A 57,671-nucleotide genomic window follows, 5' to 3' on the forward strand; every position below is an offset into this window, starting at 1 on the left:
CATATTAAATCGCCAAATGGCCAAGCGGCTACTTTTTCATAAGGGGTAGGCTGTAGATCATATTTTTGTACCATTGGATCCCAGGTTTCCTTTTGTAGTGGCATCATGTCAGATAATGAAATGGTTTGCACAGGGGCAGTATCCATTCCGAAACATTCGGCAAATTTGGGCCATATATGTTCCCATCTGAAGACATCCCCAATCAGCATGGCGAGGTTCATCGGATTCCCTATGGACAATCCAGCGACCACATCAGGTCTGAGTATCGTCCAAGATCATCCTTTTCCTTTTTGGTGCGTTCGCAAGAAATCTTCTTGATTATAGTAAAAGTTTGGAGGAAGGTGACGAGGAGCACTTTCCTTGGCCGGGGTTTTAAACTTCCCCAGATGAGAACCGTACACCTTGGCTCCTTGCATCAAAATAACTCTTTGCAGAGAACCGGATTTTTCTTCCACGGCATTTACAACATGCTCTAGCATACTTGTATTTACTTCTATTAGTTCTTTGGAGAGAGCCGGAAAGTTCTGATAGGCTGCATAAAAGATATGAGTTACCTCTGGTATCTCCCTTAATTTTTCCTGAATGTCTACCTCATTTAACAGATCCATACTTACATATCGTTCTGGATGCTGGTCTGGAATCGTTCTGGCAATCCCGATGGCGTCCCAATCCTCCAATTGACTGATATGCTCCAAAATATAACTCCCAATAATCCCAGTCGCGCCTACGACAAGTGCTACTTTTTTGGACATGATACATGCTCCTTTCGGGATATCAAACGACGCAGGTTTCCTGTTTCTTCGAGTTCTTATCTTTAACATCCCCATGCCAGCTCCATAGTGTGACGATGAGGCCCAGCAGTGTAACCACAGCGGCTACCCAGGGAAGAGATTGAAGCCCCAATGGACTTTCCAGCACTATCCCGCCAAGCCATGCACCCATTGCACCCCCGAGGTTAAAAGCACCGATATTGAGTGCGGACGCCAGATTGGGAGCGAATTTGGCTTTGTCCAGCACACGCATCTGAAATCCGGGCACGGTGCCAAATGCGGCAAATCCCCAGACAAAAATCGTAATGACGGTTGCCCAAGGGCTGTGGCTTGTAAATGTAAAGAGTCCCAGTTGTCCAAAGAAAATAAAGTATTGGACTCGTTACGTCCCATAAGCTACTATGAAAGAATGAATTAAACTTTCATACACTGTGGTGCAACGTAGGATGCATGAATGGCTAACGGGCAGTTTAGTGCGAACTTGTTCAGGAAGGAAAACACAGACCCGATCTGGAATTTATTTAAATATTATCTTAGGAGGACTAGGCTTATCTCCTTATAACCAATGTATACAAAACTAGGTGGGTGTTCATATGGAAGATGTGTTCAATGCGCTACCAGTCTTAGAGACCAATCGACTTAAACTAAGAAAGATAACATTAGAAGATGCAGAGGATATGTATTATTACTGTTCTAATGAGGAAGTACCGAAGTACGCTTCTTGGAATCCTTACAAAACAATCACAGAAACAAAAGAGGCGATTGAGCGAGTACTTATCCAGTGGAATAATAAGAGCTTGGTTCATTGGGGTATTGAATATAAAGAAAATAGTAGGTTGATTGGTACAATAGAGTTCGCCACATGGGATAGACAGCATAAAATTGCCGAAATTGGATATGCCTTATCACCGGATTATTGGGGAAAGGGTATCGCAACGGAAGCCGTAAGAAAAGTTATTAAATTCGGTTTTACCAATATGGACTTGGTTCGTATTCAAGCAAAATGCTATTTAGAAAATATCGGTTCTGCACGAGTTATGGAAAAGGCGGAAATGTCATTAGAAGGAATTATTAGAAAGGGGCTCTTCATAAAAGGGAGACATCAGGATTTAAAAATGTACTCCATACTAAAGGATGAGTTTCAATCTATATGCTGAACTAAATTTAGTTTGATACACCCATAAGAACAAGCCAGTCGATCCAACTAACGGGACACGATAGTTCAATGAAACAGCGACAGTCTAGGACTTTATTTTCTTGTCCTTGGATGTCGCTGTTTCAATTTCTAGGATCAGTCTAGTACTTATTATATGGAGTCTGTCGGCTTGGCGATTCGAAAAGCCGCGTGGAATAAAGACATCCAGTCTAATAATGATACCGAAAACAGAATACACACCGGCTTTTCTCCCCTGTGCAATGCTTTCCCCAATTATATACATTGTGTCTGCACCAGGAATTAGATTTAGGAGGATTCCAGTAAGCAAAAATACTTCATAATTTATGATTCCAAACATTTTGTGAGCACCACCTCTTCATTATGAAATACATTAAAAAACCGCTTTTCACCCCTCCATAGGTCTGGCATGACCTGATTCCTGAAGGAGGGAAAGCGGCTTTTACAATGAGTATACTACGTAGTTACTCAAAAATTCACGATAATCAGCAAAAAACATGGGCAGTCTGCCAGAAAGCTACACACTCAGCGGCGTAATGGTCTCCAGTAAGTGCTACGGCCAGAAACATCAGCACCGAATCCAATCCTAAAAATGTGGTCATTCGTTAACACATGCTTCCGAAATCGTACTGATTTCGACCTCCTGTGTCAAATGCCCAAAGGATGGGCCGTTGTCATACACCCGCGGAGCAGGCGACAGGCTTATTCGGCTGCTGCTTTCGCTTGCTCCGCTGCTACGAAGGTTACAGGCTTCATAATCCGGCTCAGCATATCCTGCTTCGGACGATTCCAGGTAACCCAGTCATCCAGCAGCAGACCGCCTGTGTCGCCGCTATTCGGATTCAGGGACCAGTACGTAAAGTACAGGTTGTTGGCACGAATATAGTCTACGAGTGCATTTTGCCATTTGCCCTCAGTAGTAGACAAATCAACATTACGACCGCCGAATTCACCGACCAGCACCGGAGCTATGTTTTGCTTGCTGATGTAGCCCCAGGTTTGATCCCAGATCGCTGGCAGGTTGGAAGGGAAGGCCGGGTCGTTGAACCATGGCTGCGAAGACACACCAGGGCCGTAATCATGTGGAGAATATACGACACGGTTCGGTACATCCAGCACGACAGGATAGTTGGCTACACCTGTCAGGTTGCCACCCCACCAGTATTGGCTATTGTTGCCTTGTACATTGTGGTCTACACCTTCTACGAGAATCAGCCAATTCGGATTCACGGACAGAATCGCATTCCCTGCACGTTGTGCCGCCAGACGCCAGTCTGTGGAGGCATTGCCTGTACCCCAGCTTGCTTGACCGTGTGGCTCGTTGTGCAAATCCGCACCAATGACGGTTGGGTTGTTTTTATAACGTTCAGCTAACATTTTCCAGTCACTAATCCAGCGAGTCTCAGGGTACTGGGACGTGTACCACAGCTCGGATTGTCCACCTGAGCCTGGACGGTGACGGTCAAGGATAATCTGAATACCGCGTTGTCCAGCTTTTTCGATCAGCTTGTCCATGATTTGAATCGGAGTTAATCCGACCAGATCAGGGTTTTTGTGATAATCAATACTGTCTGGACGGGAACTGGAATCGAATAACTGGTTGCTGTAAGGCAGACGGATGAGATTGTAGCCTTCTTTCTTCACCTGATCAAGCATGTCGTCCATTGAGCGGCTCCACAGTCCATGCAAGGTGTAATTAGGGGTTTCCAGACCGAACCAGTTCAGGCCGTTAAATGCCGCCTCTTTCCCGGATTCGTCTACAATCTTGTTTCCTTGGGTGTGATAATATCCTTTCACACTGGCTGCATCTGCCGAAGTGGGAGTATAGCCATACAGTGTGAAGCCCATTACGAGGGAGGCAATGACGAAAAATGTTTTTTTCAATCCTTTTTTCTTCATAATTCTGCTTCCTCCTTTATTTAAAAGAAATTGTAACCGATTACATTCTCATTTTATGTTCAAATCTTCCGTCAAACAAGTTCATAAAATTCGTATATTTCTAAGATTTCTGTACAAGAAGGTATATAATAAAGTGAAATACACTTTACATACAGGTTGCAGAATTATATTTGAAAATTAATACGCCTGACATGCAGAAAAAGAAAGGAGGGTAATTATGGTGACAACGATGAAGGAAGTTGCAGAACGTGCCGGGGTGTCGAAGAGTACAGTTTCGCAGTTTCTGCAAAAGAGGTACAACTATATGAGTGAAAACACCAAGAAGAAGATCGAGCAAGCGATTGAGGATCTCAGTTATATACCTAATGAGGTGGCACGTAGTCTCAAGCAGAAGAAGACCTTCATTGTGGGGGTTATTTCTTCAACCATTTTATCGAGATTTACAACAGAAGTCGTGCGTGCCATTGAAGATGAATGCCAACTGGAAAATGTCCAGGTCATTGTCTGCAATACCGATGATGATTCGCTCAAAGAGAAAAAGTATGTCCAGTCGATGATTGCTCGGCAAGTGGATGGACTTATCATTTTCCCGACGGAAGAGAACAAGAAATTATATGTTTCCCTTGTCAAAAATGGCTATCCTTTCGTGTTTGTGGACCGAAAAATCGATGAAATCAGCGTAGACACAGTGCTGTTGAATAATGAAAAGGCCAGCGAGCTTGCGGTTGAAGCACTCATTGAGCATGGTCATAACAACATTGGGATTATCACGTTCCCCTTAGGCAAAAAAGCGATCACTACACGAAGTGAGCGGCTGTCAGGTTATCGAAATACGTTGGGCAAACATGACATACCAGTGAATGAAAACTATATCAAAAGCGGCAGGTTGGATGAAATGCCTAATCTTATTGGAGAACTATTCCACATGAAGAACCCGCCCACTGCAATTATTGCTACGAATGACATGATTTTGGAGCAGGTGCTGATTTATGCAAAAAATAACCATCTGACCATACCTAATGACTTTTCCTTGATTGGCATAGATGATGTATCCTTTGCGTCTTTTTATAATCCGCCGATCACTACCGTTTCCCAGCCGAGCTTTGAAATGGGGAAAAGAAGTGCGAGGCTGCTGCTGGAGAAAATCGATCAAAAAGAGCAGAATTATGAGGAGATGTCAGAAATCATCCGATTGAATCCGGCCATTAACCACAGAGAATCTGTCCAAAAATTGAACTGAATAATTTGAATAAGTCTTTTTTTTGAAAACGTTTTTATGAATTCTATTGTAAAAAGAAAATAAAGAGCTATAATAATCCTATGATTCGAGTCATGAATACCTTTTCATTTCTTTATCTACCTGATTTTAGTGATGATAGCGATTTAAGAGAGGGGAGGAATGAATCTAAAACGAATAATTTATGGATTCAATTGTGATATAATTCACAAAAAATAATTCTGCTTTTTTTTACATTCCCGGAAGGGAAATTTTTTTCAAGTATTACTAAATCGATTTAGTAAGAGTGAAAATTAATAAAAGAAAGTCGGAGATCACTATGGAAATGTTTATGAGTATTATCAGGGAGCCATCCATCATTATCGCGATTGTGACATTACTCGGCCTTATATTCCAGAGGAAGAAAGTATCAGAGATCATTACGGGAACTACCCTTTCTTTTATGGGTTTCACCATGATCAAGGTCGGCGGCGGCATTTTAGGTGGCGTTCTCACCAACTTCAGCCAAATTTTTTCTTATGCGTTCAAACTTAAAGGTGTCGTACCAAGCAATGAAGCCATCATGGCACTGACCATTGATCAGATCGGGGCGGATGCTGCGCTCATTCTGCTCTTTTCCATGATTCTTAACATCGTGCTTGCGCGCCTGACCAAGTTCAAGTACATTTATTTGTCTCTTCACTTGATTTTGTTCATGAGCTTTGCCGCTACAGCCGTTATGAAAGGTCTGGGTCTCAGTTCGCTGACTACGATCATCGTCGGTTCTTTGGTAATCGGGAGCTATATGGCAGTGTTTCCTTACCTGCTCCGGAATGCCAGCAAAAACATTATCAAATCTGATGAATATACGATTGCTCATGCTTCCATGACCTCTTACATTCTCGGCACCTATTTAGGAAAAGTTTTTGGCAACCGTGAAAATGACACCGAAAACGTAAAAATTAATGACCGCATCAGTTTTTTGCGCGACCCCAATGTTGCAACGACCTTGACGATGCTTGTGCTTTTACTGGTATCCGGACTGGTTGCTGGTTCTGATTATGTCAGCAAATTATCTGATGGCAAAGAATACATCGTCTTCATCCTCGAACAGTCAGCTATTTTTGCTGCCGGCTTGTATATCGCAAAAGCAGGTGTTAAGCTGTTCACGACTGAAATTGTACCCGCTTTCAAAGGGTTCTCCCAAGTGTTCGCACCTGGAGCAATCCCTGGTGTGGATGTTCTGGTACTGTTCGACAAATCACCCAATTCCGCGTTGGTAGGCTTCTTGGTCAGCTTCTTCACAGGCGTTGCCTGCGTCTTTCTTTTCCCGCTTGTCGGATTGCCTGTCATTGTGCCGGGGATCATGGCCTGCTTCCTCGCTGGTGGTGCAGCCGCGATATTCGGCAATTCCAGCGGTGGTTTCAGAGGGGCTGTCATTTCCAGTTGTCTTAATGGATTCTTGCTCTGTCTGCTGCCGGCCCTCACCTTGCCGCTCTTTTCTTTTTTGGGTGCCGAAGGGGTGACATTCGCTGATCCCGACTTTACTACCCTTTCCGGAGTACTGTGGCTTATTTTCCGCTGGTTTTAAACTAAATCGATTTATGAAGTTTTTTAAAATAACTCATCTCACTAATTTGTGTTCTAAATGAGGAGGAATTATCCATGTTTTTTAACGACCAAGATATTCAAATTGATATCGTTGACAGTAATACCACCCGGAAAGTGCTGGCCCACAGCGACCAACTTATGTATGTCAAAGTGATGTTTGCTAAAGCCCAAACAGGGGAGATCCCGTTGCATAAGCATGTCCATGAACAAGTCACTTATGTAATAAAGGGAAGTTTTAAGTTCATGATTGATAATGGCGAAACAAAGGAAGTCCAGACCGTCAAAGAAGGAGACAGCATCCATTTTCCATCCGATACTCTTCATGGCTGTATCCCACTGGAGGACGGCGGTATTCTGCTAGATGCATTTACACCAGCACGTGCAGATTTCATGTAAATTCCCTTACTAAATACGGTGTATCTATTGAGTATGTCGAAAAAATGATTGATGGACAGGAAGAGTAAAAGAAAGGGATACTCCCAATGCGAGCATCCCTTTTTTGTATTCGTCTACCCAGTGATATACCCTGTTTCAAGTAAAGGAAAAACTATTAGTGATGTTAGACTAAAAAGTGGACACCGAGAAGCGAGAATATGAGAATAAAACCAAATTCATTCGAGGTGTCCACATGAGTATAAAATATGACAAAGCGTTTAAAATTTTGACCGTTCAAATAGGACTTGCATTGAATCGTTTCACAGCATTTTTCCGAGTATATTACCTGCTTTTACAACGGTGTCCGAATCCATTCTTCTTTAGGTTATGTATCCCCGAACCAGTATGCAAATGCAGCCTAAGGATTTCTCGTTTCAATGTGTCCATTTTATTGACAGCGCAACGAGGAATCGGATTAAGGATAGCCGGATCGCAATAGGGAAACGAATGAATATAGAGAAAAAACAGGAGAAAAAAAGCAAATGATGCCGAAGAATTATGTAGCTATTTTGTCCATCGGCATCGATGGTAGTTTATAATTTCGTGCCTCCAGTTTTGTATGGTTCGCAAACAAAAGAAAGCGATCGGATCGCAGGCTGATTTATAATTTTTGATAGTGATTTAAGAGATTCTCTATTCTATCTTGAATAATTTGTTTTAATGATTCAGGCTTCACTGATATAACACAATTACCATATCTCATAAAATAGTTAGCTATAAACTCCTCTTCTCCTGGATTATAGAATCCCTTAATGACTGTTTTATGACCATTTTCTATTTTCATAGAAGGATAATGTTCTTTATAAAAAATATCCTTTGCTTGTTCTAAAATCTCTACTTCGAAGTCAATACTCTTCTCAGATTGATAAATTTCTAATGAACGACTAATGAGTTCATCTATAGAAAAGTGAGATTTGATTTCCTCTTCTTCTATAAAGGTTATTCGATCACATCTGAAAACTCTATATTTATTCGTATTTAACTCTATTCCAGTAGCGTACCATTGACCAAACTTAGCGGAAATTTTGAAAAATTGAACATGGTAACTTTTTTTCTGGTTATTTTTTAAATACTGAAGCTTACAGTTACTCTCATTAAGAATGCTTTTTAGAATTTTATCTAAAAAACGACTAACATTATTGTGCTGATATATTTCAAATTGTAGAACTTTTTTCATTTTGTGAATCTGCTTAATCTGTATTTTAGAAAGACAGTGTTCAAACTTTTCATTTAGTTTATTAACACTTAAATGAAATGGTGTTGATTGATAAGATTCTAACGTCAACATGGCAAAGTACAGAGCATACACTTCATCTATAGTAAAAATAATGGGGGACAACAATCTATTTTTTAAGATACCATATCGTCCATGTCTGCCATGTTCCGAAAAAATAGGCATACCTAATTGTTCTAATGAACTAATATCACGTAGAGCTGTACTTTTTGAAATATTGTATTTATCCATTAGGTCATTTAAATTAAAGAACTCTCGACTGTTTAAGTATCTGATCATGTCATTTAATCTTTCTGATTTGTTCATATAAATCTCCTTATAAAGGTGTCATGTTTTGATACCTTTATATATGATAATGAGTTCAAGGTAATATATCAAATGTATAAGATATCTGCCTAAAATCATGATATAAAAGGAGATTGATACCATGAGCACAAATTTAGAAATAGCTATTTTCTTATCAATGAACGGAAAGGCAAAAGAAGCTATAAATTTTTACAAAAACCATTTTAGCGCAAAGGAATTGTTACTTGTTACCTATCAAGATATAGCAAAACGTGACAGCTCAATACAGCTTACTGAGGAAAATAAGAATTATATTTCTCACTCTGTCTTATTAATCGGAAGAACAAAAGTAATGGTAGCAGAAGATACAATGAATATGAGTGAAGAATATACAGTTGGTAATAACACTTCATTATGTATTCAAAGTGCTGAATTAGAAGAAATTGAACATTTTTATAATAGCTTAATTACAGATGATCGAGTGAAAATCATTGTTCCTTTATCTAGTAATGTGTTTAGCAAAGCATACGGTATTATAGAAGACCCGTTCGGTATTCAAATACAATTAATGTTTGATGATAGATTACAATAAAAAATTAGCATGTTCCATGTTTCATAATGCAATCTGTATTCTGAAATTTTTATGTTACTGAGATATACTATCGTAGAATTACTGCTGTTTTATTTTTTTAGTGCGGAAGTATAATGTGTTGGCGGAAATAGTAAAGAGGGGCAGCGAGCCCCTCTTTTTGTGCTTAAAATAGTAGCATGTTTAGCCTGACGAGATTACCTTTTGTGCAATAACTTTTGTCATTGCATGTTTGTGAGGAATACCTGAAGAATTGCAGTCGAAAACAACTTCTGAATTGTCTTTAATAAACCAGTCGTGATAGTGTGCAAGCAACTCACCAGAGTACCACTTAAACGCGTTGGGTTCTTTTTCGGGAGGTGGTGCAATAAACGGCTTATTTACAAACACGTTAAAAACATGTAAACCATTTTGGTTTGTAAACTGCTTATAATTATTATCAAATATTTCTTTACGAAAGTCAGGCTTTATGTAATGCAAAACACCACTTGAAAATAGAATGTCGAATGATTATCTAAACGATAATCTAAAATGTCTGCCCTAAACACATTAACGTGAACACCTATTTTATCAGCCAGTCTTTTGGTTTTCTCAATGCCTGCGTCCGAAACGTCAAATGCAGTGACATCATATCCATTTCTTGCAAAAAACACTGCATCTTTTCCCTCGCCACAGCCAATATCCAACAATTTTAAATGTTTAGTAGGCGGAATAAATTGTAAAACCTGATAACATACTTTATTGGGTTCAGTACCCCAGTAATATTCTTGTGTTTTATATTCTTTCTCATAAATACTAATCGGTCTGTCCTGCGAGATATACCCAAGGAGTTTGTCAATGTTAACTTTCTAAGGTTCTCGATAGCTGAGGTAATAACGATATATCAGGCATTGTCTGAGCATTTTCCCACTTGGATACTGCTTGAAAAGAAAGCCCTAGTATTTGTGCAAGCTCTTCTTGTGTAAGTCCTCTCTCTTTGCGGTATATGCTTATGTTTCTTGCTAATTTTTCCTTCATAAATTCTCACGCTCCTTCATGTAATCCAACAAGACTATGCTGGAGCAGGAAGACTGTGATGGAGTTGTCGTGATTGCACAAGCGACGGGCGCCGTACTGATGGTCGGCTTCATAAAGCTGGCGGCGGTTCATATGGTCGATCTGGTACGTTATTTGTTCGGAGAAGTCGCCCAGGTCACCGGTTTTGCGAACGCGGATGAAGTGAACACAACTGATCGTTTACAAGTCGGAGAGTCACACAGAACTCCCTTGGAATCACTTGCGGAAAACGATACAGTTCTGACACCGTCTGCCTCGGCGATGTCGGGCGGATACTGTGATTTGTACTTGCGCGGTTTTGTTGGTGAAATCGCTCATTTTATGAACTGCTGCCAAGAAGGACGGACGGTACCTTAGTTTAGTGCTTTGAAAGAAGCTTATTGTTATGGCGTGTATTATCGAACGTAATCTATCCAGAGAGTACCCTCATTTTTTCGATTACCCTACGACCTTCCTATTTCATATCATTCCTGTCCATTTTGATTAATCTCTGCTGAAAATACGCCAATAAAGACGAACGATGCGATAGAATGGAGAAATAGAAAGCGTTATCATTACCATTTTTTGTTGCGATGGTCCAGGGAGAGAAGGCATATGCGTTCAAGGTTCCAACCACTAAACACATTGCGTAATCAGATTTTTATCGGCTTTATATTGGTAATGCTCATTATGATGAGTGTGGCGGGGGCGTTCATTTATCTCAATGTGTCTCACCTGTTAAAAGACAGTGCTGAGCGACATATTGGTCAGACCGCGGTACAAGCAAGCGGTAGGATGGATGCATTAATCGGCCAGATGGACAGCTTGACGGAGCAGGTCGCTAATCACCCGTCTATTCAGCATATTTTGCTGAAGGAGCGCAACGGGGGTAAGGTGAATTTTGGACAGCGTCAATCACTACTGCAAGTGATGCATAGCTATCAGGCATATATGCCGAGTGTCGGCTCGCTGGAGCTGTATACCGCCGAAGGGAAGATGTTGTTTCCGATTAGGGAGGGCAGTCTGGAGGACCGTATCGGACAGGCGGACATCCGGGAAGCGAATCAGATGAAAGGAAGATTAGTCTGGATCGGCATTGATCCCGAAGACCCCCGGTCGCTGCTGGCGATTCGGCAGGTGAGCCTGGTGGATCGCTGGTTTTCACGCGGAGGATATCTGATTACCCGCATGGAGCGAAGTTATTTCAGGCTGAGTGATGCGTCAGCGGTCAATGAAGAAGCGGATGAAACCATGTTGCTTGTAGATCGTCAGGGCCAACTGCTGTCGGGTGAACCTTTGAACCAGACGGATTTGTCAGGTGTACTGCACAGCAAGACACAAACTGTTCATATTGGAGAGCGGGAATATGTGAAGGCGATTCAGCAATCCGAGCGAACCGGCTGGTCGCTGCTGATCCTGATTCCGGTTAGCGTCGTCACAGACGGAATTACGGTTTTACGGACTACACTTATCATTTCCGCGTCTCTTGGTGCCGTGCTATTCCTGTTCATGTCCTTTATGTTGTCTACGTTGATTACAAGACCGATAGGTCACTTGATTCAGGCGATGCGCCGTTCACGGGAAGGGGCATTGGCCCTGAATCCAGAACCGGCAGCAGCGGTCGAGCTGCGAGAATTGAACGCAGAGTACAACACGATGATTGTCGATATCAATGAATTGATCCGTGTTATTTGCGAGAAGGAGGTTTTACAAAGCCAGACCGAGCTTAAAGCTCTGCAGGCGCAGATCAATCCGCATTTTCTTTTTAATACGCTGGATGCTTTCAACTGGTCACTACAGGAGAAGGGAGAGGAGGAGCTTGCCGGGCTGATGGTGTCCATGTCGCGGCTGTTTCGTTATGTTATCGAACCGGCTCACCATGACTCTTGGGTGACCCTCGGGGAAGAAATGGCGCAAATCCGTCGTTATCTGGAACTGATGGAGATGCGTCTGGGTGAACGTCTGAGCTGGCAAATTCATATGCCTTCGGAGGCAGCCCAAATTCCGCTTCCTAAACTGCTGATCCAGCCTATTCTAGAAAATTCCATTTTGCATGGTGTCGAAAATCGCATCGGCAATGGTCGCGTTGAAATCAGTGTCACTCCTTCGACCAGATCGGGTTGGACCAAGATCGCGGTCATAGATAACGGACCTGGAATGACACTGGAAGAACTTGCAGCTGTGCGTACAGCGTTGATGGGGGGATCAGTCTGCCAGAGCAAGGGAACCGGTATGGGACTAGTGAATGTGCAGCGCAGGCTCGCGCTCTATTATGACAACGAATCTTATCCAACGGACGGTGTGCTGATACATAGTGCTGAGCAGGAAGGAACTGTGGTCGCTTTTGAAATTCCTGATGAATATGGAGGGCGGTAGGAATGAGTGTTTCATCCAAAACCATTGTCATTGTAGACGATGAACAGCGAACACGTCAGGGGATACACCAGACACTGGAGCAATGGGCTGCCGGGAAATACCGGATTGTGACATTCGGTAATGGTTTGGAAGCATTAAATATACTGCGAGTGGAGACGGTTCATCTGTTGATTACGGATGTCCGGTTGCCGGAATTCAGTGGTCTGGATTTAATCCGCTCTCTGGAACGGGATTCACGACGACCAGCGATCATTGTCATCTCGGGTTATGCGGAGTTTGATTATGTCCAGCAGGCTCTTCGTCTGGGAGCCGTCAATTATTTGCTCAAACCGATTGATAAGCAGGAGCTGCTGAATGCGGTAAATGAAGCGCTTCGGCTGGAAGAGGAGCGGCAGCGGTACGAGAAGCTGGACAAGCTGGCTGACCCTGTTCTGCTAGAGCTTGATCTCCAGGCGGCTACTCTTAGTGATCCGGTACGACGTGCCTTCACCTATATGGCGGAGCATCTTCACGAATCCTTTACGATGGCGCAGACTGCCGCGCATTCACACCTGAATGCGAGCTATTTTAGTGTTTTGTTCAAGGAGCAAAGTGGTTTGTCCTTCAGCGAATATCTGCATCGGCTGCGGATCCAACGGGCCAAGGAGCTGCTGCTGCATACCCAGTTGACGATTGCCCAAATCGGCGAGCGTTCAGGCTACCGGACAGATAAATATTTTATTAAAGTATTCAAAGCGACCGAGGGAGTAAGTCCTAGCCGCTACAGGCAGCAGATGCGTACAGGTCCCGAGAATATCGACTGACAGTATAGGCAGATCAAACCCAATAAAAGTGGAATTATACCCAATGAGCGTACCCTGTTGGAAGCAGGAATAGAGTGCTAAACTTACAAATGATAACGGTTACAAAAAATATAATTATAATAACGGAGGTCTAACGATGTCCAACGAGTATGGTTTACGTAAGCGCTCACATCAAAAATGGTTTGCTGGGTTGACCCTGCTGCTGTCATTCATGCTGGTGCTATCCGGTTGCGGTGTTGGCAAGGATGGTCAAGGCGGTTCCAGTGGAGAAGGGGGAAAGGTTACACTCAAAATGATGCACCTGTGGCCAGAGGGAAGCTCGGCACAGCAGAGCAAGCTTGTAACTCAGATTATAGATCAATACCAAAAGGATCATCCGAATGTCGTCATTCAGCAGGAAGTGCTGGAAAATGAACAATATAAAAACAAACTCAAAGTGCTGTCAGCTTCCAATGAATTGCCGGATATCGGCATCACCTGGGCAGCGGGCTTTATGGAGCCTTACGTTAAAGGTGGATTATTTACGCCGATGGATGACCTGTTGAATGGTTCCAAGCTGAAGGACAAATTCGTACCGGGAACGACCGAAGCTTATGCGCTGAATGGCAAAACGTATGCGCTTCCGATTGAATTGAACATTACACCTATTTATTACAACAAAGCCATATTCCAAAAATACAACTTGAAGGTACCTGCGACATTTGACGAGTTTAAGCAGGTTGTGAAAACACTTACGGATCATGGAGTAGCACCGATTGCACTGGGCAATAAAGACCGCTGGACCGGCTCGCTCTGGTATATGTATCTGGCGGACCGTATAGCAGGTAACGAAACGCTGAAAAAAGCGATTGACGGCTCAGGATCGTTCGATGACCCTGGTTTAATTCAGGCGGCCTCCGAAATCCAGACGCTTGTGGATATGAATGCCTTTAACAAAGGATTTAACGGCTTGTCCAATGATGAGGGAAAATCCGAATTTATGAACGACAAGGCAGCTATGTATTTGATGGCTACTTGGGAATTGCCGAATTTTACGACCAATCCCGCAATCCCGCAAGCATTTAAAGATCAAATCGGCTTCTTTAAATTCCCGATGGTTGCAGGCGGCAAGGGCAACGAGAACAGTTGGGTAGGAGGTCCGGGAGTAGGCTTGTACGTTTCGGAAAATTCCAAGGTGAAAGAAGAGGCCAAAGCGTTCGTTGAATACTTCGTAGTCAAATGGGGAGAGCAATCGGTCACACAGGCAGGCGTTATTCCGGCGACGAAAGTGGACACCTCCAAAGAAAATTTGCCCAAGCTGTATGTCGATTTGCTGAACGGACTGAATCAAGCCAGCAGCATTACATTGTTCGCCGATGTACAGATGAAGCCGAATGCAGCACAGGTACATTTGAATATGATTCAGGCGTTGTTTGGTAAAGCGGTGACACCGCAACAATTTGCCGACCAGCATAAGGCTGCCATCGAGAAAGGAAATTGAAATTGACCACCTAAGGAGGTCCGACCGTGGAAAAGGTCATGTCCAATAAGCTTGTCATTGCTCTATATGTATTGCCTTCTCTGCTGCTGTTATTCGCCATAATATATGTACCCATAGTACTGACCGGCTATTACGGCCTGAATCAGTGGAATGGAATCGGCCCTATGACTTTTGTGGGGCTGGACAATTATCAACATTTGTTCACAGACAAAGCGTTCTGGCAAAGTGCTTGGCATTCGCTGCTGTTGGCCTTGTTTTCAGGCATCAGTCTGATCGGTTATCTGGTCATTGCGATGATTTTGTCAGGGAAAATCAAGGGAGCGAATCTGCTGCGGAAAATTTATCTGATCCCAATGCTATTGTCTTCTGTAGCGATCGCACAGCTGTGGCTCAAAATATATCATCCAACGAACGGAGTGCTCAATTCCTTACTGGTGTCGGTCGGAGTTCACAACCCGCCTGAATGGTTAGCTAATCCGTCTCTGGTGCTGGTTGCCTTGTTCATCCCGATTATTTGGCAATATGCAGGCTTTTATATCCTGATCTATTATGCTGGGCTGAAAAACATCCCCGAAACGCTGATGGAGGCTGCACGGATCGACGGGGCCAGTGCCTGGCAGATTGCGACTCGTATCAAATTGCCCCTGCTGCGCGAGGTGATTAACGTTACGATCATATTATCCATTGTCGGCTCGCTCAAATATTTTGATCTCATCTACGTTATGACGGACGGTGGACCGAATGGAGCCAGTGAAGTGATGGCCTCTTACATGTACCACCAGGCATTCCGCAGCTTTGATTTTGGATACGGAAGCGCTACAGCCTTTGCCCTGCTGCTCATATGTCTGATCGCTACGTGGCTGATCCGCAAGGTTACTGCTACTAGTGACACCATCCAGTATTCATAATGCAGTCATGCAAATAGATGAGGGTAATAAAGGACAGGGAGAGGGAGGAACGGATATGAAAACCCAGGCAGCCGCCAACTATCCGCTAGGAGTCGCTACCCGCGGCAAAATGTTAACTCGGGTCGGTTATGCCGCTTTGTATATCATTTTAATCATCTTGGCGGTGACGCAGCTTTTACCGCTGGTGTGGCTGATGCTGTTCTCACTTAAAAATAATCAGGAAGTGTTTAACCTTCCGCCGTTTGCACTCCCGTCCCAGCCGCATTGGGAGAACTATATGAATGTGTGGACCAGCGGTAATATCGGGCGGTATTTCTTCAATAGTGTGTGGATTACGGTCATATCCGTGGCGCTGACGGTGCTGCTGGCCAGCTTTGTAACCTTTGCCATTACGCGTATGCGGTGGAAAGGAAGTCAGCTGGTTCTCGGGCTATTTATGGTCGGACTAATGATTCCAGTCCATTCCACCTTGATTCCGTTGTTCAGTATGTTTCTCAAACTGCATTTAACAGATACTTCACTCTCCATCATCCTGTCGTATGTTGCTTTTAATCTGCCGACAACGATGATGATCTTGCTGGGCTTCTATTACGCCTTGCCCCGTGAAGTGGAAGAAGCGGCCGTTATGGACGGCTGCTCCGTCAACCGGATGTTCTTCCGAATCGTGCTGCCCATGACAACCCCTGTCATGGCAACGACATCTATTATTAACATGATCTATAACTGGAATGAGTTTATTTTCGTCAATACGTTCATCAGCTCGGACGAAAACAAAACGCTAACCGTTGGCGTTCAGAACTTCATTGGACAATATACGACCGACTGGGGAGCTATCGGAGCTACGTTGATGATCAGCATTTTGCCCATTTTGCTCGTGTTCCTCATCATGAGTGACCGGATTGTGGAAGGGATCGCAGCCGGGTCCGTTAAGGGGTAAAACAAATTCCCCTGATTAGAAGAGCACCCCCTAGTGAGACATTGGATCAAACCTCTTGGTTTGTCCGATGAATGCTAGGGGGTGCATTTTTATGCGAGTTTAGTTTGAGTTGAAGGGAAATACATGTGTAAAAGACATGATTGCTACAACTAGAATGTTGATGCTCATGGACCTTAGTAAAAAATAATTGGTGAGCAAACAAAAAGATATAAGACAATGTTAATTTGGATTGATCCATTTGAGTGAATAGTTGCTCATCTTCTGGTGAATTTGTAGCTTGTTGTTCACTGGCTAGTTCTAATTGATAAAATCGCTGGAGTAATATTTCAAAATAAAGTGGTGGTCAAATGAACGGGGAGTTGTACCTTTAAATAGTAAGAACATTGTGAACTACTTACCAGACTTGTATGATTGGAGTCTTACTGAAACTGCAAAAGAGCAACATACTTGCCGACCCATAAACGAACTACCTCCATATAACAATTATAAAGAAAATGTGCTGAAGAGGCTTGAGAGTGGGCTATTAGAGCTCCAAATTCTTTAGGATTTTTATATCCAATGATTAAACTGGGAGTAAAAAATACTGGATAGAAAAAAGGGTGTAGTGAAACCCAGTATTGTCAACATTAGATCATGCGGGCAATCCTAAAAAGGAAAGCAACTGGTCCCCAAATATGTAATATTGCAACAGTTTGTATGCTGTACGTCATTATTGATAAAAAGAATGTTCCATAAAGTCCCTCCTTAAAGTATTTGTCTATGTATTATGATATGAAGTAAAGTCGACAAAATAATCATATCAAAAAGATGTTTTGCTGTATAAAAATAATACTGGTGGCCCTTAAAGATGTGTTAGGAGCCACCAGTAAAAACTAATTTACGATATTGTTACATAATAAGAGCCAGCTATACTTTTATTGTATACTGACCAACACCTTGAAGAAATTAAAATAAAGGTGAGCCATCAGAATCATTGTCCAATTTGTTCTAAGATTTGTGTGTAAGCATTTCTATAATGATCGGGGTTAGGATCTTCTCCTATTATTTTGGGTACGTCAAAGTCAGACAGCAGGAAATGGTGTTTGGGTTGAACCTCATGCCTTGCTAAGCAACTCTTGCAACAGGACAAGGGACAGCCATCAATTGCAATGATGTCACGTCCCGATTTTGCTGTTCTGACAAGCGGCTTGACATCACCACCAACACCAGCAATGCAGGACATTTCAGCGACTTTTTCTCGATCCATTTTTATAGCGATCATGTTAGCGGTTTGTGCTGCGGAGGAACATCCAGAACATGAATAGACAAGAGGTAAATCAGTTCTTTTCATCTTTGTACACTTCCTTGTTTTTTCTTTGTGATCAATTACGGCATTTTTGAAGATGAAACAAATTTAAATTGTTTGTATTTTAACTTAAATTTACAGGTTAGACCGTGATAATGGTCACGATAACATTTTTGCAAAATCTATTATAGGGCTAACTGTGTGTATACAAATCAGCCAGATCCCCATGTTTAACTTATTTTTTCTAATAGAGAATTAGCCTTATCAAAATATAAATCTGGAGCGTCATCCTTAATCACCATTAAAATTTCTTTGATTGTCTGTTTAGTCGAACCTTCTAGTTTCTCCAAAGCTTTACCGTAAGAAATTACTAAATCTTTTGAATTTAAAAGTGTCCGGTGGATTCTCTCTGCCCAAAATTCTGCAGGGGGCAACATCTTGGAAGTACCCAAAGCCAATTTGTATAAACCCTCTTCTAAATCATTACGTTTTGCAATATGACGGATTGTCAAGCCAAGTGCGACAGTTCCTGTGTGAAAGATTCGTGAGCGGTTTTCCACCCCAGACATTTTCGGGGGCGATGGTTGATTAAATCAAGCGAACGCTCCAATGCCACATCGGATACTTGGGCAAAGTCCGTACCTTTGGGAAAGCACTCTCGAAGCAAGCCGTTCGCATTCTCATTCGACCCTCTTTGCCAGGAAGAGTATGGGTCAGCAAAGTAGATCTGCACGTCATGTGTGGTTTCCAGGTTTGCATAACAGGCGAATTCTTTTCCTCGATCTGCAGTTGCGGTTTGAAACGCCCCAGCAGGGTACTGAGAAGCCGCTACGCCAAAGGCAATCTCCATCGACAATGCCGTGCGATCAGGCATTTGAACCGCGGTGTACAGACGGGTTTTCCGTTCAATGAAGGTCGCCACGCAGCCTTTGCTTTTCCCACGACCAGACACCACCGTATCTAGCTCCCAGTGTCCAAAGGTGTCCCGGGAACGCACCTCCTTGGGGCGTTCGGAAATCGACTTACCCACGGCAAACTTCCCTCGTTTTTCAGCGGGCTGCTGCCGTTTTCCTTTGTGCCGTAGCACCTTCACGTCCGCTCGGGCCAGGCGGCCTGCATAGAGCCAGCGATAGATGGTTTTGCAGCACACGGTGGGCTGGCCTTCTGTTCTAAAACGCTCCACGATCTGCTCAGGTGACCAAGTCGCATGCAACTTCTCTTCGAGCTCTACCGCTTGTTCCTCTGTCCATTTGCCTTGAGGTACAGAGGCTCTACGGCGCTGCTCGTAAGCATGTTGGGAGCGCTGTGCATTGTAGGACGCTAGCTCAGCATTCCGACGGATTTCTCGGCAAATGGTCGCATGATGTCGCCCCAGCTCCTCAGCGATGGCTCTTGAACTTTTCCCCTGCTGATGCAGGATTTCTAGCTTGCTTCGTTCGATTATGCTAAGATGTGTGTAGCTCATGGTGGATTCTCCTTGTGTGAATGTGGGTGTAGGAACTTTCATTCTACACGAATCCGGCCATGGGCCCTTTTTTATTTATTTCCAGCAGGTGTCGCACTTCATATTACAATCCGTCATATAAAAATAAGTGTTTGTTAAGTTGTTTTGTGCCTAGCTTGTTGCATTATACGATCTGCTTTTAAAATGTAAACCTAAAAAATCTTAGGTTAATGCGATCAATAGGCAAACGAATATTTGTGGGTTGTATGACAGGAAGGATCAATCGAATCCCGTCTTTTACTCCTTCCATATAGATGGATTGTTTATCCTGGCTTAGCTGATCGCCTATGGCTTCTTCCCATTCCGATAGCAGACGCTGAGTATCTTCGTTTTGGTTGGTTTTGAATTGATCCATTTGAGTAAATAGACTTTTGTCCTCTGGTTAATTTGAAGCCTGTTGTTCGCTGGCGAGTTCTAATTGATAAAATCGTTGGCGTAATGCTTCTTGAAACCAATCTGGCCAATTTAACATAGTACATTTTCCCTCCCATGGTTTGAGTGTGTGTATGTTAACTCTGATGGGGAGGGATAGCAAGTTATTGTTTTTGTGGAGGGATGTCTACTATAGAGGCATTTCTATTTGTGCATTCTGGCGAAGCTCTCGGCTAATCGTGGCAGGATGCCTGGGCAATGACCCTTGCACTTTTTCTCTGCTGATACGGTTTGGGGCAACGTCACAACGAGAAAAGACGCACGGTATGTATATACCTGCGCCTTGCTCGCGTGTAGCATTATCAAGAATCTTTGATAATGCTTGGTTGGGCTTTCTGATATAAAACAGTTTACAATCAACCAAGAAGCGATAAAAAGATTCGAAAAAAATTTTTTTTCAAACCCAAGCTGGGCAGAACTTTTATCTCTCGTTAACGGATTGTTGACTCGTTCCAAAGCCGCACTTATTAGAGACTTGGCAGAATCCTTGTCTGCAAACACATTGTTCATGCGTGTACGGGCTTCTTTAGCACCATAACGAAGCATCAAGTTGTATTCCATCTCCATATGCCGTGCCAACAAGGAGGAACCTGCAATTTTACCATCAGCATCGGTTAAGGGATTGAACCCACCGCATCCTTCCTCTGTAAATCATGTACTTAATTGTAGAAAGTACTGGGATAACCTTCTTGTTATTACACTTCATGAAAATTGCGAGTAGGAGTTAACGAACATTAATCCATGCTTCCGCAGTATTCCAAGGAGAATTTGCGGAACGAACAGTACTTACAAATTGTCCGCCTTCACTAGTGCCTTCATAAATCCAAGAACGGGCCCAAGCATCTATGATACTATCGCCATTCAAATCAAGAGGCTCAGTCCAATTATTTGTCATAATACTGCCGCCGAGCTTACCATAGTGAGAATTGTCATAACCAATCTGGTAAGTAATACACTGAATCCAATCCCCATGGTGATCATTATTAGTGTTAAACGGGTTGCTATTGAACCCATATATCTCTTGACCGCCATAAGGAGATGCGACAGCGTATACATTAATGTGAGATACCGGTGGGGCAGATGCCTGGACAATTGGGCCATCATTGTTTTTAGCTTCTTTAGATTCATCAGCTTTCTGAGATTCAAATGTAGCCTTAGCCGCCTCCACAGCAGCAAGAAACTCATCGGAATTAACAATCTCTTCCTTCGTCAAGGGTTGGGCTTGAGTATCATCCCCTTTTGCAAAGGCAGAAACATTAAACGAAAGAGCTAGAACAAGAATAAGAGCCAAACCGCACAACTTTTTCATAGCAATAAATCCCACCTTTCTCAGATATGGCTATCCTAGTACTGAATCATACGATTATGACGAAATTATTTCCCCTGGCAGCTAATTATCCTCCTCTCTTTGAGAATTGTCCTTCCCTTCTCATTAACTGTATACAGTAATAAAAAGGTAGAACAGTTACAGGCTAAAAAAACTGCTTCTTCGCTAAAGTAAATGTTAGATGTCTGTTTAATAGAGAAAGTGTCCATACTGTCTAGTAATAATAGGAAGAGGACGGGATGGAACATGTGGACCCCATTAAGCAAAAAGGATAATCTAATGAATGATGTGTTCAAGTTCATGTTAGACCTTGAAGAACCCTGGAAATTAGCTGATATTGAGTATGACCCGCAAGAAGAAGCATGGCACTTATTTATTGATTTTGAACGAGGAGCCCTGTTTGCCTGTCCGCATTGTGGAGCACCTTGCAAGGCCTACGATGCAGAGAAAAAACAGTGGCGCCATCTCGATATTTGGAAATGGAAAACCTATTTACATGCCCGGGTTCCCCGAACAGACTGCAAACAATGTAATAAAATCACGTTGATTCCCGTGAAGTGGTCCCGGCCGTTGTCGCATTTCACCTTGGATTTTGAGGCCTGGGCCATGCGTTTAATGGCTGAAATGCCCGTCAACGCAGCAGCGCGTGAATTACGAGAACATGACACACGCATGTGGCGGATTTTTCATCACTACGTCAATCAAGCCATGACCGAACTGGACGTCAGCTTAGTTCGGCGGATCGCCATCGACGAAACGTCCTCGCGTCGGGGTCACCGCTACATTACCTTGTTTGTGGATGTGGACACCAAAACGGTACTTTTTGCAACCGAAGGAAAAGGCAAAGATACCTTAGCGCGTTTCAACCAGTATTTACTACAAAAAGGCGTAGAATCGGCACAAATACAGGAAATCTGCTGCGATATGTCTCCCGCCTTTATTCGAGGTATTGAAGAGCAGTTCCCCACAGCCGAAATTACCTTTGATAAGTTCCACGTCATGAAGATGGTGAATGAAGCCGTGGATGAGGTGCGTAAAGCCGAGCAGAAAGAAGAACCTGGGCTCAAGCGAACCAAATATCTATGGTTAAAGAACAAAACGAACTTGAAGGCAGAGCAGCGAGATACCTTGGAAAGCCTGAAGGACAAAAACCTAAAAACAGGCAGAGCCTACCGCTTAAAATTAGCCATGCAGGAACTATGGACGACCCCGCACGTCTTTGCTGACGTCTATTTACGGGAGTGGTTAGGCTGGGCTAGGCGCTCACAGTTGGGAGCGATGATGGATCTGGCAAAGACCGTGAAACAACATGAAGAAGGCATTCTGCGTTGGTTTCACAGCCGGATGACCAATGGTCTGCTTGAAGGCATAAATGGATTAGTGCAAGCAGCCAAACGAAAAGCACGTGGGTACAGAAACGTCCATAATCTAATAGCTATGGTCTACATGACCGCGAATAAACATCGGCTTCCAGCACTTGCAGCACACAGGCCCTAAACCCATTTTTACCCCGTTCCCTTTATACCATTTCTTTAAGAATCTACTGAAACAAGCTTGACTATGAACCTATTTCTATACGGCGTTACCCATCCAATAGAGCGAAGAGCCAAAAAACTCTATGATGCAGGAATATATATAAAGGATGCCTGCTATCGATTATATGTTGCAGACAGAATGAAAGCTCATTTATGACTCACTAATTTCTTAGTTAGCGGTAGAGCTAATACCCGTATTAAAAAATTTATCTTTCCAAAACAAATATAAAAAAATTACTTAATTATATTATAATTGAAATATATTCCATATTATTTGAATATAGAGTACACCTTATTATCATTATAAGTCAAGATTTTTCATGAATATTATGATTTGTTAAAAAACGCTTAAGCTTAGAAAGGATTTGATGATGTAAAAGTCCTGCGAATGTTGGGGTGCAAGCCGAGGTAAAACAACCGTTACGAGCAGGCATTGAGCATCGACTTGGAGACGTTCAATTCGCGACAGCTTTCTGTTCGTTCCGGGCTTTGCGGTCAAGACTTATAGCTGAGTACAGCCAGCAAGGATGCAGCGAACTCCACGATGCCTCCGAACCAAGACACATCGATCAGCTTCGCTTTCGTTGTCACCCATCCGCCGAGAGCCGATCTGACCACAATGCCCAGCTACGGATTCACTTCTTTCAGTAAGACATCATGCGCCCCCCCTGCTTTCCCTCGTGCTCAATAGCATCAAGCCGTTCCTGGATGCGAACCAACTTAGTCTGTTGTTTGTCCACAATGGACTGAATCAAAGCGGGTGGCGATACGTGGTGGGATTCCTCCATTACCTTAATTCTGACCAATGAGAAATATTACGGAGCTTTGCTTCAGCAAAAGACGGTAACGGTAGATTTTCTAACCCACAAACGAATAAAAAACCGAGGACAGGAGCAGCAATATTTAATTGAAAACAACCATGAACTGATTGTATCCAAGGAACTATTTGAAGCGGTGCAAAAGGAAAAGGAAAAGGAACAGAGAGCCAAGCTGAAAGGGAGTGTGATGGGGGATAGTAAAAGATACTCCAGTAAATACGCACTGAGCAGTAAAGTATATTGTGGATGCTGTGGGGCCATTTTTAAACGACGAACCTGGAACAGCAATAATCCATCCAAAAAAGTGGTATGGCAATGCAAAACGTATGTCAATGAAGGGAAAGCAGCATGTGATGCCAAATCAGTTAATGAACAAGTTTTACATTCCGCGTTTGTACGAGTGTTTAACCGGATGTATGAGAACAAGGAAAGATTGATTAAAACGCTGAAAGCCAATATTGAATCGGTACTTTCCAGCAAAATAGGGCAAGAACCGCTATTGGACATTGAAGGACAGATGCAACAATTGAAATCCGACTTGAAGGAATTAGTGAATCTCAAGCTACGGAATCAAATTGACGAGAGCGTTTATGATGAAGAGACGAACAGACTTTCCACTGAGCTCAACGAGCTACGGCAGCAGATGCTGATATTAGAGGAGGAAGAGGATCAGAAGGAGAAAATTAAGGAACGTGTCGATGAAATCATACAAATTCTAAGCTCGCGGCAAGATATACTAGAACAATTTGATGATAACCTGTTCAATGCGTTGGTGGAGAAGATCACGATTCTCTCACCAGCGAATCTTGTTTTTACCTTGAAAAGTGGAATGAGCATAGATGAAATCATTTAAGGTTAATAGAACAATGTTAAATGAATTCAGGGACTAGAGAAACCATAGGCTGAAACAATCAATGGGCTAACGAATATTTGTGGAGTGCATGACGGGAAGAATCAATCGAATCCCGTCTTTGACTCCTTCCATGTAGATAGATTGTTTGTCCTGACTTAGCTGATAGCCTATGGCTTCTTCCTATTCGGATAGCAGTTGCTGAACATCCTCGTTTTGATTTATTTTGAATTGATCCATTTTGGTGTATAGATTTTTGTCCTCTGATGAACATGAAGTCTGTTCACGGGCTAGTTCTAATTGATAAAACCGCTGGCGTAATGCTTCGAGAAACCAATCCGGCCAGTTTGACATGGTACATTTCCCCTCCCGTTGTTGAAGTGTGTGTATGTTAACTCTGTTGGGGAGGGATGGCAAGTTATTGTTTTTGGTGTAGGGAGATTGGTGGGGCTGCTATTTTTTATTTCTTTTTAATTGAAAAAAAGTCCATTCCTCTTATGATTCAAATTGGAATGGACTTTCAAAATTTTAGAGTGACCCATCTTAAATAAAAGGGTAAATGAATTTAATATATATTTAATAATGATTTCTCTAAATAATCCACTCCCGAATCTATATAATTAAGTTCATTTATTTATAGCTATGTTTAGGGCAGCAGCTTTAAAGAGTTATCCTTTTAGTCTCTAGGAGAAATTAATTTAAGAAAAGCTGCGAATGATTCACATACAAAATCTAATGTTTCGTCCTGCCAGTCTTCAAGTGATTTTTCTTCTAATTCCTCTTCGGTTATTTCACTTTCCAAGATTAAATCTTCATGGTTTTGAAACAAAATTTCCGGTTCATTTGTATCTTTCCTGTAATCAAATAAAAATTTATCACCAGATCCATTAATAGCAAAGGGAAATATATTTTTCGGTAAAGCCTCACTTAAAGTATCGTACGCTAGTTCAATTGGAGAAATTACTTCTCCAAGAACTTCTTTTTCTATTAAAGACAATAGTTGTATAGACCATGTTAATTTCCCAGGTACTTCTACAACGCCCGTCATCTCTTCACCATTTTGATCTATTATATATGGTACTGATCCATCATGATTTAGCACAATTTCTACGTACTCTTTAGGAAAGCGGATATTCCATCGCTCCTCAAGACCTCTCAATTTGCTTTCATCTAAATTTATATTATCAGACCATTTTAGCTCATATCCCATTTTAATTCTCCCTTCTAATTTATTAGAGGTTTAATCGCCATTACCCCATATTTTATTTCCACCAGTATGATTTACTTTACCATGAACATTCTCATCTACCAACTGCATTCTTCCTGTTTCTTGATGAGGATGCCAAGTAAAGCCAGGTATTTTATCATCCCCTTTTATAATGGCACGTATTTGTTTCTTATCATATTTTAATACATCCTCTAAATATGTGTTTAAATCCAAATTTGCTGCTTTTGCCTCCAGTTTTAGCTTTTCACAGTATAACTTTGTTGAAGCTTGTAAATGGTTAGGACGAGACATATTCAGTAGTTGTTTTGATGTGTGACTCTCTAGGGCGTGTATTCAAACTACAAAACAAAGTTAAATCGTGGTAAATTAGAAGTTATGAAGAGACGATACGAAATCCAAGATGATTAGTGGAAAAAGATAAAAGATGTGCTGCCGCCGGAGCGAAAAAAGCAAGGAGGTCGACCTGGAACAGACAACCGTGTGATGCTCAACGCGATGCTGTGGGTCGCCCGTAGCGGGGCACCATGGCGTGATATGCCAGACTATTATCCTTCTTGGTCCTCAGTGTGCACCCGGTTTCGCCGCTGGCAAATCGCCGGCATCTGGGATCGAATTTTAGAGCATGTTTCAATTGAACCCGACTTCGAAAGTGTAATGATGGATGCGACCATTGTTCGTGTCCATCAGCATGGAGCCGGGGCAAAAGGGGGCAGTATTTTCAGGCTATGGGAAGGTCCCGAGGCGGACTGACCACTAAAATTCACGCCGTTGTGGATGCTTTAGGCAATCCGTTGCGCTTAGAGTTGACGGCCGGACGACGTCACGACTCGGTCATGGGCTATGAAATGCTGAAGTCGATGGATTTAACCCAAAAACAAGTTCTGGCCGACCGGGCTTATGACACAAACCGGATTCTCAAACTCCTGGAAGGAGCAAGACGAGACTCCAGTTATTCCTAGCAATAAAAACCGTCTAGTACAGCGAAAATGGGACAAAGTAATCTATAAAGAACGGCATTTAGTGGAGTGCTTTTTCAACAAAACTAAACACTACCGTCGCCTAGCGACTCGCTTTGATAAATTGACATGTACTTTCAAGGCTTTTTTGACGTTGGCTTCGATTATAATCTGGCTTGTTTAGGTTTGAATACACGCCCTAGTTTCCAAAGTACAAAAAAGACTCATTCCTCCTCAATGTTCAAGTTGGAATAAGCCTTTGCGAGTTTATCAAGCGATCGTCAAGTTTTTTAATAATTGGTTGTATTGTACGATCTTGTTGGTGGGGGTGTAAACCAATTTATACAGGGGTTCTGATCTCCATTTATTCATCCCGTTGAAGATCAAGCTCATCTAAAGTCCTATCACTTATATCCTCTGGTTCAACTGTACTCATATCCGTAGAGACAATTCGAGAACGTCCACTACTGCCACAAGTTAATTCTCCATGATGGTATCTTATCCTTCCCCCTCTACTAAATAGTTTTATAATTGGAACATATAATTCTTGAAATTCAAGTGCAACAAGCTTGCTCTCACCAGCTAAATAAGCCCATTCCAAATAATTTTTACACGTTGATTTGACAAGCCATTCATCTTGAATTTGGTTTAATTCATCACAAAATTCGTATATATCAATAGGTGCCTTTATGTCACACATATCCGCAGCACTAAAAACCGCTGGCCTTCTGTTAGGATCTCTGCTTATATAATCATAAAATAAAGATCCTCTTCTTAGGAACTCGTATAATAAAACAGCATGTGAAGGCTTGTTTGGCTCTTCATATTCCCAATCAATATTTTTTATTATAGATCTAGCTTTTTCAAACATCTGATTCAATTGAACATCTCCTGTCTTATCTTTACCATAATACCATATATGGTATATAATGGAGTTATAAAAGGCTTTCATCTGGTTTAAAATCTGGGTCTGGATAGTCTTTTGGTGGAGGAGGTGCCAAGTCATGTGCTCCCTCATTGGGCGGTTTTCCAGTCAACCCTCGCTTAGGATCCCATGATTCAATTTTACGATATGGCATTCCTTCTTGCATCATCTTACTTTCTGCTAATTCATGATCTGCTAATTGTCTAAACCATGTTTTTTCTAAAGGTGATAATTCAGCCTTAAGTGCTTTCTCCCATCCATATGCTATATGATAATCTGGGTGAAAGTAGCCTTGATAATAATATTTCCCATAGATAGGGTCAGGCAAATTAACATGTTCCGATAAGAAAAGATGTTTTTTTAGATCAACTGCCTCTTCTAAGCTAAGACCTGTGTTTTTGGAAAAAGCTTCGATTTCTTTCATATCTAAGCCTGTTGACCTTAACCTGTCATATGTCTGTTGTGCTATTAATTCTTGCTTAATAAAAGGTTCAAATTGAATTGATTCTCCTCTTGGTTCAATGGGTTTCACATTTAAGGGTTTACCTGTCCCCTTATTACTCTTACCTGTGTACTCTCCTGATTCTAACGCATCAATTTGTTTTTGTCTCTCAGGCGTGATTTTTGCACCCGCTTTGGAACGAGGGATATCAGGACCCAGATCATGAAACTTATAATGACCTCCAGCCGTTGCGAGGATCGGTGACCTTTTAGTTATACGGATATTCATCTTTCGGGCTACACTCTGCAAGTAACTACCCAAGGATTCGAAATTGGTCGGGAAACGGATGGCGTTCGTTTTGAATTTTCCATCTCCGGCCTTCGCTAGAGCAGAGTCGGCTTTCGCTGTGTCCCCGAATAATCCCGGCGCTCCACCTTTTCCACCGTTCTTTTCTTCCACACCCTTGATTCCTTTAGATAAAGAGGCTTCTTCTTTGCCTAGCTTTCCTAAATTTTTAGTGAGTTTGACTCCTCCTTTGACGATTGTAATTACATCCACTCCACGCTCCACAGCTTTTATGCTGTCATACCCTGCATCATAACTTTCTTGCTTCGTGTCTGTCAGCGGGTTTGGAATAAAATTATTCCACTTTTTCACAAGAGGTTCTGTAAAACCATCCCAAGCCTTTTTCCCGTCATTGAGAAGTTCGTTCCCTGATTTTTGAAAAGTGACCGTTTCCGCAATATATCCTCCTGCATGCTTAATACCTTCAAGTGTCTCATTGCGCTCCAGAAAACCTTTACCGGTGTAATTTCCCGGCATAACGAAAGGAGTCATTACCATGGTTCCCATATCCGCTATATCGACAACTGAGTCCCATACCCCGCTTAAAAACTCCACACCCGCATCCCATTCTCCCTTGAGCGTGGAGCCTACATTCTCCTTCACGCGTGCTCCGAGCACACTTTGGATTCCCTTTTCAGCGACCTGCTTCTCAAAATCAGACAAAAGCGGCTCAGGGTAGTATTGATGGAGGGAAGCTTTAAGTTGGATTTCCGAACTCACGCTGTTGACTTCCTGCTCCAAATCCAGTGTATCGGTCGTTGTATTCAAGTGTAAGCCGTTGGTTCCTTTCAGCAGGATGCTGCTTCCTGCTGAAAGGAACCAACGGCTGCCGGTAGCTTGAATCTGAACATGCTGAGTACTGTTCAGGCTCACGCCATGATGGGCATTCATAGAGATGTACAGCGATCCTTCCTGCGCACTCATCGACAGTTCGGAGTTGCCCAAGGAAATTTCTTTACCTTGTGGATTCGCAAAGGATTTGACTCCGGGATCGGCAGTTTTACGTTGGTGACGTTCTGCTGGTGATTCGACCACGGCACCTTGAACTGCGTGAGATGAAGGGGCGGCAACAGTAGATGGTTTCGTCCGTACCGATTGGATAACCATCGCATCATCTTCGTCTGCACTTGGAAAATATAGCTTCACCTGCACCCCTTTTTCCGGCATGAGATACCACACCTGATTGCCCTCGGCAGAGTAGGGGAACCACTGGGCATCCTTGGGATTCTGCTGATCGTCCATATCCAAATGCAATCGAACCTGATTCCGGCTGACCTCCAGTATTTTTCCTTCAATAGCCGCACCAATGATGGTTCGATTGTATATTTTAGGGACCTTCAAGCCCGCCGACAGGGCGCATTCATACGACCAAGTCATCAAGCCATGAATCAATTGGCCCTCACGTTTGGTGATGACGTACGTTTCGTGATTGCGCTCGACTTCATCTCCCAGTTGCAGCATTTGATCCCACTCAAAGGTATACCGGGTGTAATCTCCAATAGTGGCCGATTTCCAGCCGTTCGCCTCCTGATCCAGATAGGGAGCAATCTTGCGCTGTAACGTAAAAGGAACCTCTTTCAATTGAATATGCTGCCGTGCCTGAGGGATACCGATCCAAATTTGCGCATGGTGTGAAACGATATTAGGAACGAGTAAGGCTCCCACATGCGAAGCCAGACGTTTTAAAAAGGTCCAATCCGTCTCCTGATACTGCATGATGAACTGGTCTTTCGCTTTTTTCTCAAAAGCTTCATCAATCTTGTCCGAGCCTTTATAATCGGCCAGTACCGCTCGGTTTTTTTGGCATGTCAAAAAGCTTATTCCTACTTAAAATTCAAGTTGGAATAAGCTTTTGAAAGTTTTTCAAGTGTGTCAAGTTGTTTAGTATTTGGTTTGTTAGTTGTATTGTCCGATCTTTCTGTTGAGGTTGTGAAGTGAGTTTACAGAAAGTATTCTACAAACTTTTCTGCTCAAGTTGAATTGCCCCCATGGGGATTGACACAGACTTTATGGAGCTATATATAAATATAGTTGCTTATGAAGTAACAATGCGAATCACCTTATCACTGAATTAACAGCTTGCTAGGGTGTTAATTTAATACACAACATTCTCCTTCTGGGTTTCTAAATTGTAGTCTAAAAGCAAAATAAAGGTTCTATTCAGCTAAGACCAACTTCATATAATAGACATTTTTCCACTGCATTTTTATTTACAGTTATAACGTCCTCTTTTCTTTCCATTAAAACAATTTCTTTGTAATCCTTTATCAGGTACCCTTTAATAACACTTAATTTGCAATCACCTTCAAGGCGTTCTATTACTCGTTTGAAGAAATTCATCATTACTTTTAATCTAGGATCATGTTGATCAGTATAAATATGGCCCCCAGATACATTTACTACTTGGCCAACATTATTTATACTCTGCGCTCCCTTTTGCACATCTATTTTGAAATCATTCCAGCAGATCCCAAACTCCGATCGAATATCAGGATCTTCGACTAGATTAACTTTACCTTCGTGAATGCAGTCATTAGCTATATCTATGATTTTAGGTTTTAAAATTTGTATAATATCACCACTTTTATTAATGTCTATCTGCAGTACGAACTTTTGATAAATCCCGTTCACATAGGAAAGCCCAAGTTTACTAAAGTCTCCGTCAAAGAAGTAATTATTTACAGTCAGAGATTCACTTCTTCTTTCCAGCACTTTGTTGTAATTTTCGTCTAGCAATATAGCATTTCCTTTTGTCCCACTTAGTAAATTACCTATGAACTGAATAAGCTTCAAGTCTCCACCAGGGTAAATAGTGACCCACAGGCCAAAATTCACATTCAGATCATACTCTTTAGAGATATCTTGGACGAAGTGTAAATTGGTGCTCACTCCAAAGGACTTGCAACTAAAATCTAGTGTATCTCCCTCACCATCTTCACTCTCTTCTTGCCTACTAATTTTAAGATCAACATTATCTTCCATTACTTTTCTCGCTTGTGAAATTAAAAATTCATCTGTTTCTTCTCTAGTTTGAAAATGAGTGTAGAAATAATAAGATAATTCCACTTTATTCTTCCCTCCAAAACCATCTTGTGATTTTACCGTCTTTTATAACAAGCAACTCTTCTAGATATTTTAAATCACCCTTTGGATTTGTTTTTCTTAAAACCTCATCTTTTAGATCATCTATGTTACCCTTAAAATTATCTAAATTTAATGCAATTCTTCTTGCCTGAGATTTGGTTTTACTTTGTATCTGATTAATAGCATTTTTTACTTTATCAGTTTCCGGCGCATAACAGTCAAAAACCTTACCTTCTATTATAAAGTCTGGGTTTGCAATGTCTTTTATTCCATGCCCATTTCCATGTTCCAATTCTTCTAATACCTTTAGATCATACCCTTCCTCTCTTAATAATTTTGCTGTTTCAAATTCTTTCTCATGTCCAGGTGACTTGTTCTTGGACGTAAGCATCTCAATTTCTTTATCTGTAAGTGCTCCACCTTTAGGTAACGATGGTTCAGTTAATTTTGCATTTCCCGTCCCTTTAGTGCTCTTACCCGAGTACTCTCCTGATTCTAACGCATCAATCTGCTTTTGTCTCTCAGGCGAAACCTTCGCACCCGCTTTGGAACGAGGGACATCAGGACCCAGATCATGAAACTTATAATGACCTCCAGCCGTTGCGAGGATGGGTGATCTTTTAGTTATACGGATATTCATCTTTCTCGCTACACTCTGCAAGTAACTCCCCAAGGATTCGAAATTGGTCGGGAGACGGATAGCATTTGTTTTGAATTTTCCATCTCCGGCCTTCGCTAGAGCAGAGTCGGCTTTCGCTGTGTCCCCGAATAATCCCGGCGCTCCACCTTTTCCACCGTTCTTTTCTTCCACACCCTTGATTCCTTTAGATAAAGAGGCTTCTTCTTTGCCTAGCTTTCCTAAATTTTTAGTGAGTTTGACTCCTCCTTTGACGATTGTAATTACATCCACTCCACGCTCCACAGCTTTTATGCTGTCATACCCTGCATCATAACTTTCTTGCTTCGTGTCTGTCAGCGGGTTTGGAATAAAATTATTCCACTTTTTCACAAGAGGTTCTGTAAAACCATCCCAAGCCTGTTTCCCGTCATTCAGAAGTTCGTTTCCTGATTTTTGAAAAGTGACCGTTTCCGCAATATATCCTCCTGCATGCTTAATGCCTTCAAGGGTCTCATTACGATCGAGGAAACCTTTCCCGGTGACGTTACCGGGCATGACGAAAGGAGTAGCCACCATGACTCCCATATCCACGATATCGACAGCGGAGTTCCATACTCCGCTTAAAAAATCCATACCCGCATCCCATTCTCCCTTGAGGGTAGAGGTGACATTGTCTTTCACGCGTGCTCCCATCACACTTTGGATTCCCTTTTCAGCGACCTGCTTCTCAAAATCAGACAAAAGCGGCTCAGGGTAGTATTGATGGAGGGAAGCTTTAAGCTGGATTTCCGAACTCACGCTGTTGACTTCCTGCTCCAAATCCAGTGTATCGGTCGTTGTATTCAAGTGTAAGCCGTTGGTTCCTTTCAGCAGGATGCTTCCTGCTGAAAGACTAAGGCTGCCGGTAGCTTGAATCTGAACATGCTGAGTACTGTTCAGGCTAACGCCATGATGGGCATTCATGGAAATGTACAGCGATCCTTCCTGCGCACTCATCGACAGTTCGGAGTTGCCCAAGGAAATTTCTTTACCTTGTGGATTCGCAAAGGATTTGACACCAGGATCGGCTGTTTTACGCTGGTGACGCTCTGCCGGAGATTCGGCCACAGCGCCTTGAGCGGCATGAGAGGAAGGGGACGCAACGTTAGTTGGTTTCGTTCGCACGGATTGAATGACCATCGCATCATCTTCGTCTGCACCTGGAAAATACAGCTTCACCTGTGCGCCTTTTTCCGGCATCAGATACCAGACCTGATTACCTTCGGCAGAATAGGGGAACCACTGAGCCTCATTAGGACTTTGTTGATCGTCCATATCCAAATGCAATCGAACCTGATTTCGGCTGACCTCCAGTATTTTTCCTTCAATAGCCGCACCAATGATGGTTCGATTGTATATTTTAGGGACCTTCAAACCCGCCGACAGGGCGCATTCATACGACCAAGTCATCAAGCCACGAATCAGTTGGCCTTCACGTTTGGTGATGACATAGGTTTCGTGATTGCGCTTGACTTCATCTCCCAGTTGCAGCATTTGATCCCATTCAAAGGTATACCGGGTGTAATCCCCGATGGCAGCCGATTTCCAGCCGTTCGCCTCCTGATCCAGATAGGGAGCGATCTTGCGTTGTAGCGTAAAAGGAACCTCTTTCAATTGAATATGCTGCCGTGCCTGAGGAATACCGATCCAAATTTGCGCATGGTGTGAAACGATATTAGGAACGAGTAAGGCTCCCACATGCGAAGCCAGCCGCTTTAAAAAAGTCCAATCCGTCTCCTGATACTGCATGATGAACTGATCTGTTGCTTTTTTCTCAAAAGCTTCATCGATCTTGTCTGAGCCTTTATAATCGGCCAGTACTGCATCTACAATCTCCACATACTTTTGATTGATGTGTTGAAAAGAACGATTTTTGAGCTGCGTATCCAGTTTGAAACTATGAGAAATGACATCGAGATTAACCACGATCTCTTGATGCAAGTGCTGTACATCTACGCAGTACAATTGCCCCATAAATAAGGGGTGTTTCCGTTCCTTGGCATCCGAATACCAGAGTTCGATCTTATCGTCACTGCTTGCTTTAGTAATAATCGTGTCTGCTTGATCGGCTTCCAAGCTGCCTGTGATCAGCAGTCTGGCATGTTCCCCCAACTCATGACTCATGCGGACGTGACTAAGACGCAGCTTGCCATAGGGCCAAGTGACATGTAAGTGCTGATAGGTAAAGCGGTCTTTCGCTACGATGTTCATCCCTTACTCTCCTTGCTTGATAAAATCAGCCATCTTGTCCGTCATCTGTAATGGAGATGATGCCTCCACCACCCGATCCCGTGGCGGAATTGTCCGTGCTGCCTCCACCAAAAAAGGAGGATATCGCCTCTTGTACACCTTGGCAGCTACACATTAAGGTAGAATTGTTGAGTAGGGCGGGTGCCCCCTCAATCAATACGTCTTCTTTCCCGCCTGTCCACTTGGACCCAAACGCAATCTCCGGTTCACAGGGAAGACCATGCTTCAATTTACACAGACCAAAAGCATTGATTTTGCTAATATTGGCTCCACAAATGGCATCGTCCACGTTCAGAACAGGTTTATCTTTAATGAAGACACCGTGGCTGTACATCATATTGAGCACACCAGGGTCTGTACCTTGACTGCACTGTAACTTGGCTCCTCTCACCACATAGGAATGTTCACCGCTGAGCGCACCTTGGGCCAGAGCTTTAATAAGTATAGGTAAAAACATATGAGTACCTCCTTGGTTAAAAGGTATAGAATCAAGAAAGCTCCGACCATGTTGTGGTGTGCAGCATGGCATAGGTTAAGGGAACCCAGAGGGGAGCATCCTCCAGTTTAAATTGGCAACTCCCGATCACAGCCTTGCCATGCCAGGAACGCACAAAGACAATCTGATAATAGGGAGAGGGGGAAACTAGAAAAATAGCTTCATAACAGCCAATGATAGTATCTTGAATAGAAAAAGCCTTTTCATCTACGAGCTTCATACTTGGTTGTGCGCGACTCGTTTGCTCAATCATCTGTTGTTGATAGATTTCTATTTGCGTGGGGTCCAGTTCTTGCCCACTTTGGTGCAGACCGAACAGGATTCCGCCCAGCTTGTCCTGAACGACGAAGCTTTTTGATGGGGCTATCGTCTGCCCGGCACGAACTTTTGGAATAAGAGAGACCGGCAGGGAAATGGTGAGTTGATCCTCGAAGACAGGAAGGGTTTGAAACCGGATTTCCTGTTCATCCGGAAGGGTTAGTGAGCCTTTCAAAATTCCCTCCATCGCTTCTTCAATAGATACCAGCATCCAGCTTTCATCGTTCTCCGCCCCGCTTAACTGCTCTTTCAACGTTTGTTGATAATGCAGCTTCAAAAAAAATTCATCCCAATGCTCCGTCAAGGTTGAACCTCCTTATAAGAGTTCTAGCTTTTGTAGCCGAAAACCACTCAAACTCCGACGAAGCAAGCTTTCAGCAGCCTCCAAGCTAACGATGAAATAAGGTTCCCTCACGTTGGACAGTCGAAAAAAATGATGTCCATTCACCTCTTGGCTATCCAGTACAAGGTGTTTCAGGGTTTGATCATGCGCATAAAATTCAGTCTGCTCTGAAATGCCATCAACAGTGGGAACAGATGAAATCCAATATAATTCCTGACGGCTAGGTTCCCGGTTCACGATATACACCTGCTTAAAACGAGCTTGTGTATTGTATAGTTCTAGAATCCGTTTCATAGGATCGGAAAATAGCGGTTGTGAGGTTGAAAACGGTAGCCAGTCCGTGTACTCGGCATCTTCTGTCGCATGAACATCTAAAACCTGAGCCGGAGGCATGCCAACAAATGGCGTTTTAAAAAGGTCTAAATTCCTCGGTTCAATGTTTCGGGAAATACGATGATCATCGACCAGCACATAATAATGGCGCATACACATTCCTCCTTATTCCGTCCACACAATAGATTGACGCTGTGCTTCGCTTAGTTTCCAATGCTGTTGGTACTTTCGTGGGACAAGAGTTCCTTGCATCGAAGCCCCCTCAAAATATGCATGTTCAAACGAATGTACATCTGTAAAATCAGCCCCATCCAAGTTGGCGTGTTCAAAATGAAGCCCACATAGCCCCGGCACCCGAACTCCATGTTCCCGATACGGCTGTCCGCTGGCACTATTGAAGTTAGCACCTCTCAAATCGCTATATCTAAAATCCGTGTCGGTCAGTAGGCATCCCTGAAAGCGGCTTCCTTCCAGATTCGCTCGTTGCCAGATGCTCCCGATCAATATGCAGGTGTGAAACTGGCTTTCCCGTAAGTCACTGTGGCTAAAATCGTTATAGCGCAAATCCTTTTGGATCAGGCGGAGGTGGGGAAGAGAGACCCGCTTTAGGTTTTCGTAAACATAGGGTTCTTCTTCACTGGATTGCATCAATTGTTCGCTCACATCATCTGGAACAAGCGCTTCCTGATCTTCGACATATAGATTCTCGCTGATATCCTTGTACTCACCCGTACGGATGGCTAAACGTCCAGCTTTATGAATAGCGAGATACTCAGGCATTTGAACGGCTTCTGCCAACCCTAAGCGCAGGAGGGAGTTCACAAACTGGTGGAAAAAAGGAGCAGATTCTAACATCAGTCGTTCAACGTCCACTGAAGTGATCGTCCCCATATATATTTTTCGTTCCTGCTCCAAGGTTTCCAACATGGTACTCATCGGTGCATAGGCCCATGATGCGTCATAGGTTAACTTGCAATCGGAATCATCTTCGTACCATTCAGCAGAGTAAGCCTCGATCATATACAGGTAGGATTGCTCCAGCATCTGAGTGCGCAAGAACGAGTAGTGGATATATCCAATGGGTTCTTTTTGACCTTGTTGCTGCATGCTCAAAATGTGTATACACAGATCTGTAAACGATTCTTTGAAGTCGGAGATCAGTTGAGCTTGGCAGCGACGAAACTTGGCTTCCAGCATGTCCAACTGAATGTCTAGCAAAGGTGTAAAATGATGCTCTTTAAAATGGTGTAACGCCGCTTGTTTATCCATCTGCTAGTTCTCACCTTCCGTTAGTTCATCTTAATTTCCGTGCCGGAGAAGGTGGTTTTGTCATCCAGCGTAATCGTGTTGCCTTTACCAGACAGCTCAATTTTTCCGGCGGAAAGCTGGATGTTACCGGAACTCATAACAATATCTGAAGTTGCGCTAATACTCACATTTTTTCCGCTTACAATATCAATGCCTGTTTAAATCGTTAATAACAATGGACATGCCATTGCCGGAAATAACGATTTGATCTGGAGCGAGCATGATTTCTTTGCCGTATTTGGTTCGCAGCGTCTTAATGGCAGGATCAGCCATTCGATCTGGCGCAGGAGCTACCGCAGACAGTGCCGAAGAAGACTTTGATCCAGCGGACGAAGCAGAAGCAGTCCCATGTTCAGAAGCGGCGGAAGATTTTCCCACGGGCTGCGGTTCTCTTTTAACCGAGCTGATCGCGTACCCTTCTTCTTCCTTATAACTGGGGAAATAGATACGGATGCTGTCTCCGTCCTCAGGCATACAATACCAGCCCGTGTTATCCGCAGATGCATAAATGGTAGAGTAGGGAAACCAGTAATCCGTGTTCGGGTCTTGCTGATCGTCCATATCGAGCTGGGCGCGTACTTTGTCCCGACGAACGCTCAGTACCTTGCCATGAATGGAAGCACCGATAATGGAGCGATTGTAGTTTTTAATAGGACGTAAGCCGCTTCGTGGCGACAGCTTGGCAGTATGGGTGAGCACCCCGTCTTTCATCTCCGTTAGCACTTCAGCTACGATCAGCTTATGACCTTGGAAGGTCACTTCATAGCCAGGCTCCAGCAGTTTCTCCGTCTCGACCTCATATTGGATAAAATCAGCATCACGCACGCCAGGAATATGGTTTTCTGAGGCGGTTTGAAAATCCGCGACCCGTTTGGTGACTTTATAATTGGTGGATTGTATTTCTCCTTTGCTCAGGCCCATAGGCAGGCCAAAATAAAACTTTGGTACCCCATAGCCCACCGCAGGAATGAGTGGAGAGTAGAAGTGGGAAGCCATCCGTTTCAAAAATTGCCAATCGGTTTCATCATATTGCATGATAAAGGTGCCGATGGGCTTCTTATGGGACGCAACATCCATGGCTTCGGCTTTGGAGTAGTCCGATACAATACTTTCGATCAGACCCGTATAGGTGAGCTTGGGGTTCTGGAAAGAGCGTTGATGCCGCTTAATATCTAACTCGTAGGTATGAGATATGGCTTCGACGGTCAAGTAATGGACCCCGTGAACGACTTTTTCCTCTACATCCAAGGCAATGCCTCGAAAAAGGGGCTTTCGATTGCCATTTTTGTCTGTAACAAAAGCTTTGACCTGAGTTTCTTCATCTGAAGCACGTACATACAGCTCGCGCTTTTTCTCCGAGATGATGCCTGTACAGATCATTCGGGCATGATCATTGACTGTTTTTAAGATTTTAAGCTCATGAAGGCGGACGAACTCATAAGGCATGATTTCGATATGACCGTACGTCACGATGTTTTCCATAGGTGTCTCCTTTCCTAAATCCAGCATATGTATTTATCGGTTAAAAGAGAGAGTTAGTTTACAGAATGGCCCAACCGTTGGGGTATTTACTATGTGTATTTCTGGAAAGGAGAGGATGTATATTCCTTTCCATCGTCTCGACACGTGGATGGTAGTAACATATCGGAACGCGAAAGCATTGATATCCAAGAGATGGAAAGCAATTTGAAAATGTCCCACACTCAAGAAATTGTACGAGGGTTGAGTGCGGGAATATATTATTTTCATTCAAAAGGTACGCGGAGCGTATACCCCAGAGGTTTGCAAACACTTCGTAAAAAGAGCGGCTATTATAATGAGGGATGTCCTGTAGCTACCCATTCACTACAATCAGCAAAAAGCATAGCCAGCCTGCCAGAAAAGCTACACCACCCAGCGGCGTAATGGCCTCCATTAAGCGCTACGGTCAGAAACATAGCACCGCACTGAATCCTAAAAGTGTGGTCATTCGTCAAAAGTATTCTTTCGAAATCGTGCTGACTTTGACTGGCCTGCGTCACATGCAAAAGGATGGGCTGCTGTCATGCACCTGCGGAGCAGGACAACAGGCTTATTCGGCGGTTGAATTCTATGGTATGGGAATTGCAAACGTAAAACAAATGGTGAAGCTCATAAAAAATAAGCAGCCGATCCTCGGTTGAGGATGGACTGCTTGTTTTCGCTTCTCTACATCTGTTTTCCAGTTCAGATTGCTTATTTAAATAAAGGCAGACTTTTGCTTGGGTTTTATGAAAGAGGAACGATTTTCACGCTAATATGGATCGAGTATTCCGAAGGACACTTTTCATAAAATCGGAGTCGGGAGATACATTACCAACAATTTTAATTCTACGCTTTCTAACATCCAGACTTTTCATTTGATCAGTGAGAGCAACGCCGCTAAAGGGCAATCCGTCCGGTAAAGGAACTTCAAATGCGTAATTTTTAGATTGGTTCGTGATGGGGCACATGACGGCAAAACCAGTCAACTCATTAAAAGGTTTATCAGATAGTGTGATTGCGGGTCGTCGTCCAGCTTGTTCGTGTCCAGCTTGTGGATCAAAATCTAGCCAAACCAAATCTCCGCGTGCAGGAATGATCAAATCAATTCGTCTCCCTCGATACCAAGATCAACTTCGTTGTGACGTGGCGAATCTGTTTTAATTTTTGAAAGTAGCATAGCTAAGTGGTCACGCAATTCTTCATTCGTTTCTTGAGGTTTTATGAGAGGCCGAAGGATAATTTCTTTTCAGATGTTACGATCATTTCAACCTCAGAGCCTTCCTCCAAATCAAGATGTTTAAGTAACTGATTCGGAATACGGATCGCAATGCTATTTCCCCATTTGCTAAGCGTAGTTGTCGTCATGAGGATCATATCCCTTCTCGTTTTATGTTCCAATTATACCCCATCCTTTGTATATTGTATATACATATGATATACATCCGAAAAGAGTTTGATACATATAACGTGATGAGTTTTTATTTAAATTTGGTAAAGAAGTACAAGAAAAATATTATAAAGTAGCGAGATTACATGCTCACAGGACTACCTAAATAGACTGGAGTCAAAAAAAATATTTTAAAAGCATTACGAGGATTTTTTGATATTAAGAACGGCGGGTAATGAGAACAAATCGAAAAGTCCGTTATATGGAGGGCAGTGCAGGGCGGGATTTTGATGCTGAGGAATAATCATGTATTTTTTAAAAAAATATTATATCATATTTATTTATTAAAGTCAATGTTTAGATAATCGGATGGAGGAGGAAGAGTACTGGCATTTGTTTTTTTTAAAATAACTGTTCTAACATGATATGAAGTATGACACCGTTAAATAAATGAAGATATGATTCATGCCCTAGTTCATGTAATAAAGTCAACACAACACATTCAAACAGGAGAATCAATCTATGGCAATAACATATTAGTATATCGGGATCATAGCAAGCTAGAACATCTCTATCGGCATAGATGGATTGTAAGAGTCATTGTGGTACTAAGGAAAGCGGTATAAGCAGACATAAGCAGCCGGAGAAGTACGGGGTACTCTCCTTGGTAGATCCATTTTATAGTTTGACGGATTGTAATATGAAGTGCGACACCTGCTGGAAATAAATAAAAAGGGCCCATGGCCGGATTCGTGTAGAATGAAAGTTCCTACACCCACATTCACACAAGGAGAATCCACCATGAGCTACACACATCTTAGCATAATCGAACGAAGCAAGCTAGAAATCCTGCATCAGCAGGGGAAAAGTTCAAGAGCCATCGCTGAGGAGCTGGGGCGACATCATGCGACCATTTGCCGAGAAATCCGTCGGAATGCTGAGCTAGCGTCCTACAATGCACAGCGCTCCCAACATGCTTACGAGCAGCGCCGTAGAGCCTCTGTACCTCAAGGCAAATGGACAGAGGAACAAGCGGTAGAGCTCGAAGAGAAGTTGCATGCGACTTGGTCACCTGAGCAGATCGTGGAGCGTTTTATAACAGAAGGCCAGCCCACCGTGTGCTGCAAAACCATCTATCGCTGGCTCTATGCAGGCCGCCTGGCCCAAGCGGACGTGAAGGTGCTACGGCACAAAGGAAAACGGCAGCAGCCCGCTGAAAAACGAGGGAAGTTTGCCGTGGGTAAGTCGATTTCCGAACGCACCAAGGAGGTGCGTTCCCGGGACACCTTTGGACACTGGGAGCTAGATACGGTGGTGTCTGGTCGTGGGAAAAGCAAAGGCTGCGTGGCGACCTTCATTGAACGGAAAACCCGTCTGAACACCGCGGTTCAAATGCCTGATCGCACGGCATTGTCGATGGAGATTGCCTTTGGCGTAGCGGCTTCTCAGTACCCTGCTGGGGCGTTTCAAACCGCAACTGCAGATCGAGGAAAGAATTCGCCTGTTATGCAAACCTGGAAACCACACATGACGTGCAGATCTACTTTGCTGACCCATACTCTTCCTGGCAAAGAGGGTCGAATGAGAATGCGAACGGCTTGCTTCGAGAGTGCTTTCCCAAAGGTACGGACTTTGCCCAAGTATCCGATGTGGCATTGGAGCGTTCGCTTGATTTAATCAACCATCGCCCCCGAAAATGTCTGGGGTGGAAAACCGCTCACGAATCTTTCACACAGGAACTGTCGCACTTGGCTTGACAATCCGTCGTTTAAAAAAAAGATTTGCTTTTGCTAGATGTTTTGCGACTGAACTGGATGCGGTCATGTTCCGTTCTCAGTCCCAAAAAAAAGCCTATGTATCTATGTTCATCGCACGACACTCTTAATGTTGATATCCTTTGGAATTATCGTTACTTAGTATCCTTAAGGAACATTTAAAATGACTAACCGTAGACTGGCGTAAAAGTTTGCGGCTATGCTTTATAACATGCAGATTTGTTTTGGTGGTTTGTACTCTACTTGATAATGCGTTCCAATAATACATAGATGATATTTTGCATGAATTTTTTTCGAAAAAGAAAATTACTGAGGTAACAAAGGAACAGTGGAAACGCTCCCCACTTCTAAACAACAACCCTCCAAGTGAATATTCAGCGGAGAACTGATCAAGAAACATTCATGGAAGACCTTTCACACTTGGCTTGATAACCTGTTAAAGACCTAAATGTTTGAATGCGTCTTCCGAAAATTACAGCATGGTGTTCCTCACTCATGGCATAGATGTGGTTGAATGCGGATGCAATACATTCACCTTAAAAAAGAACAAAAAGTGGAGAGGTGTAGATAGGTTTAGGCGCAGCCGATTAACAACTATGGTGAAATTGTCTGAAACTCTAAAGCGATATGAAAATGGCACACTAAGGTTTTAAAGTCGAATGTAGAGCGGCTTGCTTGAAGGTATAAATAGATCTATAAAAGCTGCAAAGGGGAAAGACTGACGGTTATCTTAACGTGTAAAACTCGTCTTCTATGGTGTATATAAAAGCAGAGAAACAGGCTTAAACCTCCGATGTTCGAGGTTTGTTGCGTTTTAACAATTAAATGGATAAGTCTATGATTTAATTCTAGCTGACTTTACCCAAGCAGTAGAAAAAAAGAGGGCTTTAATTAAGAAAGAAGTATATCAGAAAAGAAACGCAGGCAAATTTAAAATAGAAAGCAACAGAGTTTCAATAACGTTAATATTACTGAAAAAAACGAATATGAGTATAGTGAATGGAGATATACTAAATATGGGATTTATATGAATGAAATTATATTCAAATCCAAATATAGTGATTATAATGAAAATGAGGTGAGGATAATGTATGAGCATAATATAACAACGAGATTGCCAGGCGAAGATTATATTCAATTTGGAAAAAAGATATTATTAACGCAGCTTCCTTTTAGATATTTGAATACAATTTTTGAAGTGGACGAATATGTACAAAGGCAACTTGATGTTAGAAAACGAAATCAGATTAGAGATTTTATTTTAAATGCAGTTCAAAAAGACTGGTTTTATTTCTCACCATTTGTTTCTCGGCGCGAGGAGCTTTAACACAGGTATCAAATGGTTGGGAAATGCCCACTGACTCAAAATTAATTGTAATTGACGGCCAGCATCGCATTAGCGGTCTAAATCTAGCTATTCAAAGAATTCAGATGATGGTCTCTAATACTACAATGACCAGCAATAATGAAGAAGTAGAGTGGAATAAAAAATATTAGAAAAGCTTAATAACTATCCAATTTCTATGCAAATATATCTGAATCTTAATACTCAGCAGGAGAGACAGCTCTTTAGCGACATTAACACTGAGCGTAGAGAACTGCATGGTGGACTGATAGTTAAGTATGATAAACGCGACCAATATTCAGAACTTGTACGCGAGATTTCTCATGATTTGAAATCTGAATTTGAGATTGAAGAAACACTTTCAAGACTATCAAAGCAAAATTCTGCACTCACTACTTTGGTTGGCATGAGAAGATGCTTAATAGCTATGTTTGAAGGAGATCTAAATATAAAGGAAGGAGAAGAGTCTTACCAAGAGGTTAAGATTAATGAAATTAGACCTATAGCTATCTCTTTTTTTCGTAAGTGGCTTGAAATATTTCCCCAAAAAGCTAATGACCGTACTATATATGTATCAGGCATTACTACGATTCAAATTGTACTTGCGAATACCGTGAATCAGCTAAAAAGAAATAATAATATTTCATATATTGAAGCTATTAACCTACTGAGTATTTTAAAGAGTGAATGCACTTGGAAACATACAGACCCTATCTTTTACGCATACTATGATAAAAACAAAAAAAGACTTGTTGATTTTAGTAATACTACTGCCATCAACAAATTTACTAATTCTTTTCTTGAAATTATTGAAGAGAAAAGAGGTGGACTTAACATATGAATTACCGGACTGATTTTAAACAGTCCATAGAACTGTTTAAAGTTAAGGATTTATTGAGATATGTTGCTGAGAATAAAGTGATTTTTTTTGATGTAAGTCAAACTAGAATTAGAACAATTCGAAATTATATTGTAGACAATATTTTGAATAATGAAATTTACTTACCCCCATTGGTTATTGCGAGAAATTCAGAAGTAGTGAAAGAAAATAATACTCTTTCTGATCGAATAACTATTATTGATGGAAATGGAAGATTACTTGCTCTATCACAAATCTCGACTGTAATTGATCAAAAGCAAAAATCACTTGATCCGAAGGAACTTGATCAAAGTGAGTCATTAAGAGTTTTTGTAAATGAGAGTTCTGTAGCATTACAAATTTACGAGGGATTAGACCATGAAGAAATTATGCAAGCATATGTAGACTTTAATACTAAAGGTAAGAAGGTAGCACTGTCAAAATTGATTGCTTACGATTCGAGAAACGAGATTAATCGAATATCTAATGATGTTCTTGAACAAAATACAGATTTAGTTAAGGCGAAGGTAGAAAGAGAACTCAAAAGCTTAATAAAACCTAATAATAAAAGTTTTCTTAATCTATCGCAATTAAGGAAACTTATTGCGATTTTTTTAACCAGTGAGCTAAAAAGTGAACTGCCAAAAGGAAATATTAAAAATAAACTAAATTACGAAGAGAATATAGAGTTGATAAACTTATGGTTTGAGTTTCTTTTTAAGCTGCACCCCCCTGATACTATTGGAAATTATCATAAAACAATGTTGGCATCTTTTCCATTACTGCAAGCCCTTGCATACTATGCTATTTTAGGAACCAAACACATGAACTTTGAAAGCAAATTAAAGACAGTTCAAGAAAGGATGTCTAAGCTCGATGTGATCAATTTTTCTCCAGATCAGGAGCAATGGGAGCTATTTAAGGGAATACGTAGAGGTAAAGAGAATTACTACTATCTCTCAGGTAACAAAGATGACATCTTAAAAATAGAAAGATGGTTAACAAAAATCACTCGAAGGGAGGTGAATACATATTAATTCGTTTGACCTCTCCCCTATAGATTCGTGTGGAGCGCAACTATAAGGGAAGAGGGATGCTGGAGTATACCAACATAATGTTAGTATACTCCTTTCATCTTGAACGACAAGTTCATAGGAAAGAGTGGGTGAATCAAAAAGAAGATGGCGTATTTAATTAAACCGAACACATTAGCGTTATTACCTACGCTTGACCCGTCTGGATGTTGGATCACGCAGATATATGAGGAGATGCGCTCGTTTCAAGATCCCAGAATACCTATTAACCTATTAAAAGATACGATGTTACATTACGGGTCTGAATATGACGGGGTGCGAAAAGCGGCCAGATTAATGACGGGCTATGGAAATAAAATCCCCATTTGCATAAGTCCTATTTTGAAACTATTTATGTTTCCAACCCGTTCTTCCAAGACTAAATCGGATATTTGGTTAATGGAAAGTCAAATTGCAAGTGTAATTACACAAGGTGAGAATACGTCTAATGTGCTATTTTACAATGAAATTACGATAACTGTACCTTGCACTAAAAAGGAGATTGAGTCGGGCTTAAGAAGAGTACTGAAGTACCGCCGCAAGCTAATGGAGAGAAATCATTTTAAAGGAATAGTAGAGAGTAGTTAACAGCTTAAGAGAATAATCTGAAAGTGAACTCACTATACAGAGTTCACTTTCAGATTTTTTTATTTTTTAAACCTACATTATCGGGATTTTGTTTTTATATGCTACGTATCCACGTACCACATCCGACATCATCCTTTGCTACACTTTTTATAAAGGAGATGATAACTTGGATACTCAACCCAAACAGCAAAAGGGCGAGGAACATACGAAGCCAGGTGAGAATACAGCCGAACAATATGAGAGCTTGGTACAGCAGGAAGACGAACACATAGAGAGACTTAATACTTGCACAAAGCTCATTTTGGATGCGCTGGCTATTATTTCGCAGAAAGCGAGCGTACTGCACATGGAAACGGTCAAAGAAGCGGCCGATCATCTTCATATTATGGAACTGGATTTGAGGAGAGAACTGTTTAAAGTTCGTTTGAAAAAAAGTATTTTGGCAAACAAAATGAAGCAAACCCAAACATAGCAGCGGAGGGGGCGGAATCGTTCTGGAGAAGCGGAGCGTTCGCCTTTGAAACCGGATTTTTACCGTTAAAAATATAATCAAAAAAATCTGGGGGCAACAGCGATCGGAAGAATGATCCGTCCACGTAGCGACCTTACATGCACGTACTGCCTCCCCAATCCAAACCCGACATGACCCTTCACGGTCTAATCGGGTTTTCCCATTTCCCCTCCAAGCACCGCCACCAGATAGTTACACCCAGTCCCAACATCATGTATAGTAAAGTTATGGGAAATGAACATGAACCCGCAGACCACGATGCTTAACCGCACTATTTCTATAATGCAAAAATGCAAAAACAAGGAGGAACGTGATGATACAACCAACACAGATTCAAGATATGCTGCAAGCCGCGCTGGAGACGGGCGGAGATTTTGCAGAGGTGTTCGTCGAGGATCGTACGAATGGACAACTGGGCATGACCGGGGGAGTCATGGATACGGCGCTGTCAGGCCGGGATTTTGGGATTGGTATTCGGATCATGAAGGAGCATTTTTCGGTGTATGCCTACACCAGCGACATGAGCGAACAGAGCCTGATCCGACTGGCCAAATCGGCCGCCAAGGCCATTCGCGGAGGTGGAGTGCCAGGTACACACACCATTACACTCCATCCCCATGCTATCCCTAACCAACATCCGATTGCGATCATTCCTGACGCTTCACAGAAACGCGCCAAGATTGACATGATGAGACGGGCGCATGAGGCAGCAAGCCAATATGATCCTTCCATCACGCAGACTTCCATTGGGATCAGTAACTCAATCCAAAACGTGCTGATTGCCAATAGCAACGGGCTACTGGTGGAGGATACCCGTACGTATACACGTATGAGAATAAGCGCGATTGCGACCGATGGAGAGCATAGACAATCTGGGTTCCGTGGGCCGGGAGCGTATGCAGGGACTGAATTCCTGGAGAATCTGAATATCGAAGAAAATGCGAGACACGCCGCTCGGATTGCGTCCACGATGGTCAAAGCGGGATATGCGCCTAGCGGCAGACTGCCCGTCGTAATTGAGAACGGCTTCGGCGGCGTTCTTTTTCACGAAGCATGTGGACACGGGTTGGAATCTACGGCGGTGGCTCATGGAACCTCAGTGTTTGCCAATAAGATCGGGCAGCAGGTGGCTTCACCGCTCGTCACGGCTATAGATGATGGAACGATTCAGAACGCGTGGGGCTCGCTCAATATCGATGATGAAGGAGCGCCGACACAGCGCAACGTACTGATTGAGAACGGTATTTTAAAAGGATATCTGATCGACCGCATGGGCTCGCGCCAGATGGGTGTACCTGCGACGGGGTCAGGACGAAGACAGTCCTATAAATTCGCACCTGCATCCCGTATGAACAATACGTTTATTGCGAATGGGGATTCGACCCGTGAAGAAATCATTGCCAATACGGAGTACGGGATCTATGCCAAATCGCTGGGCGGTGGTTCGGTGAATACCTCGACGAGCGAGTTCAATTTTGCGGTTGAAGAGGCATACATGATTCGCAACGGCAAAATTGCGGAGCCGGTTAAAGGGGCAACGCTAATCGGCAAAGGGATTGAAACCCTGCAAAATATTGATATGGTCGGCAACAATCTGGATCATGGTCAGGGGATGTGCGGCTCGGTCAGTGGAAGTCTTCCGGTCAACTGCGGACAGCCGACAATTCGTGTGTCCGAGATGACCGTCGGCGGACGGAAGGGGGAATAGGCGATGAATATTCAGAAATTTCAGGAAGCGTTGTTCACAAAAGGCCGGGAAATCGGCTACGCGGATATGGAAATCTACTATGTAAATGGACGTTCTACCTCGGTGAAGGTACTGAAGGGAGAAATTGACCAATATACCATCGTTGAAAACGGTGGGCTTTCCTTCCGGGGCGTCATTAACGGGAAAATGGGCTATGCCTCTACAGAGAAGCTGGAACCGGACGTGATCGACTTTTTATTGGAAGAGGCACGCAGCAATGCGGACATATTGGAGAGCGAGGAACAGGATGAGCTGTTCGCAGGCTCTGAGAGCTACCCTGAGCAGCCTGCCTATGCCTCAGCGTTGGCTGACACGGCTCCTGAGATTCTGATCGAAGCGGCGCTAGAAATGGAGCGCACAGCGCTTGCCGCAGATCCACGGATTGTGATGGCTCGGCATTGCTCGGTCAGCATTCGTGAAAATGAGGTTCTGATAGTAAATACAAAAGGACTGCACTGCCATCGTCGCAAAAGTCTGGCGACCGCTTATGTGTATGTAATTGCAGCAGACAACGACGAGACCGTTACCGGGGGTTGGCATGATTACTCCCTGCGGAGTGTGGAGGAAATTGATATTGTAGATGTGGCTCATAAAGCCGTAAAAGAGGCTGTTTCCAAGCTGGGTGCGCACACGATCCAATCGGATAACTATCCGGTCATTTTCCGTCATGATGCAGCAACGCAATTGCTGGCTGCGTATACGTCGGTATTTTCAGCGGAGTCGGTGGATAAAGGCTTTTCGCGATTGGCTGGGAAACTGGGGCAAAAGGTGGCAAGCGAGCGTATTACGCTGATTGATGATCCGCTGATGGAGAACGTTCCCGCAGGCAGTACGTTTGATGCCGAAGGCAACGCAACGCATCGTAACGAGATCATCAAGGACGGGGAACTACGGACGTATTTCCATAACCGCAAGACGGCTCGCAAGGCTGGGGTGGAAAGTACCTCTAATGCTTCCAAGGGCAGCTATAACGGTAAAATTGGTGTGTCGTATCATAATCTGTATGTGGAACCAGGCACGTCTATGTTGGAGGATATGATTCGCAAGATGGATCGCGGGTTGATGATCGTAGAGCTGCAAGGTCTGCATGCGGGTACGAATACGGCGTCCGGTAATTTTTCGCTGGCTTGTCTGGGATACTGGATTGAGCAGGGGCAAGTGGTCAGAGCGGTCAATCAAATTACCGTATCGGGTAACTTCTTTGACGTGTTGCAGCAGATCGACGAGGTTGGCAATGATTTGCGTTTTACAGGAAGCTGCACATCCCCTTCGCTCAAGCTGGCTGCACTCTCGATTTCAGGTTCCTAATCGCTGGAGCAGCCTTCTTTTTTCAGACTCACGACCTGTTCCTGACGTTCCAATTGTCTACTGATGACAGATGCCTGATGCAGCGGGGTATGGTAAAGTAGGAGAAAGTCTTTGAAATATGAAAAAAGGCTTGGTTACAGCACCGCGACAGGGTATTATAGACAATAATATATTCGAAAAAAGGTTCGAATTGAATTTTTATTGGGGGATGTATATGAGATATATAAGCACTAGAGGTCGAGTAGAAGCCAAGGGATTTATTGATACCGTGCTCATGGGGTTAGCTGACGATGGAGGTCTGATGGTACCGGAGCAGATTCCGACGGTGTCGGCAGCTACGTTAGAGCAATGGGCAACATTGAGCTACAGAGAGCTGCTGCTGGAAGTTTTTGCGCTGTATATCAATGATGAGATTCCTCGTGAAGATTTGGAGCAGCTGGTGGAGCGCAGTTATGCGAGCTTCCGTCATCCGGAAGTAACGCCAGTGAAGAAGATCGACGATTCTCTATATATTTTGGAGCTGTTCCACGGGCCTACGTTTGCGTTCAAGGATGTGGCGCTGCAATTTATGGGTGAATTTTATTCCTACGTGTCCAAGAAACAGAATGAGATCATTCACATTTTGGGCGCAACCTCGGGCGATACCGGGGCGGCAGCGATCCAGGGCGTGCGTGGCAAGGAAGGCATTAAAATCTGTATTTTGCACCCACACCAAAAGGTGAGCAAAGTACAAGAGCTGCAAATGACGACGGTTGACGATGAAAATGTACTGAATCTATCCGTAAAAGGGAACTTTGACGATTGTCAAAAAGTCATTAAGGACCTGTTTGCCGATCTCGATTTCAAAGCTAAACATCATTTGCGGGCGATTAACTCGATTAACTTTGTGCGTATTTTGGCGCAAACCGTATATTACTTCTATGCTTATTTCCGGGCGCAGGAGTCTGCCGGTACGAAAAAGATTAATATCAGCGTGCCATCCGGCAACTTTGGCAATATTTTTTCCGGCTTTCTTGCGAAGAAAATGGGCTTGCCGATCCATAAGCTGATCATTGCGACGAATGAAAATAATATTTTGGAGCGCTTCGTGAAGACAGGCGAATACAAGCCGGGCGACTTCAAAAGCACATACAGTCCTTCGATGGACATTCAGGTGGCGAGCAATTTCGAAAGATATCTGTATTACTTCCTTGGAGAAGATGCAGCCAAGGTATCTGAATACATGAATAACCTCAAAACCGAGGGACGGATTGTGATCAGTGCAGAGGATTTGAAACGGGTACAGCAGGATTTTGAAGCGCTCGGCGCTTCGAATGAGCAGTGTCTGGAGCTGATCAAAAAATACAAAGCCGAATATGACTATTTGCTGGACCCGCATACGGCTTGCGGTATTGCCGCGCATGAGGCGTATAATGGCGAGGGAGAAGTATGTGTGACCTTTGCAACAGCGCATCCGGCCAAATTCGACGAAGCGATCCGTCTGGTGGACATTAAGCAGGAGTTCCCGGCGCAAATTGAACAATTGTTCTCGAAATCGCAGCATCAGCAGGTGGTAGAGCATGACGAGGCAGAAATTGTGCGTCAGCTTGAAGTCTTCTATGTGTAGAAGATCATCCCGATTACGATGAGTTATACCCTCATAGGATGTAAAAAAGAGGCTACGCCCTGTGGAGGCCACTGAAAAAGTCTCCCAGCTCACCAAAAGAGACAGTTCCTCATTTTTTTGAAGAGTCTGTCTCTTTTTTTCGGTATAATTGAAGTATCTTATCCAAGGTTGGTGATCCCTGTGCTCCCGAAACAGCAGAGCTTTTTGTTGAGTCCGTATACAGCACTTTACGATGTACTCATCCCCAAAGATCATATGTTGCGGAGAATGGACGAACTGGTGGACTTTAGCTTTGTGTATGAGGAACTGCATGACAACTATTGTCATGACAACGGACGTACAGCTGTAGATCCGGTTCGGATGTTTAAATATTTGCTACTCAAGTCCATCTTTGACTTGTCTGACATCGACCTGGTTGAGCGCTCAAAAACGGATTTGTCATTCAAGTTTTTTCTGCATATGGCTCCAGAAGAAGCTGTCATTGATCCCAGTCTACTCACCAAGTTTCGCAAATTACGGCTCAAAGGTATGAAGTTGTTAGATTTGCTCATCGGCAAAACGGTGGAAATCGCCATCGAAAAAGGCGTTATTCACAGTAAATCTATTATTGTGGACGCAACTCATACCCAAGCCCGCTACACTGAAAAAACACCGCAAGCCGTGCTACGGGAACGTTCCAAGCGTCTCAGAAAGGCCATCTACACGCTGGATGAATCCATGAAAAGTAAGTTTCCCGCCAAACCCGCCACGGATGTCCTAGAAGATGAAATCCAGTATAGCCAGCAACTGGTCGCTGTGATTGAACAGGATGGGCGATTTACCGGACTGCCGAAGGTTACAGAACCGTTGAATTTATTGAAAGAAACCGTCACCGACGATGTGGAGCATCTGCAAACGTCTGCGGATCCCGATGCCAAAAGGGGTCACAAAAGTGTGGACTTCTCGTTTTTTGGTTACAAAACCCACATCGCTATGAGTGAAGAGCGAATCATAACAGCGGCAACAATTACCACCGGGGAAAAACACGACGGCAAGCAACTCCAAACCTTGATTGAAAAAAGTAAGGCGGTAGGAATGAAAGTGGAAACGGTGATTGGAGATGCAGCCTATTCAGAAAAAGATAACCTCGCCTACAGTGCACAAGAAAACATCCAACTGGTCGCAAAACTACATCCTTTGATTACTCAGGGAAACCGAAAGAAGGAAGACGAATTTGAGTTCAATAAAGATGCAGGGATGTATGTGTGCAAGGCTGGTCATCTGGCAACTCGCCGGGCGCGGCAGGGGAAAAAAGGCCGAGGAGAAAACCAAACCGACACCTATTACTTTGACGTAGAAACATGCAAGCGATGCCTTCTTCGGGAAGGCTGCTACAAGGACGGGGCAAAAAGCAAGACGTATTCTGTAAGTATAAAAAGCGACGAACATCTGGCTCAAGCCGTATTTCAGGAGAGTGAGGTCTTTAAGACCAAGGCCAAAGAGCGATACAAAATTGAAGCCAAGAACAGTGAACTCAAGCACAGACACGGGTATGATGTGGCATCCTCCTCGGGTCTGATTGGCATGGAAATGCAAGGAGCGATGGCGATTTTCGCGGTGAATCTGAAGCGGATCTTGAAGTTGATGAGCTAAAAAGAGGAGCACTCGTAGACATGAGGAAGCAAAAAAAGACGACATCTCATTCAAAAACAAAGGAATGAATGTCGTCTTTTTAATGGATTCTCTTTCAGCTATCTGTAAGAACCATGTTTTTCAGTGGCCTCCGCCCTGTGCGCAGCCTCTTTTTGCACTTTCCATACTTGTTATACCGTGAATCAGCTACCTAGGAGTCGTTTTCACACATAAAGCAATGTTTCAGATTCATGCTATGAAGCGGAATGTTGGTATCCATTTGATGTATCTGACCCATGCCGTCGTCCATAAATTCTCATTAAAATCAGGCCGAACACCATCCCAATAAAGGACATGATAGCTATGGACAGATACAGCACTTGCCCGCCGAAGGCTTCGTACACCGCGCCGCCTGCATAAGAGGCCACAATACCCGAAACGCCGAAAAACAGCAAAGCCAGCACGGTTTGTCCGGTCGCACGCCATTCCTCAGGCACGATCCGGTACAAGTATTGGATAGCCGCTGAGTAAAATATCGGGAAGGTCAGCAGTTGAAGCACCTGCAAATAGGCGAGTAACTGCGGATCGTTGATCCAGGCTGAAGCGAAGAAGCGAATAAAATAAAAGGCGGCAGAAATAGAGATAATAGCAAGCTCTTTCCCTGCACGCAACCACCAGAAGCTAAGAGCGAATACCACGATTTCACTGGCTGCTGCAATGAAAAAGGCCAGCCCGACCAGTTCGGAATTGCCTCCCAGCTCACGGATATAGACACCAAGAAAGGTGTCATTCATCCGGGCCGGAACGGAACAGACAAATACGAGCAGAAGGAACAGGAGAGTTTCCTTGTTACTTAGAAAGGTTTTGAGGCTGTGAAGCGTCACGGGCTTGCCTGTTACAGGAGCATCCGGCATGGCAAGGCTAATGATAAAGCTAATCGCTGCAATACCGGCAAACAAACAGGCCAGGCTGTGAGCGCCGAAGGTTGACATAATGTAGCCTGCCACCAGCGACATGACGGCATACCCCAATGCCCCGTAGGTTCGGATGGAGCCATAGCTGATTCCAACCGATTCGGCTACACGAAAGTTCAGGCTTTCGGTGAGAGGATCAATGGGCATCAGGAAGAAATACACCAGCATAGCCAGGCCGATCAACAGTGCAAAGCTGGTTGAGGCATACAGGAAATAACCGGAGATTCCCGCACATATCATCAACAGAAGTAATACTTTGCGAATCGTTCTGGTTCGGTCACTGACCATGCCCCATAGCGGCTGGGCGATGATGGTGATAAAGCCGCCGGTGCCCGTGATCATCCCGATTTGGGCAGGGTTTAATCCTTGCTCGTTCAGATAAACGGGGAGGAAGGGTACAAAAATCGCTAGCAGGGCAAAATATAAAAAATTGTATGTCCGTAAAGGGACGGAAGAATTCATAAACGGCGTGACCTCGCTCTGATTTGAGATATAATTTCATTATGTTCACATTATTGTACCATGTAGGGTAAGGTATATATACTCTTATTTATCGTGAAAAAAGCCTGTAAATCAAGGGATTTTGGATTAATAATATGACAAGGTATGATAGATTCATAGAGATATTTAATGAAGGGGCCAAAATTTTTTTATGAGCAAATTTGATGTATTTTTATAAAAAATCATGTATAGTTAACTAAATTTTATGAATACATAAAATCACACTCTCCAGAACACGGAATGAATCTGTTTCGTTCTCTCAATAGAGCAACCCAATATAAAAGGAGTGTTTTAGAAAAGTGACCATTATCCGTTCAGAGCAGAGTCAACAAGCAGCAGCCGAATATGTGCAGTCCGTTTTTGAGAAGGTTATCGCTCGCAATCCTCATGAGAATGAATTTCATCAAGCCGTCAAGGAAATATTGGATTCGCTGGTTCCGGTACTGGCTAAGCATCCCAAGTATATGCAACAGGGGCTTTTGGAACGGCTTGTGGAGCCGGAACGGGTCATTACCTTCCGTGTGCCTTGGGTAGACGATGCAGGGAACGTACAGGTCAATCGTGGCTTCCGGGTGCAATTTAATAGTGCCATCGGTCCTTATAAAGGTGGAATCCGTTTTCATCCGTCTGTGTATCTGGGAATCGTCAAATTTTTGGGTTTTGAGCAAATTTTCAAAAACGCCCTCACAGGTCTTCCAATTGGCGGCGGCAAAGGCGGCTCCGATTTTGATCCCAAAGGGAAATCAGATAACGAAGTCATGCGCTTTACACAAAGCTTCATGACCGAGCTGTATAAATATATTGGCCCGGATACCGACGTTCCGGCAGGAGATATTGGTGTAGGCGGGCGTGAGATCGGTTACATGTTCGGGCAATACAAACGGATTCGCGGGGGACATGAAGGCGGCGTCCTCACAGGTAAAGGAATTCATTACGGGGGCAGTCTTACACGTACAGAAGCGACTGGATACGGTTGCGTGTATTTTGTAAATGAAATGCTGCATGCCCAAGGCTCGTCCTTTGAGGGTAAACGTGTTGTTGTGTCGGGTTCGGGGAACGTATCCATTTATGCGATTGAAAAAGCACAGCAGCTCGGCGCTACAGTCGTTGCCTGTAGTGACTCGAATGGCTACATCTATGATCCGGACGGCATTGATCTGAATCTGGTGAAGCAGCTTAAAGAAGTGAATCGTCTGCGCATTAGCGAGTATACCAAAGAGCGTCCGGGCGCAATATATACGGAGGGCTGTTCCGATATCTGGTCGATTCCATGTGATATCGCACTGCCATGCGCCACACAGAACGAAATTGACGAGCATGCAGCACAATTGCTGGTAAGCAATGGCGTAAAAGCAGTGGGTGAAGGTGCGAATATGCCATCCACGCTACAGGCGATTGAAGTATTTTTGGGCAATGGGGTGCTGTTTGGACCAGCCAAAGCGGCAAATGCAGGCGGGGTTGCGGTTTCCGCGCTCGAAATGTCACAGAACAGCATGCGCCTGTCATGGACCTTTGAGGAAGTGGATGCCAAGCTGCATGACATTATGAAGAACATCTATACGAATAGCGTGAAGGCGGCTGAGGAATACGGCGTGCCTGGGAATCTGGTTGTAGGGGCGAACATCGCCGGATTTGTTCGTGTGGCAGACGCTATGCTGTCTCACGGCATCATTTAACGGGATATTACAACTACGGATGGAGAGAGCAAGAGAAGCTGAATGGCGCTGTCTGTATGGCTCTCCTGATCTGCTATCGTATGAGTGTAGTGTGGGAGTTATCACAAAGTTAGTTATATGAGAAGAAGCTGAGTAGTCCCTTGCGGGGTTGCTCAGCTTTTATTTGATAAGAGGTACTTTATTTTTCACAGGGACTTGATTTATTTTCAAAGAGGATGTATATTACTTGATAGATCAATGATTGATGGATCAATGGTTGAATCGTCAAGCCCAGTGACCTGCTTAAGGGAGGAGAGATTGCTATCACCCAAACATCACCCGAGGCTGACTATATTTTTGAAGCGCTGTTGCTGTTGAACAAGCAGACTAGCTCCAAGTTTGAGCGTTGTGCAGGAATCAGCGCATCCAGATTACAGCTGTTGTGCAAGTTGTATCAGGTGGATGAGATCAGCCAGACCTTGCTGCAAAAAGAGGTTGGCATCGACGCTGCAGCCGTAACCCGCCATTTGAAGCAGCTTGAAGCGACAGCCATGGTCATGCGGCGCACCAAGCCAGAGGACAACAGGGTTACGCTGGTAAGCCTGACCGATTATGGGCGGGAGCGCATTATTACTTTTAGACAGGAGCGCTCACAGTTTGTGGATCGGCTGCTCCAAAGCTTCGACGAGACCCAACGGCGCCAGTTAGCCGATATGCTGCAAGTTATGAATGGTCATATGTCCGATATGGGCTGACCCCAATTACATTATACCCATAGGGGAAACAAGGAGAGATTTGAATGAGTAATACGAACACATCTAATATTGTTAAAACAAATGATTTTAAAGAAATCGCACTGGGTCGCCGTTCTGTCAAAGTATACGATCCGTCCGTGAAGATTAGCCGCGAGGAAATGACAGAGATTTTGACCGAAGCGACACGCGCTCCATCTTCCATTAACCTGCAACCTTGGCGCTTCCTCGTGATTGACAGCCCGGAAGGAAAAGCAACGTTGGCACCACTCGCGAGCTTTAATCAACGCCAAGTAGAGACTTCTTCGGCAGTGATTGCCGTGTTCGGGGATTTGAACAACTTTGATAATTTCGAACAAATTTTCGGAGAAGCTGTTGAATTGGGCTATATGTCAAAAGATGTTAAAGAAATGCAACAGGAACAAGTAGGAGCCCATTTTGCGAAACTGGACCCAGCAATTAACAGGGAAACAGTTTTGATCGACGGTGGTCTGGTTTCCATGCAGTTGATGCTGGTGGCACGCGCTCACGGTTACGATACGAATCCAATCGGTGGATACGACAAGAGCAGAATCGCTGAAGCCTTTGGTCTTGAAAAAGATCGTTATGTGCCTGTGATGCTCATTTCCATGGGTAAAGGAATTAACAATGGTCATCCATCGACTCGTTTGCCCATTGATCAAATTGCACAGTGGAAGTAAAAGAAACGAGTTATTATCTATTCGCAATATAAAAAAACAGGCGGACAAAGGAATGTTCCTTTGCTTCGCCTGTTTTTTGCTGTCGTATCACTATATTAGCTTTCCGATGTATTGGCAGGTTCAGTAGCGTCAGGCAGAGGGCTATGAAGTCGCTTGGGCCATGTAATCCGGTGGGTAGTATGGCTAAGCTCCTCATAAAATAACAGGTCTTTCCTGAACAGACGTATAACCAGATGAAAAAAGAACCATCCGTTGATGACCAACAGCATCAGGCTGATCAGAACGCTCGCCCATGGAGGGACTTGAGGCCAAAGCACGGGTCCACCCAGCACGTAATTCATCCCGAAATACAACCAGTACAAGAGGCTGTAGCGCTTCATGAGCTCCCACAGGGAAATACGTTTTCCTGTCCCCGCAAGATGTATACGCACCAGCCATTTTCCGGGAGTGCGCCCATTCGTCAGGTAAGGAATTAGCATGAAGTATACTCCACTGGATACCCAGAAGGCGGCGGGCACTTGGAGGTATTCCAAAACACCGAGCAAACCTGTCCATATGATGGAATCCACGAAAAAGGCAATACCTC

The 57,671-nt window shown here is 43.4% G+C and carries 54 protein-coding genes and 5 pseudogenes (2 of these 59 cut by a window edge); 30 read left to right on the forward strand and 29 right to left on the reverse strand.

What is annotated here, in order from left to right:
• The 3 genes in view from ASL14_RS28300 to ASL14_RS20340 are tightly spaced (at most 36 nt apart) and all read right to left on the reverse strand, a layout consistent with a single transcriptional unit that may run on beyond the window.
• On the reverse strand, positions 1-239 hold the 5' portion of the coding sequence (locus ASL14_RS28300; protein ID WP_223264062.1) for a hypothetical protein. 136 nt of this gene lie to the left of the window's left edge; 239 of the gene's 375 nt are visible here — the first part of the coding sequence; it begins with the start codon at positions 237-239; its stop codon lies beyond the left edge, outside the window.
• Positions 240-275: 36 nt separating this feature from the next.
• Positions 276-752, reverse strand: a complete 477-nt coding sequence (locus tag ASL14_RS28305; protein WP_223264063.1) for an NAD-dependent epimerase/dehydratase family protein — start codon at positions 750-752, stop codon at positions 276-278.
• A gap of 22 nt (positions 753-774) precedes the next feature.
• Entirely contained in the window at positions 775-1,038 is a 264-nt protein-coding gene (locus ASL14_RS20340) for an MFS transporter (protein ID WP_134913230.1), read from the reverse strand.
• A 325-nt stretch (positions 1,039-1,363) separates the two neighbouring features.
• Between ASL14_RS20340 and ASL14_RS20345 the strand changes: the two genes are divergently transcribed.
• The gene (locus tag ASL14_RS20345; RefSeq protein WP_134913231.1) at positions 1,364-1,927 is read left to right on the forward strand and encodes a GNAT family N-acetyltransferase; all 564 of its coding nucleotides are present in this window, start codon (positions 1,364-1,366) and stop codon (positions 1,925-1,927) included.
• Positions 1,928-2,140: 213 nt separating this feature from the next.
• On the opposite strand, the pseudogene ASL14_RS20350 reads toward ASL14_RS20345, so the two are convergent.
• Positions 2,141-2,284, reverse strand: a pseudogene (locus tag ASL14_RS20350) (LysE family translocator); the annotation flags it as partial.
• A 362-nt stretch (positions 2,285-2,646) separates the two neighbouring features.
• On the reverse strand, positions 2,647-3,843 hold the full coding sequence (locus ASL14_RS20355; RefSeq protein ID WP_134913232.1) for a glycoside hydrolase family 5 protein: 1,197 nt from the start codon (positions 3,841-3,843) through the stop codon (positions 2,647-2,649).
• 217 nt (positions 3,844-4,060) lie between these two features.
• Here ASL14_RS20355 and ASL14_RS20360 point away from each other — a divergent pair, with 217 nt between their 5' ends.
• From ASL14_RS20360 to ASL14_RS29650, 4 genes are all read left to right on the forward strand, one after another.
• On the forward strand, positions 4,061-5,083 hold the full coding sequence (locus ASL14_RS20360) for a substrate-binding domain-containing protein (protein WP_134913233.1): 1,023 nt from the start codon (positions 4,061-4,063) through the stop codon (positions 5,081-5,083).
• Positions 5,084-5,399: 316 nt separating this feature from the next.
• Positions 5,400-6,650 carry a PTS ascorbate transporter subunit IIC gene (locus tag ASL14_RS20365; protein ID WP_044648863.1) on the forward strand — a complete coding sequence of 417 codons (1,251 nt, stop codon included), beginning with the start codon at positions 5,400-5,402 and terminating at the stop codon, positions 6,648-6,650.
• 74 nt (positions 6,651-6,724) lie between these two features.
• On the forward strand, positions 6,725-7,066 hold the full coding sequence (locus ASL14_RS20370; protein ID WP_134913234.1) for a cupin domain-containing protein: 342 nt from the start codon (positions 6,725-6,727) through the stop codon (positions 7,064-7,066).
• 293 nt (positions 7,067-7,359) lie between these two features.
• Positions 7,360-7,467: an IS3 family transposase gene (locus ASL14_RS29650; RefSeq protein ID WP_134914593.1), complete on the forward strand. Its 108-nt coding sequence runs from the start codon at positions 7,360-7,362 to the stop codon at positions 7,465-7,467.
• A gap of 239 nt (positions 7,468-7,706) precedes the next feature.
• Here the strand turns inward: ASL14_RS29650 and ASL14_RS20380 are convergent, their stop codons facing one another.
• Entirely contained in the window at positions 7,707-8,645 is a 939-nt protein-coding gene (locus tag ASL14_RS20380) for a helix-turn-helix transcriptional regulator (RefSeq protein ID WP_134913235.1), read from the reverse strand.
• Between the two features lie 121 nt (positions 8,646-8,766).
• On the opposite strand from ASL14_RS20380, the gene ASL14_RS20385 reads away from it, so the two are divergent.
• A complete protein-coding gene (locus ASL14_RS20385; protein ID WP_134913236.1) occupies positions 8,767-9,216 on the forward strand; it encodes a VOC family protein in 450 nt (149 codons plus the stop codon).
• 180 nt (positions 9,217-9,396) lie between these two features.
• Here ASL14_RS20385 and ASL14_RS20390 read toward each other — a convergent pair.
• Positions 9,397-10,230 (reverse strand): annotated as a pseudogene (locus ASL14_RS20390) (helix-turn-helix domain-containing protein).
• A 36-nt stretch (positions 10,231-10,266) separates the two neighbouring features.
• Between ASL14_RS20390 and ASL14_RS20395 the strand changes: the two are divergent.
• The 6 genes from ASL14_RS20395 (at position 10,267) to ASL14_RS20420 (ending at position 16,752) form a co-directional block, all read left to right on the forward strand.
• Positions 10,267-10,626: a hypothetical protein gene (locus ASL14_RS20395; RefSeq protein WP_223264064.1), complete on the forward strand. Its 360-nt coding sequence runs from the start codon at positions 10,267-10,269 to the stop codon at positions 10,624-10,626.
• Positions 10,627-10,863: 237 nt separating this feature from the next.
• Entirely contained in the window at positions 10,864-12,624 is a 1,761-nt protein-coding gene (locus tag ASL14_RS20400; protein WP_134913237.1) for a cache domain-containing sensor histidine kinase, read from the forward strand.
• Positions 12,625-12,626: 2 nt separating this feature from the next.
• Complete coding sequence (locus ASL14_RS20405; RefSeq protein ID WP_134913238.1) at positions 12,627-13,427, forward strand: response regulator; 801 nt, start codon at positions 12,627-12,629, stop codon at positions 13,425-13,427.
• Positions 13,428-13,563: 136 nt separating this feature from the next.
• On the forward strand, positions 13,564-14,907 hold the full coding sequence (locus tag ASL14_RS20410) for an extracellular solute-binding protein (RefSeq protein WP_134913239.1): 1,344 nt from the start codon (positions 13,564-13,566) through the stop codon (positions 14,905-14,907).
• Between the two features lie 26 nt (positions 14,908-14,933).
• Complete coding sequence (locus ASL14_RS20415) at positions 14,934-15,815, forward strand: carbohydrate ABC transporter permease (RefSeq protein ID WP_134913240.1); 882 nt, start codon at positions 14,934-14,936, stop codon at positions 15,813-15,815.
• A gap of 55 nt (positions 15,816-15,870) precedes the next feature.
• The gene (locus ASL14_RS20420) at positions 15,871-16,752 is read left to right on the forward strand and encodes a carbohydrate ABC transporter permease (protein ID WP_013311404.1); all 882 of its coding nucleotides are present in this window, start codon (positions 15,871-15,873) and stop codon (positions 16,750-16,752) included.
• Positions 16,753-17,722: 970 nt separating this feature from the next.
• On the opposite strand, the gene ASL14_RS20430 is transcribed toward ASL14_RS20420, so the two are convergent.
• From ASL14_RS20430 to ASL14_RS20455, 5 genes are all read right to left on the reverse strand, one after another.
• The gene (locus ASL14_RS20430; protein WP_134913241.1) at positions 17,723-18,082 is read right to left on the reverse strand and encodes a putative zinc-binding protein; all 360 of its coding nucleotides are present in this window, start codon (positions 18,080-18,082) and stop codon (positions 17,723-17,725) included.
• A gap of 185 nt (positions 18,083-18,267) precedes the next feature.
• Positions 18,268-18,549 carry a hypothetical protein gene (locus ASL14_RS20435; RefSeq protein ID WP_223264065.1) on the reverse strand — a complete coding sequence of 94 codons (282 nt, stop codon included), beginning with the start codon at positions 18,547-18,549 and terminating at the stop codon, positions 18,268-18,270.
• Positions 18,546-19,502, reverse strand: a complete 957-nt coding sequence (locus ASL14_RS20440) for an IS30 family transposase (RefSeq protein WP_134913242.1) — start codon at positions 19,500-19,502, stop codon at positions 18,546-18,548. Before ASL14_RS20440 ends, ASL14_RS20435 begins: the two co-directional genes overlap by 4 nt.
• 615 nt (positions 19,503-20,117) lie before the next feature.
• On the reverse strand, positions 20,118-20,555 hold the full coding sequence (locus tag ASL14_RS20450; protein WP_134913243.1) for a hypothetical protein: 438 nt from the start codon (positions 20,553-20,555) through the stop codon (positions 20,118-20,120).
• A gap of 142 nt (positions 20,556-20,697) precedes the next feature.
• Positions 20,698-21,282: a DUF4879 domain-containing protein gene (locus ASL14_RS20455; RefSeq protein WP_134913244.1), complete on the reverse strand. Its 585-nt coding sequence runs from the start codon at positions 21,280-21,282 to the stop codon at positions 20,698-20,700.
• A 297-nt stretch (positions 21,283-21,579) separates the two neighbouring features.
• On the opposite strand from ASL14_RS20455, the gene ASL14_RS20460 reads away from it, so the two are divergent.
• Positions 21,580-22,797 carry an ISL3 family transposase gene (locus ASL14_RS20460; RefSeq protein ID WP_134910372.1) on the forward strand — a complete coding sequence of 406 codons (1,218 nt, stop codon included), beginning with the start codon at positions 21,580-21,582 and terminating at the stop codon, positions 22,795-22,797.
• Between the two features lie 533 nt (positions 22,798-23,330).
• Here ASL14_RS20460 and ASL14_RS29115 read toward each other — a convergent pair.
• Positions 23,331-23,453: a hypothetical protein gene (locus ASL14_RS29115; RefSeq protein ID WP_257721129.1), complete on the reverse strand. Its 123-nt coding sequence runs from the start codon at positions 23,451-23,453 to the stop codon at positions 23,331-23,333.
• A 132-nt stretch (positions 23,454-23,585) separates the two neighbouring features.
• Between ASL14_RS29115 and ASL14_RS20470 the strand changes: the two genes are divergently transcribed.
• On the forward strand, positions 23,586-24,506 hold the full coding sequence (locus ASL14_RS20470; protein WP_223264375.1) for a recombinase family protein: 921 nt from the start codon (positions 23,586-23,588) through the stop codon (positions 24,504-24,506).
• Between the two features lie 180 nt (positions 24,507-24,686).
• Here ASL14_RS20470 and ASL14_RS28310 read toward each other — a convergent pair whose 3' ends face one another.
• The 3 genes from ASL14_RS28310 to ASL14_RS20480 all read right to left on the reverse strand — a co-directional run bounded on the left by ASL14_RS28310 (position 24,687) and on the right by ASL14_RS20480 (position 26,022).
• Positions 24,687-24,857, reverse strand: a complete 171-nt coding sequence (locus ASL14_RS28310; RefSeq protein WP_223264066.1) for a hypothetical protein — start codon at positions 24,855-24,857, stop codon at positions 24,687-24,689.
• 322 nt (positions 24,858-25,179) lie between these two features.
• Positions 25,180-25,713 carry an SMI1/KNR4 family protein gene (locus ASL14_RS20475; RefSeq protein ID WP_134913245.1) on the reverse strand — a complete coding sequence of 178 codons (534 nt, stop codon included), beginning with the start codon at positions 25,711-25,713 and terminating at the stop codon, positions 25,180-25,182.
• Positions 25,714-25,743: 30 nt separating this feature from the next.
• A complete protein-coding gene (locus ASL14_RS20480; protein WP_134913246.1) occupies positions 25,744-26,022 on the reverse strand; it encodes an HNH endonuclease in 279 nt (92 codons plus the stop codon).
• 126 nt (positions 26,023-26,148) lie between these two features.
• On the opposite strand from ASL14_RS20480, the gene ASL14_RS28315 reads away from it, so the two are divergent.
• Complete coding sequence (locus tag ASL14_RS28315; RefSeq protein WP_335338635.1) at positions 26,149-26,481, forward strand: transposase; 333 nt, start codon at positions 26,149-26,151, stop codon at positions 26,479-26,481.
• Positions 26,457-26,690: a transposase gene (locus ASL14_RS28320; RefSeq protein WP_223264068.1), complete on the forward strand. Its 234-nt coding sequence runs from the start codon at positions 26,457-26,459 to the stop codon at positions 26,688-26,690. Before ASL14_RS28315 ends, ASL14_RS28320 begins: the two co-directional genes overlap by 25 nt.
• 361 nt (positions 26,691-27,051) lie before the next feature.
• Here the strand turns inward: ASL14_RS28320 and ASL14_RS20490 are convergent, their stop codons facing one another.
• The 9 genes and pseudogenes from ASL14_RS20490 to ASL14_RS20530 form a co-directional block, all read right to left on the reverse strand.
• Complete coding sequence (locus ASL14_RS20490; RefSeq protein ID WP_134913247.1) at positions 27,052-27,567, reverse strand: hypothetical protein; 516 nt, start codon at positions 27,565-27,567, stop codon at positions 27,052-27,054.
• Positions 27,568-27,622: 55 nt separating this feature from the next.
• Complete coding sequence (locus ASL14_RS20495) at positions 27,623-29,860, reverse strand: hypothetical protein (protein WP_223264069.1); 2,238 nt, start codon at positions 29,858-29,860, stop codon at positions 27,623-27,625.
• Positions 29,861-30,559: 699 nt separating this feature from the next.
• Positions 30,560-31,465, reverse strand: a complete 906-nt coding sequence (locus ASL14_RS20500; protein WP_134913248.1) for a hypothetical protein — start codon at positions 31,463-31,465, stop codon at positions 30,560-30,562.
• A 1-nt stretch (position 31,466) separates the two neighbouring features.
• Positions 31,467-34,352, reverse strand: coding sequence for a CdiA C-terminal domain-containing protein (locus ASL14_RS20505; RefSeq protein ID WP_189338187.1), 2,886 nt, complete (start codon positions 34,350-34,352; stop codon positions 31,467-31,469).
• 25 nt (positions 34,353-34,377) lie between these two features.
• The gene (locus ASL14_RS20510) at positions 34,378-34,848 is read right to left on the reverse strand and encodes a DUF4280 domain-containing protein (protein WP_189338188.1); all 471 of its coding nucleotides are present in this window, start codon (positions 34,846-34,848) and stop codon (positions 34,378-34,380) included.
• A 31-nt stretch (positions 34,849-34,879) separates the two neighbouring features.
• On the reverse strand, positions 34,880-35,509 hold the full coding sequence (locus tag ASL14_RS20515) for a hypothetical protein (protein ID WP_134913250.1): 630 nt from the start codon (positions 35,507-35,509) through the stop codon (positions 34,880-34,882).
• Between the two features lie 12 nt (positions 35,510-35,521).
• Positions 35,522-36,034 (reverse strand): imm11 family protein, encoded by a 513-nt coding sequence (locus ASL14_RS20520; RefSeq protein WP_134913251.1) that lies wholly within the window; start codon positions 36,032-36,034, stop codon positions 35,522-35,524.
• A 12-nt stretch (positions 36,035-36,046) separates the two neighbouring features.
• Positions 36,047-37,150 carry a pentapeptide repeat-containing protein gene (locus ASL14_RS20525; protein WP_134913252.1) on the reverse strand — a complete coding sequence of 368 codons (1,104 nt, stop codon included), beginning with the start codon at positions 37,148-37,150 and terminating at the stop codon, positions 36,047-36,049.
• A 20-nt stretch (positions 37,151-37,170) separates the two neighbouring features.
• A pseudogene (locus ASL14_RS20530) lies at positions 37,171-38,671 on the reverse strand (hypothetical protein).
• Between the two features lie 341 nt (positions 38,672-39,012).
• On the opposite strand from ASL14_RS20530, the gene ASL14_RS20535 reads away from it, so the two are divergent.
• Positions 39,013-39,351: a hypothetical protein gene (locus ASL14_RS20535; RefSeq protein ID WP_134913253.1), complete on the forward strand. Its 339-nt coding sequence runs from the start codon at positions 39,013-39,015 to the stop codon at positions 39,349-39,351.
• A 105-nt stretch (positions 39,352-39,456) separates the two neighbouring features.
• Here ASL14_RS20535 and ASL14_RS20540 read toward each other — a convergent pair whose 3' ends face one another.
• Positions 39,457-39,792 carry a type II toxin-antitoxin system PemK/MazF family toxin gene (locus ASL14_RS20540; protein WP_134913254.1) on the reverse strand — a complete coding sequence of 112 codons (336 nt, stop codon included), beginning with the start codon at positions 39,790-39,792 and terminating at the stop codon, positions 39,457-39,459.
• Between the two features lie 118 nt (positions 39,793-39,910).
• Positions 39,911-40,090 (reverse strand): AbrB/MazE/SpoVT family DNA-binding domain-containing protein, encoded by a 180-nt coding sequence (locus ASL14_RS28325; RefSeq protein WP_223264070.1) that lies wholly within the window; start codon positions 40,088-40,090, stop codon positions 39,911-39,913.
• Between the two features lie 790 nt (positions 40,091-40,880).
• Here ASL14_RS28325 and ASL14_RS20550 point away from each other — a divergent pair.
• The 10 genes and pseudogenes from ASL14_RS20550 to ASL14_RS20595 all read left to right on the forward strand — a co-directional run bounded on the left by ASL14_RS20550 (position 40,881) and on the right by ASL14_RS20595 (position 52,523).
• Positions 40,881-41,836 (forward strand): annotated as a pseudogene (locus ASL14_RS20550) (IS30 family transposase).
• 1,045 nt (positions 41,837-42,881) lie between these two features.
• Positions 42,882-43,181, forward strand: coding sequence for a hypothetical protein (locus tag ASL14_RS20555; protein ID WP_134913255.1), 300 nt, complete (start codon positions 42,882-42,884; stop codon positions 43,179-43,181).
• A gap of 163 nt (positions 43,182-43,344) precedes the next feature.
• Positions 43,345-44,040, forward strand: coding sequence for a DNA sulfur modification protein DndB (locus tag ASL14_RS20560; protein ID WP_223264376.1), 696 nt, complete (start codon positions 43,345-43,347; stop codon positions 44,038-44,040).
• On the forward strand, positions 44,037-45,095 hold the full coding sequence (locus ASL14_RS20565) for a DNA sulfur modification protein DndB (RefSeq protein ID WP_134913257.1): 1,059 nt from the start codon (positions 44,037-44,039) through the stop codon (positions 45,093-45,095). The genes ASL14_RS20560 and ASL14_RS20565 overlap by 4 nt, the downstream gene beginning before the upstream one ends.
• Positions 45,096-45,239: 144 nt before the next feature.
• Positions 45,240-45,719: a competence protein ComK gene (locus tag ASL14_RS29655; RefSeq protein ID WP_134913258.1), complete on the forward strand. Its 480-nt coding sequence runs from the start codon at positions 45,240-45,242 to the stop codon at positions 45,717-45,719.
• A gap of 166 nt (positions 45,720-45,885) precedes the next feature.
• Complete coding sequence (locus ASL14_RS20575; RefSeq protein ID WP_134913259.1) at positions 45,886-46,191, forward strand: hypothetical protein; 306 nt, start codon at positions 45,886-45,888, stop codon at positions 46,189-46,191.
• A 352-nt stretch (positions 46,192-46,543) separates the two neighbouring features.
• A complete protein-coding gene (locus ASL14_RS20580) occupies positions 46,544-47,938 on the forward strand; it encodes a TldD/PmbA family protein (RefSeq protein ID WP_134913260.1) in 1,395 nt (464 codons plus the stop codon).
• A 3-nt stretch (positions 47,939-47,941) separates the two neighbouring features.
• Positions 47,942-49,285 carry a TldD/PmbA family protein gene (locus tag ASL14_RS20585; protein WP_134913261.1) on the forward strand — a complete coding sequence of 448 codons (1,344 nt, stop codon included), beginning with the start codon at positions 47,942-47,944 and terminating at the stop codon, positions 49,283-49,285.
• Positions 49,286-49,499: 214 nt separating this feature from the next.
• Positions 49,500-50,891, forward strand: a complete 1,392-nt coding sequence (gene thrC / locus ASL14_RS20590; protein WP_134913262.1) for a threonine synthase — start codon at positions 49,500-49,502, stop codon at positions 50,889-50,891.
• A 180-nt stretch (positions 50,892-51,071) separates the two neighbouring features.
• Positions 51,072-52,523, forward strand: coding sequence for an IS1182 family transposase (locus ASL14_RS20595; RefSeq protein WP_134910922.1), 1,452 nt, complete (start codon positions 51,072-51,074; stop codon positions 52,521-52,523).
• Between the two features lie 233 nt (positions 52,524-52,756).
• Here ASL14_RS20595 and ASL14_RS20600 read toward each other — a convergent pair whose 3' ends face one another.
• Entirely contained in the window at positions 52,757-53,938 is a 1,182-nt protein-coding gene (locus ASL14_RS20600; protein WP_134913263.1) for an MFS transporter, read from the reverse strand.
• Positions 53,939-54,276: 338 nt separating this feature from the next.
• On the opposite strand from ASL14_RS20600, the gene gdhA reads away from it, so the two are divergent.
• From gdhA to ASL14_RS20615, 3 genes are all read left to right on the forward strand, one after another.
• A complete protein-coding gene (gene gdhA, locus ASL14_RS20605) occupies positions 54,277-55,653 on the forward strand; it encodes an NADP-specific glutamate dehydrogenase (RefSeq protein WP_134913264.1) in 1,377 nt (458 codons plus the stop codon).
• Positions 55,654-55,955: 302 nt separating this feature from the next.
• The gene (locus tag ASL14_RS20610) at positions 55,956-56,387 is read left to right on the forward strand and encodes a MarR family winged helix-turn-helix transcriptional regulator (protein ID WP_187644812.1); all 432 of its coding nucleotides are present in this window, start codon (positions 55,956-55,958) and stop codon (positions 56,385-56,387) included.
• Between the two features lie 44 nt (positions 56,388-56,431).
• Positions 56,432-57,085, forward strand: coding sequence for a nitroreductase family protein (locus ASL14_RS20615; protein WP_049827290.1), 654 nt, complete (start codon positions 56,432-56,434; stop codon positions 57,083-57,085).
• 95 nt (positions 57,086-57,180) lie between these two features.
• Here ASL14_RS20615 and ASL14_RS20620 read toward each other — a convergent pair.
• Positions 57,181-57,671: pseudogene (locus ASL14_RS20620) on the reverse strand (VanZ family protein); it runs 651 nt beyond the window's last position.

The organism is Paenibacillus sp. IHB B 3084, assembly GCF_001447315.1.
GTDB lineage: Bacteria > Bacillota > Bacilli > Paenibacillales > Paenibacillaceae > Paenibacillus.

Coding starts and splice junctions, on each gene's coding strand:
- ASL14_RS28305 (WP_223264063.1), bottom strand. CDS start 752: ATGTCCAAAAAAGTAGCACTTGTCGTAGGCGCGACTGGGATTATTGGG.
- ASL14_RS20345 (WP_134913231.1), top strand. CDS start 1,364: ATGGAAGATGTGTTCAATGCGCTACCAGTCTTAGAGACCAATCGACTT.
- ASL14_RS20355 (WP_134913232.1), bottom strand. CDS start 3,843: ATGAAGAAAAAAGGATTGAAAAAAACATTTTTCGTCATTGCCTCCCTC.
- ASL14_RS20360 (WP_134913233.1), top strand. CDS start 4,061: ATGGTGACAACGATGAAGGAAGTTGCAGAACGTGCCGGGGTGTCGAAG.
- ASL14_RS20365 (WP_044648863.1), top strand. CDS start 5,400: ATGGAAATGTTTATGAGTATTATCAGGGAGCCATCCATCATTATCGCG.
- ASL14_RS20370 (WP_134913234.1), top strand. CDS start 6,725: ATGTTTTTTAACGACCAAGATATTCAAATTGATATCGTTGACAGTAAT.
- ASL14_RS20380 (WP_134913235.1), bottom strand. CDS start 8,645: ATGAACAAATCAGAAAGATTAAATGACATGATCAGATACTTAAACAGT.
- ASL14_RS20385 (WP_134913236.1), top strand. CDS start 8,767: ATGAGCACAAATTTAGAAATAGCTATTTTCTTATCAATGAACGGAAAG.
- ASL14_RS20395 (WP_223264064.1), top strand. CDS start 10,267: ATGCTGGAGCAGGAAGACTGTGATGGAGTTGTCGTGATTGCACAAGCG.
- ASL14_RS20400 (WP_134913237.1), top strand. CDS start 10,864: ATGCGTTCAAGGTTCCAACCACTAAACACATTGCGTAATCAGATTTTT.
- ASL14_RS20405 (WP_134913238.1), top strand. CDS start 12,627: ATGAGTGTTTCATCCAAAACCATTGTCATTGTAGACGATGAACAGCGA.
- ASL14_RS20410 (WP_134913239.1), top strand. CDS start 13,564: ATGTCCAACGAGTATGGTTTACGTAAGCGCTCACATCAAAAATGGTTT.
- ASL14_RS20420 (WP_013311404.1), top strand. CDS start 15,871: ATGAAAACCCAGGCAGCCGCCAACTATCCGCTAGGAGTCGCTACCCGC.
- ASL14_RS20430 (WP_134913241.1), bottom strand. CDS start 18,082: ATGAAAAGAACTGATTTACCTCTTGTCTATTCATGTTCTGGATGTTCC.
- ASL14_RS20440 (WP_134913242.1), bottom strand. CDS start 19,502: ATGAGCTACACACATCTTAGCATAATCGAACGAAGCAAGCTAGAAATC.
- ASL14_RS20455 (WP_134913244.1), bottom strand. CDS start 21,282: ATGAAAAAGTTGTGCGGTTTGGCTCTTATTCTTGTTCTAGCTCTTTCG.
- ASL14_RS20460 (WP_134910372.1), top strand. CDS start 21,580: ATGAATGATGTGTTCAAGTTCATGTTAGACCTTGAAGAACCCTGGAAA.
- ASL14_RS28310 (WP_223264066.1), bottom strand. CDS start 24,857: ATGTCAAACTGGCCGGATTGGTTTCTCGAAGCATTACGCCAGCGGTTT.
- ASL14_RS20475 (WP_134913245.1), bottom strand. CDS start 25,713: ATGGGATATGAGCTAAAATGGTCTGATAATATAAATTTAGATGAAAGC.
- ASL14_RS20480 (WP_134913246.1), bottom strand. CDS start 26,022: ATGTCTCGTCCTAACCATTTACAAGCTTCAACAAAGTTATACTGTGAA.
- ASL14_RS28320 (WP_223264068.1), top strand. CDS start 26,457: ATGGGAAGGTCCCGAGGCGGACTGACCACTAAAATTCACGCCGTTGTG.
- ASL14_RS20495 (WP_223264069.1), bottom strand. CDS start 29,860: ATGCTGCAACTGGGAGATGAAGTCGAGCGCAATCACGAAACGTACGTC.
- ASL14_RS20505 (WP_189338187.1), bottom strand. CDS start 34,352: ATGAACATCGTAGCGAAAGACCGCTTTACCTATCAGCACTTACATGTC.
- ASL14_RS20510 (WP_189338188.1), bottom strand. CDS start 34,848: ATGTTTTTACCTATACTTATTAAAGCTCTGGCCCAAGGTGCGCTCAGC.
- ASL14_RS20520 (WP_134913251.1), bottom strand. CDS start 36,034: ATGCGCCATTATTATGTGCTGGTCGATGATCATCGTATTTCCCGAAAC.
- ASL14_RS20525 (WP_134913252.1), bottom strand. CDS start 37,150: ATGGATAAACAAGCGGCGTTACACCATTTTAAAGAGCATCATTTTACA.
- ASL14_RS20535 (WP_134913253.1), top strand. CDS start 39,013: ATGTCCTGTAGCTACCCATTCACTACAATCAGCAAAAAGCATAGCCAG.
- ASL14_RS20555 (WP_134913255.1), top strand. CDS start 42,882: ATGAATGAAATTATATTCAAATCCAAATATAGTGATTATAATGAAAAT.
- ASL14_RS20565 (WP_134913257.1), top strand. CDS start 44,037: ATGAATTACCGGACTGATTTTAAACAGTCCATAGAACTGTTTAAAGTT.
- ASL14_RS29655 (WP_134913258.1), top strand. CDS start 45,240: ATGGCGTATTTAATTAAACCGAACACATTAGCGTTATTACCTACGCTT.
- ASL14_RS20580 (WP_134913260.1), top strand. CDS start 46,544: ATGATACAACCAACACAGATTCAAGATATGCTGCAAGCCGCGCTGGAG.
- ASL14_RS20585 (WP_134913261.1), top strand. CDS start 47,942: ATGAATATTCAGAAATTTCAGGAAGCGTTGTTCACAAAAGGCCGGGAA.
- thrC (WP_134913262.1), top strand. CDS start 49,500: ATGAGATATATAAGCACTAGAGGTCGAGTAGAAGCCAAGGGATTTATT.
- ASL14_RS20600 (WP_134913263.1), bottom strand. CDS start 53,938: ATGAATTCTTCCGTCCCTTTACGGACATACAATTTTTTATATTTTGCC.
- ASL14_RS20615 (WP_049827290.1), top strand. CDS start 56,432: ATGAGTAATACGAACACATCTAATATTGTTAAAACAAATGATTTTAAA.